This is a genomic window from Terasakiella pusilla DSM 6293 (assembly GCF_000688235.1).
Classification (GTDB): Bacteria; Pseudomonadota; Alphaproteobacteria; order Rhodospirillales; family Terasakiellaceae; genus Terasakiella; species Terasakiella pusilla.
In genome coordinates, this window is the sequence record NZ_JHYO01000010.1 from 1 (window position 1) to 57,671 (window position 57,671).

Here is a 57,671-nt window from a genome sequence, read left to right on the forward strand (position 1 = left end):
AAAAGCGATTTACAAACGGCGCAAGGAAACTGTGGAACGCAGTTTTGCTGATGCCAAACAACTACATGGGCACCGCTATGCCCGTCTGAGAGGCCTGACTAAAGTGAAAGAGCAATGCTTGATGGCAGCCACCGCCCAAAACATCAAGAAAATCGCCCTCATCTTAGCCCGTCTCAGGTTTTTATGGCGATATTTACCCACTGGAACGCCCACATATGCCTGAAAATGAAGCAGTGGAGCAACCTGCTTAAAGAAATGTCCAACAGAACAAAAAAACACAACCTTATAGAAAATAACAAACCCCGCCAAAATTGACGGGGTTTGTCAGAGATCTGGGATGTCCTTTTAGGTAGGACATCCGTTTTTATTTTGCTTTACCCCGCTGCCATCACACTTGGCAAATCAGCAAGCTGATAGCCTGCATCCGCTAATCTGTCTTTCACCCGATGGGCGATAGCAAGGGCGTTGGCACTATCCCCATGGACACAAATACTATGGATTGGCGCCTCAATCCCGTCGCCGTTCGGAGTCAGGATTTTACCTGCTTCAAGGAAGGAGAGGATCTGATCCGCGCTTTGTTCCGGGTCATGGATCACCGCCCCCGGCTCCCCCCGTGGGGTCAAATTGCCGTGAGCATCATAGGTGCGATCGGCAAACACTTCACTGGCAGTGGGAAGGCCCGCTTCAAGCCCCGCTTTAAACAGGCATGACCCGGCAGGGGCCAACAAGATCATATCATCGGCAATTGCCTTGACCGCACGCGCAATCGCGCGCGACATCTCCATATCCACGCAGGCCATGGTGTTTAAGGTGCCATGAGGTTTTACGTGGGTCAGGCTTGCGCCCTTGGAGTTGGCAATCGCCTGCAATGCGCCGACCTGATAGATGATCATAGCTTCCAGCTCGGGATGGGCCACAACCATCTTACGCCGCCCAAACCCTTGCAGGTCGGGAAAACCCGGATGCGCGCCAATGCTGACATTATTCTGTTTGGCAAGTTCAACCGTTGTGCCCATCACCAGCGGATCACCAGCGTGATAGCCACAAGCCACATTCGCGGCCCCGACCACATCCAGCATCGCCGGATCATTCCCGATGGTGTAAGCCCCAAAGCTTTCGCCCATATCGGCGTTCAGGTTGATCAGTTTGCTCATCACATATCCTCCAGATGACCGGGAAAATGTCCGGGGTTTTGTGCATCGACGACACCGCCGACCAGATTGTTTTCATAAAGGGCCAACAGATCGACGGCCCCTTCGTCAAAATAATTACGGATGGAGGCAATCGCCTTTTCGATCTCCGCTTCCTTTTGAAGATAGAGCGATTGTGCCGTTTGTAAATCCACCGCCTTAAAGCTCACTTCTTTGCCCGGCACCATTTGCCCCAGACAATAAAGATCACAGGAAATAATGCTGGCGATCTTGGGATAGCCCCCGACCGACTGACAATCCGCAGCCAAAATGATCGGCTGACCACTGCCCGGCACCTGAATGGCCCCACACACCAGCCCGTCCGAAATCAGATCATAGCCTTTTTCCGGCAGCGCTTCGATTTTGCGACCTTCTAAACGGATGCCCATACGGTCCACGTCAGAGCTGACTTTAAACGGTGTCCCGACGAACATTAAAAAGTCGGCCTCGGAAAAATGATCATCCTGCGGCCCTTGAATCACATGGATCGGGCCATCTTCAAGGGCGATCGGTTCTGCGATAATCTTTTCACTATCCGAATAAACCGCCGGCGCACGCACGGGCAGGCTATCGCCGCTTTGTAACGGCAACCCGTTATGCCCGCCCAATCCTGCGCGTGCATATGTAGAACAACTGCCCAAAACAGGCGTTAACGCCAGACCGCTTTCAACGCATAAATACCCCGTCGCCCCTTGGTCAATCGGGAAGACTTTTAAGATATCACCCTCATTCAAGGTGATGGTTTGAAACGGGGTGACAGGATGTTTTTCCTGCGTGGCAAAATCCAGCAGTTCCCCGCCACTGTGACAGGCCAAGGCGACACGAACCGGCCCGCCTTCGGCGGTGACGCTTGGTCCCATAAACCGAAATTCAATTGCAGCTTCATAAGGATCATTGCCAACCAAGGCATTGCCCAGTCGTAGCAACACCGGATCAACGGCCCCACTGCGCGGCACACCATACCGATTATACCCGATACGCCCCTGATCCTGAATAGACGCCAACATGCCAGGAGACAGAATTTTTAAAGACTGCGTCATTTTATTCGCCCCCTTTCAAAAAGCTGTCGGGCAATAGATTGCCTTGTTTCAAGTCCTGTTCAATCCGGTCGAAATCTGCACGGCTGACAGGTTCAAAACACACGGTTTCTCCGGCTTGCAACAAGCTTGGCACCGCCTGATCCGCATCGAACAACGCCACCGGACAGCGCCCCAAAAGGTGCCAGCCCCCCGGACTTTCCCAAGGGTAAATCGCGGTTTGGTCATTGGCGATCGCAACCGATCCGGCCGGTACACGGGTACGGGGGCTTTCACGGCGTGGGAAACGTAAACGCGGATCAATCTCCGCCATAAAAGGGAAACCGGGCAAAAAGCCGATCATCAAAATACTGTAGGCCGTGCCACTATGAATATTAATAACCTCTTGCGCAGTAAGGCCCGCGCGTTCCGCTACCTCTGTCAAATCGGGGGCTAACTCCCCTTCATAACAAACGGGCAAGGTCCATGTACGCCCCTGCTGGCTGGCGTCATCCGCCGCCGTCCCCGCAAGGTCACAGACCTGTTGGCGCACGGTTTCAAAACCGGCATAGGCAGGGGTCAAACAAACGGTCAGGGATCGGGAGGTGGAGATCATATCCACCACCCCTGCAATCTCGCCCGTCCCAATCTCTGCCTGTACCTTGGATCGAAGGGCGCGGACCTGCTTTGCCCCAACTGTCCCTTTCAAGTCAGTATATTCAATGGTGAAGGCAGCATCACCCATCATCAAGACACGAAAGTCCATGATCTAAACCTTACAAAACTGTAGTTACTGTTTACGGGCTCGTTAATAAAACAGGCTCGGTAACCAAAGCGCCAAATCCGGGAACGCAATCAGCAAGGCCACCATCGCAAACATTGTAAAGACGAACGGCAAGGCACCGACCATAACATCTTTCAACACCCCTTGGGAACGAATGGATTGCACCACAAACAGGTTGATCCCGATCGGGGGTGTGATCAAGGCCGTTTCCAGCAACACCATCAACAGAATACCAAACCAAACCGGATCATAACCCATGCTGACAACAATCGGCGTCACGATGGTCGCAGTCGTAATCAACATGGAGAACGTCTCCATAAAACAGCCAAGGATGACATAAAACACCACGATCAGCATCAAAGTCCCAAGCGGCGACAGGCCAAGCGATGTGATAAAGTCTGTCAATTGTGCAGTCAGACCAATGGCGGTCAGCACAAAATTCAGGAACACAGCCGCGATAATGATCAACATAATGATCGCCGTTGTGCGCATGGTGCCGCGGAATACTTCGCGCATCATCTGCCAAGACAGGCTTCGATGCACCGCCGCCAACAACAAGGATGCAACCACACCCAGCGAAGCCGCTTCGGTCGGGGTTGCCCACCCTGCATAGATGGACCCCACAACCACGAGGAAGATAAAGATCGGCGGCAACAGATGAACCAGACTTGCCAGACGTTCTGACAGGTTATAAGGCACCCGTTCCCCACCCCATTCAGGCTTCAGGATACAGGCAATCACCACGGTTGCCATAAACAGCCCCGCCATCAACAGACCGGGCACAAACCCCGCCAGATAAAGTTCGGAGACAGAGGTATTCGTCAACAGCCCAAAGACAATCAGGTTAATGGACGGCGGGATCAAAATCCCCAGCGTCCCACCGGCGGCAATGGTGCCCAAAAACAGCGGTTCGTTATATTTACGCTTGTGCATTTCCGGTTCTGCCACGGTCCCGATGGTTGCAGCGGTCGCCACACTGGACCCGGACGTCGCGGCAAACAAAGCACACGCCCCGATGTTGGAGTGCATCAAGCCGCCGGGCAACCACGACAGCCATTTTGCCATCGCATCATACATACGGGTGGTGATGCCGGATCGCAGCAGGATTTCCCCCAACATGACAAACATGGGGATCGCCACCAGCAAAAATTCGATAGAGTTGGTCCACACAATATCCCCGATCGCACGGTGGATCGGCATCATGGTGAAAAAGTGACCAAGGATAAGACCCAACCAGCCAAGGGCCGCCGCAACGGGAACACTGATCCCGATCAGGACAAGAAGAACAATGATTGTAACCGGTAACATCGTTTAGTCCTTTTCAACGAGATGTGCTTGAGAATGGGCCGTGTCTTCACCGCCATGGAGTTCTGCCTGAATTTCCTCATCCAAAGACGGGATACCGACCAGTTCGTTTACGCGGTCATCCTTGCCTTTTAATAAAGCGGCGAAGGACAGGATCAACAAGGTCAAGGCGGTCAACAGGGCAAAACAAAGGGCGGCAAACCAGATCGTTTGCGGGATCGCAAGCGGAGTCTGCAACGGTGTGATGGAGCGACTTTGATAAATGATCGCATCAGACACTAGATTATAGGCAAAGTAACAAATAACGGCGAACAGGCCAGTGGTGAAGAAAATGCTCACCACATCCAGAATGCGCCGCACCCGAATAGGGAACCTGTTATAAATAAAATCAATGCGGATATTTGCCCGCGTCAGCAAGGCATAGGAATAGGCACAAGCAGTGGAAATGGCAAATACATAGCCGGATATTTCGTCCGCCCCAGCGATGGAAATGTTTAAAAGTTTACGTGTGATGACATCATAAGTGACCAGACAGGCGGATGCCAACATCGCCCAGCCCCCCACTTGTACAATGATATGAATAAATAGATTTAAGGGCTTCATCATGATCTTTTCTCTGCTTTTTGGCCTATCAGGTCTCTATCTGCACAGGTTCGGGACTTAAAATATCGCCCGAACCTGCACAATAGAGAAACTATGACTTACTTCGCCACAGCATTCATGTTGAGGACTTTACCGACTGTTTCGTTCCAGTTGTCCGCACAATCTTTGCCGCAACGCTCTGCCCAACGGGCCAGAACCACGTCGTTGGCAACTTGGTCACGGACTTTAAGGTCAGCCGCGCTCGGCTCAACCAACGTCATGCCACCCAACGGCGCGTCCGCACCGATCGGGCATTCTTTGCCAGTCAGACATTTGATCGCAACGTCGTCTTCCTGTGCTGTCGCTTCCCACATAGAGTCTGTCAGTTTGTCCAAACGGGCTTTCATGTCAGCCTGTTGTGTTTCAGACAGGGAGTTCCATTTGTCCATGTTCATCGCACCGAAGGCCAGACCCCAGCCCACACGTAGGGAGTAAACGTATTTCGCAGCCTGATACCATTTGGCTGTATAAGCAGACATGGTGCCTGTGATCGCACAATCAACAACGCCTTTTTCCAGCGCCGGAATAACTTCCCCGAAGGAGACCGTCACGGACGTCCCGCCAACGCCTTCTACAAAGTCACCCAAGGATGTTGCATAGACGCGGATTTTCTTGCCTTTAAGGTCCTGAATACCGGAGATTTCGTCTTTACAGTACAAAATCTGGCTCGGGAACGGGTAGAGCTGAAGCAGTTTAGCGTTGAAGTACTTTTCAAACGCCCCTTCCAACGTCGGGAAATAAGCTTCCGCAACTTTGCGCTCTGTGCCGATATCCTGTGCAACAGAAGACAGATCAGCGCCTTCGAAGACAGCGTTTTCAGACGCAACATAACCCGGCAGACCATACGCATAGTCAAACACACCGGATTTCAGCATGCGCATGACTTCAAAGCCTTTAAGACCGAATTCAGAATAAGACCCGATTGTCGCAATCACTTTGCCTTCGGTGTCTTTAGAAATGCCGCGCCAAAACGGGGCTTCACGGTCGTTATAGTTGGTCATGCTATTCCAGGTCCCGATGACACTCATCTTGACTGGAGCCTCATCGGCTTTCACCGCACCGGCACCTACGGCCAGCCCAGCAACCAATGAGGCAGCAACGCCCAAAGTCTTCACTGTTTTAAACATTTACATTACTCCCAAATGATAAAATATTTAGTTTCGTCAGATTGTTATGCGGCCTTGATCTGCACCACGAATGTCCGAGATCAACATGTGACCCGGGGCATGCGTGATACAAAGTGAAGGTTTAGCATTGGTAATGGCCACTTGCGGTGTCACACCGCAGGCCCAAAAGACCGGAACTTCCCCGTCTTTAATTTCTGTCGGATCGCCGAAATCCGGTTTATTCACATCCTTGATCCCGATGGCTGCCGGATCCCCAAAATGGATCGGCGCCCCGTGGGCCTGTTGGAAGCGACTTGTAATTTCAATGGCACGGATCGCATCGGACACGGACATGGATCGCATGGACACCACGACTTCCCCATGGAAAGGTCCGGCCTTGACCGTCTGGATATTGGTGCGGAACATGGGAACAGTCTTGCACTGTGTGATATGACGCACCTCAATCCCTTCTGCCATCAAAGCATCTTCAAAGGAAAAAGAACACCCCAGCACAAAGGTCACCAGATCATCACGCCAGTGATCACGAATATCTGTCACTTGCTCGATCAACTCGCCCTTTTTAAAAATCTTGTACTGGGGAACATCGGTGCGGATATCGATATCATCACCCAATGTCGGCAAAAACGGATCGCCCGTTTCAGACACACCCACCAGCGGACAGGGCTTGGGGTTGCGCTGACAAAAACGTAAAAAATCGGTTGCATACTCAGCTGGCATAATCGCCAGATTGCCTTGCAGATATCCGCCACCTAAACCGGCAGTATCGCTGGTAAACTCACCAGAACGAATAGCCTGACGTACGTCTTTAGGCGTTGCTTTTTGTAATTTTTCTCTAAGTCCCATGACCTGTTCACTTCCAAATGTACGCTATGAGATAAAAAACGTTTCGAATGTTTCAAAACCATTACACAGCGATCCAATAAAAGCGAACTGGATTTTTTTAGAATAACTGATAACTAAATTTTATCACCTATCCTTGTAAACATGGGAAACCATAGCGGCAAGTTCAGCGATTTTTTCCGCTAGGGGGTTGAAAGGTTCTCGCGGATAAGAGGCGGTAAAAACAAGGTCTGAAGCCTGCCATGTACTCTCGATTTCGCGCAATTGGCCTGACTCGATTTCTTCTGCCACCAGCTCCCACGGCAACATCCCGACACCCAATCCATCCAGCGCCATGCGTTTACAGGCCGCCAAAGAAGTGGATGGAAAAAGCCTTGCAATATCAACATCCTCCTCCTTTGTTAAAGCCTGAACTTCGGAGAAAGGTCGGGTATTTCGCGCATAGGTCATTACCGTTTTTGACAGGATTTTACTGATCGGCACCACCCCTTGCGGCAGGTCCAATTCATGACTACAAACCCAGACCAGCGGGTAGGAACACAAATTTATATTCTGGATACTGAATTCTGAAATCGGTCCCATCAAAAAAGCCAGATCAAGGGATCGGTTGATCAGTTCATTTCGCATATTGGCGGTGACATCGACGGTCAATTCAATATCAACATGTGGAAAATTTTTGTGCACTTGCTGCAAAAAATCGGACAACCAAGTATGGACAATCGTTTCCGACACACCCAGTCGCAGGATGCCGGATAAAGATTCGGCCTCACAGGCTTTGGCTTTAAAATTATCCGCCATCACCAGCATTTTTTGGGCATAGGGCAGCAGTTCAACGCCTTTTGTCGTCAGTTCAAACTTTCCGGCATGGCGAGTAAACAGCTCAACGCCCAACGATTCTTCCAACGCGATAATACGCGAAGAAACCGCGGGCTGACTGGTATAAAGTTTTTTCGCGGCTTTGCGAAAACTGCCTAACGTCGCCACCCAAACAAATGTTTCCAGCTGCTTGAAGTTCATTCCCTGCGTCCTTTTTTATCCCATCACGTTTTTTTATACCGAACAGAATAACGCGAGATTGAGGCGCTGTCCTCAGTTAAACTGGACGCTTCGCTAAAACTATGGCAAGACAGCCCAACTATTTTACCCGCAAGCACCGGAGCTTTTTCGTGACGTTTACATTGGACCAAGCCGCCATCGACCGCCTGTTGGATATTGCCCGTATCGCAGGCGATGCCACCATGGAAATTTATCGCACCGACTTTGAAATCTATTCAAAAAACGACGAGTCCCCCGTCACAGAGGCTGACGGCAAAGCCGAAGCCATCATCACGCCGATTTTAAAAGAAATCGCGCCCGACCTGCCCATCGTCGCTGAAGAAGCCTTTAGCGCGGGCCACATCCCAAATGTGGAAGGCACTGCCTTCTGGCTGGTCGATCCGGTCGATGGCACCAAACAGTTTATCAAAAAGCAGGATGAATTTACCGTCAACATCGCCCTGATTGATGAAGACCGCCGCCCGATCTTTGGTGTCGTCCACGCCCCAGCGCTTGATCGTATGTTCTGGGGATCACTGGAACACGGCGCGTTTGTGCGTGAAGCCGATGGCAGCGTCAAAAAACTAAGCGTGCGACCCGCGCCACAGGCAGGGATTACCGCTGTCGTCAGCCGATCTCACAAAACACCAGAAGTGGATGAGTATCTGAAAGACTTTACGGTTGCCCATGAAGTCTCCGCAGGCTCCAGCATCAAGTTCTGTCAGGTGGCAGAAGGGGTTGCCGATCTATATCCGCGTTTTGGCCCGACGATGGAATGGGATACCGCTGCCGGACATGCGGTTGTTTTAGGGGCTGGCGGAACGGTCAAAACGCCCGAAGGCGAAGATTTCCGCTACGCCAAAGACGGCTTTAAAAACGGCTTTTTCATCGCCAAGGGCCAGGACTAAACCAGCCCTTGCTAGGTACGATTTTTTAAAGTTCAAGACTTGCTGAAAAACTCATTTTTTGGCAGTATACCTATGTTACAGAGATAAAGTTCTTTGTAGTGACCCCGCCAAGTCAGGGGCCACGATATAGCCGCCGTATTTCCTGTACGGCGACTGCCGCGAAGGTCGTAAGCGCGCACGGTTTTTCGCAAAAAGGCAGACAGAGAAAGCAAGGGTCGGAACCGTTTTTCCGGCCCTTCTTCGTTGGGACCGCCCCTCATTTTTCCGGTGCACTTGCCTCAGGTCAATTTTTCCCCTTTTTAAATAGGCTATGACTGGCTCACTCTTCCCAATCTTGTGTGAGGTCGTCCATGTCTCATTCCCTGAAAGGCCCCGTTGCGCCGCTGTCACCCGTCCTTCTTGCCGGGATGGCGATACGCCCGCTTCCTTACGGGCTGATCCAGCCACTCTTCAATAAAGCCATTGCCCAGATGCATCAACAGCATCCAGACGTATTTGACCGCCTGATCCCACTTGGCTCCCCGCGTTTTTTAATCGACCCGATTGATCTGCCGTTTAGCTTCATCATGGATACCCGACCAACGGCCCCGTCCCTGACCTTGTTGGACAAGCAAGAGGATGAACGCACCCAAAATATACAGGCCAGTATTCGCGGCCCCTTATTATTATTGATCGAACTGTTAGAAGGTCGCATCGACGGGGACGCTTTATTTTTTTCGCGCGATCTTGTTGTGGAAGGCGATACCGAAGCTGTACTGGGCTTGCGCAATGCGGTCGATGGGGCCGACATTAATGTCCATACCGATTTGCTGCACATCTTTGGTCCACTGGCGCGCCCCGTGGATGGCGCGGCCCAACTGGCGGGACGACTCTTCAATCGTTTCAGCAAAGATTTAAACACCCTGTCCAAAGCCACCCTTGCGCCTTTGCAACGCAAATGTGACGCACAGGCCGCTAGCCTTGCAGAAATGGAAGACACGATCACCGCCCTTAAAAAACAACTGCGCCGCCGAAGTGGAAAATCAGCATGAGAACCGAAAAGTTAGAACTCGTCTGCCCCGCCGGCACCCCTGCCGCCTTGCGCGCGGCGGTCGATGCGGGGGCGGATACCATCTATTGCGGCTTTCGCGATGCCACCAACGCCCGCAACTTCCCCGGCCTCAATTTCTCCCGCGAGGAAATGGGCGAAGGGATCAACTATGCCAAACGTCATGAGGCACACGTGCTTGTTGCACTCAACACCTACCCCGAAGCAGGCAATCCCGAGCCTTGGCACCAAGCTGTCTTGGATGCCGCCGACCTTGGTGCCCATGCGCTGATTATGGCGGATGTGGGCCTGTTGGATTTTGCCAGCAAACACCGTCCCGACACACGCCGCCACCTGTCCGTTCAGGCCTCCGCCTCCAACCCGGATGCGATTGCCTATTATCAGGATCGCTTTGACATTAAACGTGTCGTCCTGCCGCGCGTGTTGACCGTGCCGGAAATTGCCAAACTAAACGCCCAGATCAATGTGGAAACCGAAGTCTTCGTCTTTGGCGGCCTGTGTGTGATGGCGGAAGGCAGATGCTCCCTTTCCTCCTACGCGACCGGACAATCCCCGAACATGAACGGTGTGTGTTCTCCCGCCAGTCATGTGCGCTATGAAGATAAGGGCAACAAGCTGGTTTCTAAACTGGGGGAGTTCACCATCAACCAGTTTAGACAGTCTGAAGCCGCAGGGTACCCCACCCTCTGTAAAGGGCGCTTTGTCACGCAAGATAAACCGTCTTACCTGTTTGAAGACCCAACCAGCCTAAATGCGGCTGAATTCCTGCCCGACCTTATGGACGCAGGCGTCACAGCCTTGAAAATTGAGGGACGCCAGCGCGGCAAAGCCTATATCGCCCAAGTGGTCGCAGCCTTTCGCAAGGCCGCAGATGCAGCCGCACGCGGCGAACCCGTCCCGCCCTTGGGGCTTGAAACCATAACCGAAGGTCAACGCGAAACAACCGGTGCCTATAATAAAAGGTGGCAATAATCATGACGACACATCTCACTCTCGGTCCTGTCCTGTTCAACTGGTCACCAGAAAAACTGAAAGACTTCTACTTCCGCATCGCCGATGAAGCGCCTGTTCATACCGTCTTTCTCGGTGAAGTCGTCTGTTCCAAACGCCAACCGTTTTTCGCGCCCCACCTGCCGGAAGTCGCCGAACGGCTAACCGCAGCGGGCAAGCGGGTGATTTTCTCCAGCCTTGCCTTGGTGCTGACCAAACGCGAAGTCGACCTGGTGCGCGATCTATGCACCATGGACGATGTGATGGTAGAGGCAAACGACCTGTCGGCCTGTGCCCAACTGATCGGCAAACCCCACGCCATCGGTCCTTTCGTCAATATCTACAACGAAGGTACACGTAAAGTCTTTGAAGATCAGGGCGCAACCCATATCTCTCTTGCGGGCGAACTGTCACGCAAATCCCTTGCCGCCCTTGCTAAAGATGCCAAGGCCGATCTGGAAGTGCAGATTTTCGGGCGTCAACCGCTTGCGATTTCTGCGCGATGCTATCATGCGCGCTCTTATGGTCTGGCCAAAGACTCCTGTAAATATGTCTGTGAAAAACATACCGACGGCATGGATCTGGATACCTTGGATGGCGATCCATTTCTGGCGGTCAATGGCCTGCAAACCCTGTCTTATACCTGTGCAAACCTGATCGGGGAATTGGCAGACATGCAATCCATGGGGATACGCCACTTCCGCCTTTCCCCGCAAGACACCGATATGGTGGAGGTCGCCAACCTCTATCGCTCCGTCCTTGATGGGATCGCCGAACCACAAAGCGCAACAGAAAAACTCGATGACCTTGTGGAGGGTATGCCCTTTGCCAACGGGTTTTATTACGCAACAGAAGGTGTTAAAGCCAAAGGTCAGATTGAAGAGTTCGGGATATAACAAAGACGCACGCGACATATTGTCTTTTCTTTTTTCGCATTTCACGATATTGAAAAGCGGTTATGAGCAAAGACGCATCCATATATCCCGCAACAAACGACACCATTGCCCAAGCCGGCGATGTGCTGACGCGTGGCGGTCTTGTCGCCTTCCCGACAGAAACAGTTTACGGCCTTGGTGCCGATGCCACCTCCGAAGAAGCGGTGGCCTCCATTTTTGCAGCGAAAGAACGTCCATCCTTTAATCCGCTGATCGTCCATGTCCCTGATCTGGAAACGGCGCGATCTTTGGTGGAGTTCACACCGCTTGCAGAAAAACTTGCCGCGGCGTTTTGGCCCGGTGCGCTCACCTTGGTCCTGCCGCGCAAAGCGGGGGTTAAGCTGTCTTTATTGGTCAGTGCGGGGCTGGATACGGTGGCAATCCGTATGCCCAACCACCCCATCGCCACCCAATTGCTACGCGCTGCCAACACGCCAATTGCCGCCCCCAGTGCCAATAAATCCGGTCAAATATCACCCACCCAAGCCAGCCATGTTGCCCAGTCTTTACCGGGTAAAGTTGATATGATCCTTGATGGCGGTCCTTGTGCAGTGGGCCTTGAATCGACCGTGGTGGATGCCTGCGGGGACCGTGCGGGCTTCCTGCGCCCCGGTGGAGTCTCGATTGAACAGTTAGAGGCTGTCGCCGGACCACTGATCTATCCCGACGATGCGCCCGATGCGCCCAAATCACCGGGGATGCTGACCAGCCATTACGCCCCGACCCTGCCCATGCGCCTTAATGCCAGCACGCGCAAAGACGGGGAAATCCTGTTGGGCTTTGGGGACTGTGAAGGGGCCAGCCTCAACCTCAGCCCCACAGGTGATCTTGAAGAAGCTGCAGCTAACCTGTTTGCCATGATGCGCGAGCTGGATCAGGACGGCTATCAAACCATGGCCGTGTCCCCCATTCCAAAAGAAGGTCTTGGTCTTGCCATCAATGATCGGTTAAAAAGAGCAGCAGCACCACGATAAAACATTAGGTAGGGGAGTATGGGGAAAACAACCGGAGCCATCGCCGCAGGGCATACAGAAACTGCCCGTGCCGGCGCACGTATGTTTGAAGAAGGCGGCAATGCCTTTGATGCCATCCTCGCCGCGGCCTGCGCTTCCTGCGTGAGTGAACCTGTTCTCTCTTCCCTTGGTGGCGGCGGTTTTCTCCTCGCTCATCAGGCGGACCATGATCCGGTCCTCTATGATTTTTTCACCCAGACCCCAAAACAGCGCCGCACAGACAGCCAATTTTATCCCATTACCGCAGATTTTGGCACCGTTACCCAAGATTTTCACATCGGGCGCGGGTCCATTGCCACACCGGGGGTGATCAAAGGGGTGTTTGAGGCCTACGCCGACCTTGCCAGCCTGCCTATGGATGTTATCATGGCCCCGGCGATTGAGCTGGCACGCGACGGTTTGCGCGTCAACGCCATGCAAGCATCCCTGTTTGATATTGTCGAAGCAATCTACACCGCCTCCCCCGAAAGTCGCAGGCTTTATCAAAGTCAGCGTTTCAGTGATAAGCTGCTGCGTGACGGGGAATGGCAGACAAACACCGACATGGCCCAAACCTTCCAAGCCCTTGCCGCAGAAGGCAGTGATTTATTTTATAAAGGCGAGATCGCTGACCTGATTGCCACGGACTGTCTGGAAAAAGGCGGGCACCTGACGACAAATGATCTGGCAAGCTACCGTGTGGAAAAACGCAAACCTTTGCGGGTCGATTACGGGCGCTCGCACTTTTACACCAACCCTGCCCCCTCCACAGGCGGCCTGCTGATTGCCTTCGCCCTTGAACTCATCAAGCAAGCGGGTTTTCGCAACCTTGCCTTTGGGTCAAAAGACCACGTGGAACGCCTCAGCCAGATCATGGCCCTGACCAATATGGCACGCATTGATGCAGCCTTGATTGACGGGGCAGAACAGGCCCAGCTTAAAATGTTGGATCAAACCTACCTGCAAACCTATCGCGCCCAAATCATGAACCGCCCCAAAGCCTTGCGCGGCACCACCCATATCAGTGCGATTGACAACAATGGCAACGCCGCCAGCATGACGCTTTCCAACGGTGAAGGCTGCGGTTTTATCTTGGGCAAGACAGGCATCATGCTCAACAATATGTTGGGGGAGGAAGATATCAACCCGCATGGCTTCAACCAATGGCCCGAAGATACGCGCATGTGCTCCATGATGTCACCGACCCTGTTGTTGCGTGATGACGGCATCAATGTCGCGCTTGGCTCTGGTGGGTCAAACCGGATCAGGACCGCTGTTTTGCAAGTTCTGGTCAATCTGTTGGAATTTGACATGAATTTGGAACAAGCGGTAAACGCCCCACGCATGCATTATGAACGCGGATTGTTAAATCTGGAGCCGGGCTTCAGTGCCGATGCGTTACGGGCCTTGAAGGATCATGTCCCCGACCATAAAATTTGGGATAAACAAAACCTGTTTTTTGGCGGTGTGCATAGTGTGCGATCCAATATTCATACAGGACGGTTTGATGGCGTCGGCGATCAACGTCGGGGCGGAGCCGCAATCATTGTGGATGAAAGCCTGTAAGTAAGGGGGCATGATCCAAGGTATTTTCCATAAGTTTTTCTAATGCACCTACAGCCGCAGTTTTATCGAATCGCAACCGAATCAAATTTGAATCGCTTTCGATTCAATCGACTATTGCGCTTAGGTTTAATTCCTTGCACAATATACAAAATTTTGACCAATGGGATAATCACGTGAGCGTACAACACACCTTAAGAAACATCATGCTGCTGGATGGTCTACCGGACGAAGTGGTAGATCAACTGAACAAGCAATGCCGCTGGAAATGGTATGATACCAATGAACAGATCATTGACCGTCAGGGCGAAAGCACCGATGTCTTTTTCATCGTGGATGGACGTGTGCGCATTGTCATCTACACCGTCGGCGGCAAAGAAATCACGCTTGATGACTTCACCGAAGGCAAACAGTTTGGCGAAATGGCGGCCATTGACGGCCTGCCCAGATCTGCCAGTGTCATGGCGATCCAAAAGTCACTGCTGGCTGCCATGCCGCAATCGCGCTTCATGGCGCTCTTGACCGGACATCCGGTGGTTGCCGAACGGGTACTGAGAAATATGGCCCTTATCATCCGTATCTCCAACGAACGGATCATGGACCTTTCCACCCTTGGTGCAGCAAACCGTGTCCATGCGGAAATTTTGCGTCAGGCGCGAAATAACATGACCGGCGACGATGAAGCCATCATCTCCCCTATTCCCATCCATGCCGATATTGGCTCTCGCATCAGTTCCACGCGTGAAACTGTCGCGCGCGTCATGAACGATCTTGCCCGCAAAGGCTTCGTTGAACGCCAAAAAGACGGGCTGGTTGTGCGTAACATCGACGAACTCAGCCAAATGGTTGAAGATGTTCGTGGCGACTAAATAGAACGTTACTTTTAATTTATTTTACCTGTGATTTACATCACAGACTTTAAATCCCGTTTCGGGCATCCTACCTTCATAGATAAGACATGGCATCACCGTCCGCCGACCCAACGGACAAATTGAAAAGCGTGATCGACCGTCTGCTAGAACTTTTTCATTCCCGAAACTCCCCTAAGCCATACACCTGTATGGCTTTTTTTTTATTTTTTTCAAAAAAATCACCCCCCTGTGACTCCCATCACATCCAACCAGACGTGAAACAGGGCATAGTCTTCTCATAGCCGGGACTGGTGCATCGGTTGACGATGTTAACGCGGCTATTATTTCTCACCAGTCCATTCGTTATCCCTCAAGAGTAAACTTATTACCCCGTAAGCGTTTGTCTTACGGGGTTTTTTTTCTATTATTTCCGCCGAAAAACCCGACCACCCAACACACCCAAACTAATACCACCCAGCACCAACAGGCAGGCGATCAGGCTTTTTAGGGTGACGGCTTCCCCCAAGATCATCACGCCCATAATCAGTGCAATCACGGGGACACTCAGTTGCGCCAAGGCGCCAATCATCGCACCCAGTTCCGGCAGGATTTTGTACCACAGCGCATAACCGAGGCCGGAGGTAATCCCACCGGACACAATCGCCAGCAAGACACCTTCCGGTGTTACCGCCGCTGTACCGGAAAAGAAAAACAAACAGACCAAGGCGATAGGTGAGGCATAGACAAAATTCCACGCCGTTGCGCCCAAGGGGTCCGTGACGCCCCGTCCAATCAGCGAATATATACCCCACCCCACCGCAGCAACGCCCATCAGCCCCAAGGCCCAAAAGTCCAGCACCAATTGATCAGACGGCCAGAACAACAGGACCAGTCCAGATAAAGACACCAACATCCCCAGCCATTTTGACAAAGCTACCCGTTCCCCACCAAGGACGCTGCCGGCAAACATGGTCAACTGTACACCACCAAACAAGACCAGCGCCCCCAGCCCCGCATCCAGTGACACATAGGCAAAGGAAAACCCCAACATATAAGCCGATAAACTAACCGCCGCAGGGACATTGACCACCACGGGACGCGGTACCCCTTTTTCGCGAAGGCTTAACAAAATCAGCAACATAACGCCACCAGACGCCAGCCGAAGGGCGGCAAATTCAGCAGCACCAATCTCACCGCCCGCCAAAGCCGCGCGGTTGAGCAAAGAGTTTGCGGCAAAAGCCACCATTGTTAAACAAGTCAGGAAAAACAGCTTCATCATCTGCACATGATAGCAAGACCTGACAAACCTGCAATCCGTCCCTTCTCTTCCCCACGATAAAAATCACTTGAACATTCGTGATCGACCTGCCAAAAATTAGTCCTAAAGTTTTATTTTTCATCTTTTAGTTTGATTGAGGAGCACGCCGTGGAAACACCAGAAGACCAACCCATATCCGCGGATGCAACCACGCTCCCCCTCACAGAAAAAAGAAGGTTTGAGCGGCTGAAGTCGGTCTACTGGTCCATGATCAGTTCCAGTCTTGCGATCCTGATCTTGTCCCAACTCAACAACATCCCGTACCTTGCAGCAGACGCGCCTTTGATTATCGGGGCGTTCGGGGCATCGGCGGTCTTGCTTTTCGCCTGTCCACAAAGCCCCTATGCGCATCCGTACAACGTCATTGTCGGGCATTTTCTATGCGCCATCATCGGGGTGAGCGCTTTTCAACTGGTCGGGGACGTCAACAGCCTGTCCATGATCCTTGCGGTATCGGTTGCAATCGGCACCATGCAACTGACCCACAGCCTCCATCCACCGGGCGGGGCGACAGCCTTGATCGCGGTGATCGGGTCTGAACAAATTCATCAGTTGGGCTATGGATACGTTCTCTCCCCTGTCGGGATCGGGATTGCTATTTTAATCGGTGTCGCCTACGTGACCAACAATCTGCCCAAAAAAGGAAAGTGGCCTGAAAAATGGCTCCCGTTCGAAAAATAGGTTAAAACAAAAGCTTACCCTCTCTCTCACGGCCTCCAGTGACACCAAGCTGATTTAACCTTCAAGAACGCTGAATACCCCTGTGCGGCTGCCCTCAAAGGTGATAAGTGTGAGTTTACACATTATAACTTTATCGGCGGTTCCCCATCTTGCTCCATCAACTCATCTATACCTCCCAATCTATGCCGCTTGACCCCGATGCTATTCACAGCATTCTCGTCAGCGCTCATAAGAATAATGACGAGTTTGGTATTACGGGCGTCCTTGTGCTGATTGACAACACATTCATCCAAGTGTTGGAAGGCTCAGAAGAAGCCATAACTAATCTCTTTGAAATCATCCAAGCCGACAGGCGTCATCAAAACGTCCAACAATTGAGTATACAGCCCATTGAAGAACGGGCCTTCCCCAACTGGACCATGGGATATCTGGACAAAACGCCAAAGATTATCCAGACCATGTTGCATGACCATCAGGCGGGTGAAGATTTAAGCGCCACGCTCAAGACCCTGGCAGCAGATCACAAATGGATCGGCGACTTTATTCTAGATTGTCAAAAAGAGCTCAGCCAATAGGCAAAAAATAACCGGAGGAAACATCACGCTTCCTCCGGCCCCTAACCAAAACCAATTTTTATATTTTTTATGGTTTAGTCAATGTTGAATTCCACGCCCTGTGCCAGTGGCAACTCGCGGGAATAGTTGATCGTATTCGTCTGACGGCGCATATAGCCTTTCCAAGCGTCAGAACCAGACTCGCGACCCCCGCCGGTTTCTTTCTCACCACCAAAGGCGCCGCCGATCTCTGCACCACTTGGACCGATGTTGACATTGGCAATCCCGCAATCAGACCCCGCAGCGGACAAGAACGTCTCTGTTTCGCGCACATCTGTTGAGAAGATACAGGAAGACAAACCTTGCGGCACATCGTTCTGCAAGGCGATTGCTTCTTCCACGTCACCTTCATACGTCACGACGTACAGGATCGGGGCGAATGTCTCGTCTTTTACAACAGCGGTTTGTGCTGGCATTTCAACAACAGCGGGCTGAACGTAATAGCCCTGTGCTGCGCCTGTGTCTTTGCGCTCCCCACCAAAGACCTCGCCACCTTCTGCTTTGGCTTGGGCCAAGGCGTTTTGCATGGCATTAAAAGAGTCTTCATCGATCAGCGGTCCGACCAGATTTTCCGTCTTCAAAGGATCACCGATGGAAACGCTGGCGTACGCCTTCTTCACCTTCGGCAACAACGCGTCTTTTACATCCTTATGGACGATCAGGCGGCGCAATGTCGTACACCGCTGACCAGCCGTCCCAACTGCGGAGAACAAGATGGCACGAACGGCCATATCAAGGTCCGCAGACGGTGTCACGATCATGGCGTTATTGCCGCCCAGCTCAAGGATAGAACGACCAAAGCGTTGCGCCACTTTTGGCCCGACAATACGGCCCATACGGGTAGAGCCTGTGGCGCTGATGACGGGTACGTCTTTGCTATCCACCATCACTTCGCCGATCTCGCGACCACCGATAGCAACCTGTACCAGATTTGCTGGTGCCGCACCAAAGCGCGCCAACGCACGATCCATAATCTTTTTACAGGCCAGTGCTGTCAGCGGTGTTTTTTCAGACGGTTTCCAGATCACCGGGTTACCGCAGACCAGTGCCAACGCTGTGTTCCACGCCCAAACAGCCACCGGGAAGTTAAAGGCGGAGATCACACCGACCGGACCAACCGGATGCCATGTTTCACGCATGGAATGACCGGGGCGTTCAGACGCAATCGTCAAGCCGTAAAGCTGACGTGACTGACCGACAGCAAAGTCACAAATGTCGATCATCTCTTGGACTTCGCCCAAACCTTCTGTGTAAATCTTGCCGCATTCCAGCGTCACCAGCTTACCTAGGTCATCTTTGGAGGCACGCAGCTCTTCCCCAAACAGACGCACCAACTCACCACGTTGGGGGGCCGGCACGGTCTTCCACGCGTTAAAGGCCGTTTTCGCCTGCTGGATCATGGCCTGCATGTCCGCTTCGCTATGTTCAGAAACGCTGGCAATTTTCGCCCCATCAATCGGTGTAAACACATCCAGCGTGCCGTTTGTGTATTCCTTTTCCTCAAGGCCGATTTTTGAAAAGATTTCAGTGTATGACATTTTTGTTCCTTCTACTTTAAAGCGGATCAAATCCTGTTTGGTTTCTTACCTTCATAAAGACACGACATAGAGGATCATTTCAAACGATCATCCGTCAAACAAATATTACAGTTGGTAATATTAACGGGCATTGGCGATCAACCAATCCCTAAACAACGCGACCGGCTGGTAATCCACCTTCTGGGACGGCACGACAATGTAATAGGATGATGAACTTTTACACGCCCCTTCCTTCAGGGCATTCAACGCGCCGCTTGCCAGTTCTTTCTCTACAAACATCTCCGGGATCAGGGCGACTCCAAGACTTGCCGAGGCGGCCCGCGCAATGGAAGAAAAATGTTCAAACAAGATCCCTTGGGAGGCAGAAACGTTGATCCCGTTTAAATGGAAAAAACGGCTCCAGTGATCTTTACGGGTGGACAGATGCAACAAGGGGGCTTTGACCAGATCTTCCAGCGTTTCAATGCCATACTTTTCCTGCAACTCGGGGGAAAAGACGGGGATCACGGTTTCATCCATCAGAAAAAAGCATTCCGCATTCGGCCAGTCCGGCTGACCATAATGTATTGCAAGATCAACGTCTTCTTCGTTCATATCAAAATAGGTGATGTAGTTTTTAAAGGTGATATTGACGTCCGGATTCTCCTCCACAAAGCCGGACAGGCGCGGCACCAGCCAGCGCGACCCGAAGGTGGGCAAGACTCCTAAATGAAGCTCCCGCCCCTGACTGCTGGTCAACAGATCAAAGGTGGAACTGCGAATAATCCCAAGGGCGGCTGCAATCTCTTTGGCATATTGCGCGCCTTTGTGGGTCAATTGCACCTGATGGCCTACACGGTCAAAAAGCTTGATATCCAGCTGGTCTTCAAGGGCGCGAATTTGGCGACTGATCGCCCCTTGGGTGAGGTTTTGTTCAATCGCTGCTTTCGAGAAACTTTTCAGCCGCGCCGCAGATTCAAACGCGCTTAACATACTGATGGATGGCAACAAACGACGTTGGTTCATTTTAATTGACCTACAACCTTTCTCCTGCGCATTCTCGATGCGGGAGATATCCTAAACTCATGATTTTTTGTAATACATGAGTGAGAGTTAGTCGATTTAAATCCGTATATTTTTGTCGTAGTTTGCTGGAAAATACTAACTTGAAAGGTCTAAAATGCCCAACGCCCGCCCAAGCGCCGCCGATTTGCTGCGTCAAAAGTTCTCCCGACAAATGTCTGTTATGTATTGTCAGGAAGTGCCGGATTATCAAAAAGCCGTGGATTTGGTTAAACAAGTCAACGCCGATGTCGCTGCTGACAATGCGCAAAACCTTGATCTTGAAGCCCTAAGCGAAGAACGTCATGGCGCGATCCGGCTGGGTAAAGCGTCTGAACTTTCCATGATGCGCCGCCTGTTTGCAGTGCTCGGCATGTATCCGGTGGGATATTACGATTTAAGTGTTGCGGGTATTCCGGTTCATTCCACCGCCTTTCGCCCCATTTCAAACGACGCCATCGCCTTTTGCCCGTTCCGTATCTTCACCTCCCTGCTGCGGGTGGAGCTGATCGAGGATGCGGACTTGCGTGACAAAACAAATACCATCCTTGCAGAACGCAATGTCTTTTCCGACAAGCTGGTCGAGCTGCTGGAAAAGCAGGAAGCCACAGGCAGCCTAACCGAGCAAGAAGAAGATCAGTTTATTGAAGAACTGGTCAAAACCTTTAAATGGAACGATCAGGCCAACGTCAGCGCCGATGTCTATGAAGACCTGCACGATGCGCACCGCTTGATTGCTGATGTGGTGTCCTTTAAAGGCCCGCACATCAACCATTTGACGCCGCGCACCCTTGATATTGATGCGGTACAGGACAATATGGCAAAAGTCGGCCTCAACCCCAAAGCGGTTGTGGAAGGCCCGCCCCAGCGCGCTGTGCCGATTCTGCTGCGCCAAACCGCCTTTAAAGCCTTGGAAGAGGAAGTCTTTTTCCAGACCACGGATGGCAAATTGCAAGCCGGTGCCCACACTGCCCGCTTTGGGGAGATTGAACAACGCGGCGCGGCCCTGACCCCAAAAGGTCAAGCCCTGTATGATGAATTACTCAACAAGACACGCGCGATCATTACGCCTAAAGCGGACGGGTCCAACGTTGATGCCTATATTGCTGAACTCCACAAGGTCTTTCAGGATTTCCCCGATGACTTGAACGAGCTGCGCGCCCAAGGCCTGATCTATTGCCATTACCAACACGCCAATGGCAACACGGCCCCGGTGGACAAAAGCGACGCTGCCGCCCTTGAAAGCCTGATCCAGCAGGGGGCCATCACCTTTAGCCCGATCACCTATGAAGACTTCTTGCCTGTGAGCGCGGCTGGAATTTTCCAATCCAATCTGGGCAATAGCCAAAACCAACAAAGCCTAAACGATGCCAACCAAGCTGACTTCGAAAAAGCTTTGGGCGCACCTGTAAACGACCTTCACGCCTTATACGCAACCATGCAGGATCAATCCTTGCAATCGCTATAGAGTCTCGCCATGACACATTTCGTCCAAAAAAACCTCTGGGAAGATACCTGTCCAAACCGTCTGGAACGCCCCGCGCTGTCACAAAATGTGACCTGTGATGTGGCGATTATCGGCGGCGGTTTTACGGGTCTATCCGCAGCCTTACATCTGGCAAAGCAGGGTAAAAAGGTCACTCTGCTGGAAGCCCGAACGTTTGGCTATGGGGGAAGCGGGCGAAATGTGGGCTTGGTGAATGCGGGTCTCTGGCTCAAACCCTACGAGATTATCGACCGGATCGGTCAGGATCAGGGGACAGCTTTGATCAAATATCTAAGCGACGCCCCTGCCACGGTCTATGATCTGATCAATGAATATGACATTGAATGCGAAAGTAAAAAGATCGGTACGCTCCATTGCACAGCCGATGACAAAGGAGAAAAAGACCTGAAAGAGCGCCGGGCACAATGGGCCGATTTCGGGGTCAGTCTTGATTTGTTAAACGCAAGCGAAACCCAAGCCCTGACAGGCACAAGCGAATATCATACCGCCCTACATGATATGCGCGCAGGCACAGTGCAGCCCCTTGCCTATGCCCACGGCCTTGCCCGCGCCGCCCTTCAAGAAGGGGCCGACCTTTACGAACAGAGCGAAGTCACAAACGTTCAAAGTCAAAACGGCAAATGGACCTTACGTACAGACAAAGGCAGTGTCATCGCAGATAAAGTCATTAGCGTCACCGGTGGCTATAACGCGCGCCAGACCGACTGGATCGCACCGGACACAAGCTCACTTTATTATTTCCAACTGGCGACAGAACCTTTGACGCAAGAACAACTGACCTATGTTCTGCCCCAAAAACATTCCCTGTGGGATACGAAATCGGTGCTGACCTCTTTCCGTTTAAATGACGAAGGTCGCTTGATCATCGGCAGTGTTGGCAAGCTGGATCATATCCTATCGTGCGCACATCAACGTTGGGCAAAGCGTAAAATAAAGGCGGTCTACCCCATCGTCAAAGACCCGACTTTTACCCACGAATGGTATGGGCGTATTGCCATGACAAGCAACAACATCCCGCGGATCTCCGAACCCAACCCCAACTGGCTGACCATCTGGGGCTACAACGGGCGCGGCATTGCACCGGGCACGGCCTTTGGTCGCACACTGGCACAAATCGCCATTGACGGCGATCACGGCCACTCGCCACTCACCTTTGGTGGGCTAAAGAAAGATGCCTTCACAGGTGTTCAAAGCCTTGCAATTGAAACCGGTGCCAGCCTGTATCACATGCTACCCAATAGTTAGTCAGGGTCAGACCGTAATATTCACCGATACGGAAACCGACACGGATGCAGCGACGCCGGATACATCAGGCATGGACGAAATTGATTGCAGGTCCCCGTCAATTGACTCGAGTTCCTTGCTGATATCCTTGTCCAATTCCTTGATTTCTTCTTCGTCGCCTCCCATTAATTTGGCAGTGCGCTTTGCTGTCTCCATAACAGACTTAAGCAGGTTAATGGCTTTACGGACTTCCGCGATAAATTCCTGATCCTGCTTACGTTCAGCATTCGCTTTTTGGCTCTCTTCAAATTTCTTTTCAGCAACCTCTTTAAACGAATTTTTCGCCTGCTCTGCTGCTGCTGTCTCAGCATTTGCAGTTTCCGCGCCTTCCGCTCCTTCTGCTTGTCCTTGCGCACCCGTTTGGCCCTCACCACCGGTACCCTGTTGGGGCACAGCCGTACTCACCTGCGCGCTCACCGCTGACGCGCCACCACTGGCAGCAGCTGCATCTGCGGATGCAGTCTCAGCCCCGGCAGCGACAGCAGAGGCAGCGGATGCCTCTTGTCCCGCACCGCCATCACCTTGCGCCCCTACGGAAACACCCCCAGGTGCTCCGCCGAGGCCCGTTGCGCCACCACCAGCAGAGGCATATTGCGATACAGCCGATTTCAGCTCCCGCGCCAATTGCTTGGCACGTCGCGCGGCGGCTTCCGGGTTGGACAAGGCCAACATCTTCAGCATCTGCAACTCTTGCTTAATTTCTTCGATCTTCTGGCGAGCCTCTGCCTTACGTCGGCTTGCAATCTTATCTTGCTCGGCCTTAAAGTCATACTGACGCGACTTCAGCTGCTCAAGCAGGTCTTGTGTCTGTTGCTGCTTTTTTTTCAGCTCTTCCGCTTTATCCGGGTCGTCTTTGGCAATCCTGTCGATAAGGGCATTGGACGCCGAATTCATCTGGCGACGCTGATCGGCTTGTCTATTCCTAAACATAACCGACGCGTCCAGCATTCTTGAAATACTGGTCATAGTCTATTCCTTCTGGATAACTTAAGAGATTCTTCCCTATTACTTGTAAGACTACACAAATAACCAAAAATTGTCTAGTTGTTTATTTACACACTCCAGGTGTATGTATTATCCTTTTATTTAAACCATTGAGGAAAAGGGCTCCTTTCTACAAGCAGCCCTTCCAAGAATTAAAACCCCGCTTTTGCCATAGCTGCCGCCGTATCGTGCATGCGGTTTGAAAAGCCCCATTCGTTGTCATACCACGACAAAACCCGAACCAACGTCCCCTCCATCACCGTTGTCTGCGTCATATCAAACGAAGATGAATTGGCGTTATGGTTAAAGTCAATGGACACCAGCGGTGCCTCATATGCGCCCAATATCCCGTTTAAGCGACCTGTTGCCGCTTGCTTCACAGCCGCATTAATTTCCGCAACAGTGGTTTCGCGTTCGGCTTCAAAAGTTAAATCCACCAAGGACACATTGGGTGTCGGCACCCGGATCGCAGACCCGTCAAGTTTACCCGCCAATGCCGGCAAGACAAGCCCAACCGCTTTAGCCGCCCCCGTCGATGTCGGGATCATGGAAACTGCCGCCGCACGCGCACGGCGCAAATCTTTATGCAAGGTATCAACCGTATTTTGATCCCCCGTATAAGAATGCACCGTGGTCATATAGCCTTTCTTGATCCCCACCGTTTTATGCAGCACATCTGCGACCGGGGCCAAACAGTTGGTCGTACAAGACGCGTTGGACACAACAAGATGATCTTTTATCAGGCTGTCATGATTTACGCCATAGACCACCGTGTTATCCACCTCTTTACCGGGCGCTGAGATCAAAACCTTTTTAGCCCCGGCCGTCAGGTGAGCAGACGCATCGACTTTAGAGACAAACAAGCCGGTACATTCATAGACAATATCGATATTCAACTCCGCCCATGGCAGTTCTGCCGGATTGCGAAGGGCTGTACAGGTGATCGCTTTATCATCGACGATGATAGCGGTTTCAGTTGCGCTGACATCTGATGCCAGCACGCCATGAACACTGTCATACTTGAGCAAATGAGCGTTGCTATCGACCGGACCCAGATCGTTGATCGCGACAACTTCAATATCATCGCGTCCGCTTTCAATCAACGCACGCAAACACAACCGACCAATGCGGCCAAAGCCGTTAATCGCAACACGTATAGACATTTTATTCTCCTTATTTGATCAAAAGTGGGTGAAGGTCGCCCACTACCCCGGCTCATTTGGGTGATACAAATTCGGCTATCCGAAAAATGCCCCTTGGAAGATCCGTCCCCCAAGGGGTTTAGTTTCCTGCAGTCGCACGACACGTACACACAGGGAGGCAAAACTGTACGTCTAGGCGTTTAAATCTTTCATTTGATAGGACTGCACTTTGGAACTGTCCATGGACAGCACACGTTTGTTAAGTGCTTCCATCGTCATCAAACCACTTTGGGTATCCAGTGATCCCGCAACCGCTGCCCCATTGACCGCCGCCATACTGAGCGCTGTCCAGATGGTCTTTTTCTGCACCAAAGCGGCAACGAAGGTTGCGTTAAACGCATCCCCCGCCCCAATGGTTGATTCCACCACACACGGCACCGACTTGCGGAAGTGGATCACATCTTTATTCGCCAGATAGGCCCCTTCCGCGCCATTGGTCACGATCAGATATTCACAGCCGATCTCGCTGACAAAATGGACCAGATCAGACAGTTTCATCTTGGCGCGATTTTCTCCGATACCATGCTTCAACAGTTCCGGTGCCTCACCGTCCATAAAGGCATCCACATCATGGACCGCCAACAGCCCTTCCGCGAGGGCCGCGGCCTCCTCCTGGTTGATGGCCAGCAGGTCAACATATTGCAAAGCTTCCAGTACTTGTTGGCGGCGGCGGCGCAATTGACGAATGCCGGGGTTAGCCGCCACATAAGCGCCCGCTTTTTTTGCCAACTCGACGATCTTGGGGAAGGCATCCGCGGATTGTGAACTGAGTGTGGAGACATAAACCAGATCGACCCCGTCAAACATATGCGGTTCAATCTCGCTGGCTTTCAGGCTGGTATTTGCCCCGCGATGGACAAAAATTCCGGCGTTGCGATCATGGGAAGACACGACAACGGATTTGCCCGTCTGTTCTTCCGGTGTCTTCATCACATAGCGGGTGTCGACCTTTTCCTGCGCCAAACGGGCGAGTACCCGATCGGCCTCCACGTCCGTGCCCAGTTTCAAAACACTCCGCACATCCATGCCCATGCGGGCCATGGCAACGGCTGCGTTACAGGCCCCCCCGCCAATATGGGTTTCAACGCGGGTGGCTTCGACTTTTTTGCCCTGCTCCATCATCAGATAGGAGTTTGTGGCATTTTTCATCGTTATACATTCAATATCCGCCGTGTCGATGGAGGTAATCACATCGATGGTCGCGCCACCTATTACCAATGCCTTCATAGTTGATACTCCTGTTCAGGTTTCTGTCAGTTCGCGGTTGAGATACGAGGTCCAGTTGGCGATCCGCCCGTCAAAAGAGCGATGGGCAAGATCGGCAAAATCGGGGCTGGAAATCAGCAAGTCCGCCGTTGCCGGATTACACGCCAGCGGCACATCATAAAGGGTCGTTAGACGCACCAAGGCTTTGACGTCCACGTCATGGGGCTGCGCCGTCATCGGGTCTTGAAAGAACACAAGCAAATCCAGTTTGCCTTCGCAAATCATGGCACCCAGCTGTTGATCCCCGCCCAACGGGCCGGATTGCAGGGCTGTAATATGTAAATCGCCATGGGCCATGCGTAAGGCTTTAGTTGTTGTGCCGGTGGCAAAAAAGCAATAGCCCAACAATGTTTCTTTATTGCGGCTGACCCAATCGACCAACGTCTGTTTCATGGCATCATGAGCGACCAGACCAATGGATAAAGGTCGCGGCTGGCTAGTCATGCGCGGGTTCCTTTAGGCAAAGCGGTAGCGTTCAGAAAGATCAGCATCATTCCTCCATACACTCAATTTAAGGGTCGTCAGATCAGGGGATCACTCGGCCTGTGACAAGGTCCGTGAAATACAATCACGCCAACGCGCGTATTTTGTTTCCCTGACGTCTTCACTCATTTGTGGGGCGAAGCGATGTTCCAGCGCCCACAGTTTCGCAAATTCCTCCGGCTCCGGCAGGACCCCTGCATGCAGGCCCGCCATATAGGCAGCGCCCACGGCTGTTGTCTCCAAGATCGTCGGACGATCCACGGGTGCGCCGATGATATCTGCCAAAAACTGCATGGCCCAATTGGACGCCGTCATGCCGCCATCTACGCGCAAGATGGTTTCTTGCCCGTTGACGTCCTGCCAATCTTCATGCATGGCTTCCAGCAAATCGCGGGTCTGATAGCCGACACTTTCAAGGGCAACGCGGGCAAATTCCGCCGGGCCAGTGTTGCGTGTGATGCCATAAATCGCCCCGCGTGCATGGGCATCCCAATAAGGCGCGCCAAGGCCGGTAAAGGCGGGGACAATGATCAGATCTTGAGTGTCATCGGCCTGTTCTGCCAAGGCTTGGGTCTGGGCCGCATCATCAATAATCTTAAGCCCATCGCGCAACCATTGCACCACAGCCCCTGCAATAAAGATGGAGCCTTCCAACGCATAGCTTGGTTTGCCGTTGATCTGGTAAGCCACGGTTGTCAGCAAACGATTTTTGGATCGCACGATCTCTTCACCCGTATTGAGCAAGGCAAAACAGCCCGTGCCGTAGGTGGACTTCATCATCCCCGGTTTAAAGCAGGCCTGACCGACAGCCGCGCTTTGTTGATCCCCGATGGCCCCGCCTATGGCAATCGATGCGCCAAAATAGGACGCATCGATTTGCCCGTAATCAGCAGAACTGTCTTTGACTTCCGGTAAAAGGGTTGCTGGGACGTCCAACATTGTTAAGAGGTCTTGGTCCCAGCAACCACGCCGGATATCGTACATCATGGTGCGCGACGCATTTGTTGCATCGGTCGCATGAACTTTGCCATTGGTTAAGCGCCAGATCAGCCATGTCTCAACGGTGCCGAACATCAGCTCCCCCGCCTCGGCCTTTTCTCGCACGCCGTCTACATTCTGTAATACCCAACGCACCTTGTTGCCGCTGAAGTAAGAATCGATCAACAGGCCGGTTTTTTCCATGACCATTTCTTCATGGCCTTGGGCTTTCAACTCCGCACAAATGGCAGCGGCACGGCGATCCTGCCAGACAATCGCATTGTGGACGGGCTTACCTGTTTTGCGATCCCACAACACTGTGGTTTCACGTTGGTTGGTAATGCCTGCGCTCGCAATCTGGTCCGCTGTCAGATTTGCTTTTTCCAAGGCCTCGCGGCACGTCGACACGGTGGTTGTAAACAAATCTTCCGGGTCATGTTCAACCCAGCCGGATTTTGGGAAATGTTGGTCAAAATCCTGTTGGGACACAGACACGATCTGCAAATCTGAATCAAAGACAATTGCCCGCGTTGAGGTCGTGCCTTGGTCAATTGCCAGAATATACTTTTTCATGTCCCTGTGTCCTGACGTTAAAACTCAATTAATTGAGGTATTTTATATAAAAATGAATAACTTAAAAATAGATTAGATCCGCGACGGGTGGCACACAAATGAGCCGGAAATGTGCCACCACGCCCACGGGTGACAGAAGCTTAGAGGTTACTTCTGCCAGGATTTGATCAGCTCGTCATAGTCAACAGTGACAGGTGTCGGCTTCTCGTTGTCCAGTTTCGGCTTCGGAGAACCCGGCTGAGACAACCAATACTCACGAGATTTTTTCTCGTTCAGTTTCGGACCGATATCGCCCTGCACGCCTGCACGTTCCAGACGAGACAACACTTTATCCTGTGCTTCAGCCAAAGCATCCATTGCTTCTTGCGGTGTTTTCTGACCGGAAGACGCGTCACCGATATTTTGCCACCACAGTTGTGCCATCTTCGGATAATCCGGGATGTTTGTCCCTGTCGGGGACCACTGAACACGTGCCGGTGAACGATAGAATTCAACCAGACCACCCAGTTCAGGGGCACGTTTTGTGAAGGACTCATGGTTGATGTCTGTGTCACGGATGAAGGTCAGACCCACGTGGGACTTCTTCAGGGATACCGTTTTAGACACAACAAACTGTGCATAGAGCCAAGCTGCTTTCGCACGTTCTGTCGGGGTGGACTTCATCAGCGTCCAAGACCCAGCGTCCTGATAGCCAAGCTTCTGGCCTTCTTCCCAGTACGCACCCTTCGGGGACGGGGCCATACGCCATTTTGGTGTGCCATCTGCGTTTACAACCGGCAGACCTTCTTTCACCATGTCAGCGGTGAAAGCTGTGTACCAGAAGATTTGCTGAGCAACGTTACCCTGTGCCGGTACCGGCCCCGCTTCAGAGAACACCATACCTGCAGCAGACGGTGGTGCATATTTTTTCAACCAATCCACATATTTGGTGACGGAATAAACAGCAGCCGGACCGTTGGTCGCGCCGCCACGTTCAACGGAAGACCCAACCGGACGGCTGTTTTCGTCTACACGAACGCCCCATTCATCAACCGGCAGACCGTTCGGTTCGCCTTTGTCGCCCGCACCTGCCATGGACAGCCACGCATCGGTGAAACGCCACCCCAAAGACGGGTCTTTCTTACCGTAATCCATGTGACCATAGACGGTTTGACCGTCGATTTCTTTGATATCGTTGGTAAAGAACTCAGCGATATCTTCATAAGCAGACCAGTTGACCGGAACACCAAGGTCATAGCCATATTTCGCTTTAAATTTCGCTTTAATGTCCGGGTTTGTGAACCAGTCGTAACGGAACCAATAGAGGTTCGCAAACTGCTGCGTCGGCAACTGATACAGTTTACCATCCGGGCCAGTTGTAAAGGATTTGCCGATAAAGTCGTCAATGTCCAACATCGGGTTGGTCACGTCTTTACCTTCACCCGCCATCCAGTCTGTCAGGTTGCGCACTTGCTGATAGCGCCAATGTGTCCCGATCAAATCTGAATCGTTGACGTACGCGTCATAAATATTTTTGCCGGACTGCATTTGTGTTTGCAGCTTTTCAACCACATCACCTTCACCGATCAGGTCATGGGTGATTTTGATGCCTGTGATTTCCGTAAAGGCTTTTGCCAATGTCTTGGCTTCATATTCGTGTGTCGCAATGGTTTCGGACACAACGTTGATTTCCATGCCTTTGTACGGTTCTGCCGCTTTGATAAACCAATCCATTTCCTTCAGCTGGTCATCTTGGGACAAGGACGACGGCTGGAATTCTTCCGCCACCCATTTTTTGGCTTCATCCATACCGGCAAATGCCGGTGATGATGCCAAGCCTGCCAGAATTGCGGCTGTCGCAACTCTAAAAGCGAGTCTTTTTTTCATTAGGATATACCTCCACTGTTTTACATTTATTCTGTGATTAATCGTTCACAGTCTGCACTTTTTTCATCAAACCCAGCGAAACACTGATCCGGCATAGATGAAACATACTCCCAACGCTCCCCAGAGGGGGCCGCCGATGAAACCAAGCCACCCCAGACAAATAAAAGCGCTGCCGAGAAGGGAAATAAACAATCTGTCCCCGCGTGTGGTTTCAAAACGCAAGATGCCTTTACGTGGGACTTGCGGTGACACCACACACCAAATGGTCATAGAGATCAGAAATGTTAAAATAGTCAGAAAGAAAACGGCCGTTTGCCAGGTCCACGCCATCCAGTTTAAATCTAGATCCATAACGTTTCTCCTCCTTACACGCGGCCCAGGGCAAAGCCCTTGGCGATATAGTTACGCACAAACCAGATCACCAACGCCCCCGGAATGATGGTCAGGATCCCGGCTGCCGCCAACACCCCCCAGTCAATCCCGGCAGCCCCGACCGTCCGGGTCATGGTCGCGGCAATCGGTTTTGCATCAACAGATGTCAAGGTACGCGCCAACAGCAATTCCACCCAAGAAAACATGAAGCAGAAGAACGCAGCCACCCCGATGCCCGATGCAATCAACGGCATAAAGATTTTCACGAAAAATTTCGGGAAGCTGTAGCCATCGATATAGGCGGTCTCGTCAATCTCTTTCGGGACGCCAGACATAAAGCCTTCCAAAATCCACACCATCAGCGGCACGTTAAACAGACAGTGCGCCAAGGCAACCGCGATATGGGTGTCAAACAACCCGACCGAGCTATAAAGCTGGAAGAACGGCAAAGCAAAGACAGCAGGCGGGGCCATACGGTTGGTCAGCAACCAGAAGAACAAGTGCTGATCGCCCAAGAAGCGGTAGCGAGAAAACGCATAGGCCGCAGGCAAGGCAACCGTAATAGAGATGATCGTGTTCAACACCACATAGGTGATGGAGTTGATATACCCGCTATACCAACTCGGGTCGGTAAAGATGGTGATATAGTTCTGGAATGTCAGATTATCGGGCCACAGGGTAAAAGTGGACAGAATTTCTTCATTCGTCTTCAGGCTCATGTTCAACAGCCAATATAAGGGCAGCATGAGGAACACGAGATAAGCTGTCATCACCAGACCACTTTTGGAGATACCCAAACGTGACAGCAGGGAGACATTGTTTTTATGGGTCAGGGTTGCGCCACTCATTATTTGGACTCCCCTTTATCGTAGTTTGTCATGATTGTGTACAAAGCCCAGCTGATCAGCAAAATAATCAGGAAGTAGATGATGGAGAAAGCAGCAGCCGGACCAAGGTCAAACTGACCGATTGCCATTTTCACAAGATCGATAGACAACAAGGTTGTTGAGTTCCCCGGTCCACCGCCTGTCACCACCAACGGCTCGGTATAAATCATAAAGCTGTCCATAAAGCGCAGCAGGAAGGCGATCAACAAAACGCGCTGCATCTTCGGCAATTCAATGTAACGGAAGGTGGCCCAACGGCTCGCCCCGTCAATTTTCGCCGCCTGATAATAGGCTTCAGGGATAGAGGCCAAGCCCGCATAGCACAACAACGCAACCAGTGAGGTCCAGTGCCAGACGTCCATTGCAATGATGGTCGCCCACGCATCGAAAATATTTTGAGTATAGTTATAGTCGATCCCCATCCCATTGAGCGCCGCGCCCAACAAGCCGATATCTTCACGGCCAAACACCTGCCAGATGGTGCCGACAACGTTCCAAGGCACCAACAGCGGTAAGGACATCAACACCAGACTAACCGGCACGCCCCAGCCCTTTTTCGGCATGTTCAGCGCAACGAAAATCCCCAGCGGAATTTCAATCGCCAAAATAATGCCGGTAAACATAAACTGACGGATCAGGGAATTGTGGAAACGTTCCGATGTGATCATTTCCTGAAACCATTCGGTCCCGACCCAGAAAAAGGCGTTGTTGCCAAAGGTATCCTGTACGGAATAGTTCACCACCGTCATCAACGGAATGACCGCACTAAACGCAACCAAGATCACAACGGGAAGAACAAGGAACCACGCCTTATTGTTAAAGGGTTTATCCATTACGCTGCCTCCCCATCAACGATCCAGCCACCTTGATAGACATTCACCCGCGTCGGATCGAAGGAGACGCGATTGACGCGCTCACTGATCGGCTGGCCTTCCGGCACGGTAATATTAATTTCACGACCAAAGAAGTCCGCGCGCACAATCTTATAGCGCCCGACATCTTCAACCCGTTTAATGGTGATCGGCAGCCCCTCGCCACCTTCATGCAGCGATGTAAATTCTGGGCGCACACCGATTTCCACGTTCGATCCCGACATGCCTTTATAGCCATAGTTCAACTGGATCGTTGTCCCTTCAATGTGGGCTTGATTACCTTCCACATGGGCGGGAATGACGTTCATGCCCGGTGAGCCGATAAAGTAGCCGACAAAGGTGTGTTGGGGGCGTTCAAACAATTCCTGCGGGGTGCCCATCTGCACCACATCACCTTCGTACATAACCACAACTTTATCGGCAAAGGTCAGCGCCTCTGTCTGATCGTGGGTCACATAGATCATGGTGCGATCCGTTTTCTTGTGAAGCGCCTTTAACTGCATGCGCAACATCCATTTAAGGTGCGGATCGATCACGGTCAGCGGCTCATCAAACAGGATCGCCGACACATTTTGACGCACGAGGCCACGGCCCAGTGAAATTTTCTGTTTCGCATCCGCCGTCAAGCCACGGGCTTTCTTGTTCAGCTCCCCCGTCATTTCCAGCATTTCAGCGATATCGCGCACACGCTGATCAATGGTCTTGGCGTCATGTCCGCGGTTTTTCAGCGGAAAGGCCAAATTGTCATAAACCGTCATGGTGTCATAAACGACCGGAAACTGGAACACTTGCGCGATATGGCGCTTTTCCGTCGGTAGGTTGGTCACATCTTCGCCATCAAACAGCACGCTGCCTTCACTTGGCGTCAACAGACCGGAAATAATGTTCAACAATGTGGATTTGCCACAGCCGGACGGACCAAGCAACGCGTAAGCCTTGCCGTCTTCCCACACATGGTCAATTTTTTTCAGCGCATAATCCGACGGGCCGGATGGATGCGGCAAGTAGCTATGTGCCAGATTTTTGAGATGAATCTCAGCCATTTTTCATCCTCCCTGTTATGCCGCTGCAAATTCTGGTGCAGCGATCAAGTCTTCCTTATCATCAAAGACATATAGATTTTTCGGATCCACATAGAGATCAATGTGCGAGCCCAGTTCCGGTTCACGCACCCCATGGGTCAACGCAACCCATCGGTCGTCGCCATGTTCCACATGGACAAAGCTTTCCGACCCCGTAATTTCTGAAACCGCGACTTCGACACGGAACGAGACGGCCTCCCCTTCCGGTTTATCCAGCCAAAGATGGTCCGGTCTGAACCCGGCCAGCATCTGACCATCCGCCAAATCCGCAAGCGCGCCTGTCGCAGGTACTTTCTGACCTTCCCCAAAGACCAGCTGCGCACCTGTCTTGGACATACGCACAAAATTCATAGGAGGGTCAGAGAAAACACGCGCCGTTGTTGCATCGATCGGGTTGCGATAAACAGACAAGGTTTCCCCAAACTGGGTCACACGCCCTTCCCACATACAGGAGACATTGCCGCCCAGCAGCAAAGCTTCAGTTGGCTCGGTCGTCGCATAGACAAAGACAGCACCGCTTTCGGCAAAGATACGCGGAATTTCAGCGCGTAATTCTTCGCGCAATTTATAATCAAGGTTCGCCAGCGGCTCATCCAACAGGACAAGATCGGCCCCTTTCACCAAAGCCCGCGCCAAGGCCGTACGCTGTTGCTGACCACCGGACAGTTCCAGCGGTTTGCGATCCAGCATTGGTTCCAGCTTCATCAGGGCGGCGGCTTCGCGGACCTTTTCATCGATTTTTTTGGGATCAACCCCTTCAATACGCAAAGGGGATGCGATATTTTCATAAACTGTCATCGCCGGATAGTTAATGAACTGCTGGTACACCATGGCAACATTTCGTTTTTGCACCGGTCTGCCCGTGACATCTTCGCCATCCCACAGCACACGACCCGATGTTGGCTTGTCCAGCCCCGCCATCAATCGCATCAATGACGTTTTACCAGACAGGGTCGGCCCTAACAGCACATTCAAAGACCCTTTTTCCAACGTCATCGTAACCGGATGAATATGGGTATCCCCATCCACCACTTTAGCTACGTTATCAAGAGTTAACGTCATTTAATCCTCACTGTTTCCACCGCTTTTAAGCAGCGTTGGTCTTTTCTTCCAGAATTCGCGTAACCGCTTTTTCCAGATTTTCTTTTTGTTGTGCCGTCATATGCAAGCCAAGCTTGGTCCGACGCCACAAGATATCTTCGGCAGATGCCGCCCATTCTTCGTTTATTAAAAAACGAACCTCGGTTTCGCTCAAAGTTGCCCCGAAATCTTCACCAAGGTCTTCTTTTGTGACTGATTGCGCCAGCATTGTCCATGCCCGTGTCCCGTATAAACGCAACAATCTTTGCGCCCATGCGGTATCCAGATAGCGGTAGTCTTCACAAAGTTTCGCAATTTTCGCTTTTACTTCAGTGACTTCAAAATCACCACCGGGCAAAACGGTTGTTGCGGTCCAGCTGCCGCCCATTTTTGGGAAAAACGGTCTCATTTTTTCAAGCACCGCTTCGGAGAGTTTGCGATAGGTCGTAATCTTGCCGCCAAAAATGTTGAGCACCGGCGCTGTTTGCGCATCGCCATGCACTTTCAGCACATAATCGCGCGTGGCTTCCTGCGCGGCACTGGCCCCATCATCATAAAGGGGACGCACACCAGAATAAGACCAAACCACATCCTTGGGCGTAATTTTCTTTTTCAAATATTGTTCGGCGCTATGGCAAAGATATTCAATCTCTTCTTGTGAGATTTCAACACCGTTCACATCGCCCTTATGATCCTGATCAGTGGTGCCGATCAGGGTAAAGTCCTGCTCATAAGGGATGGAGAAGAAAATACGGCCATCTGCGTTCTGGAAAATATAACATTTGTCGTGATCGTATAGCTTCGGCACGACAATATGGCTGCCGCGCACCAGACGGATCCCATCGTTGGAAAACTTCAGGCCGCATTCTTCAATCACATCCTGCACCCACGGGCCAGAGGCGTTAATCAATGCCTTTGCTTTGACTTCCTTTACCGTGCCATCTTTTTGATGTTCAACGCGCAATGTCCAGTGATCGCCGGTACGGACCGCAGAAAGGCATTTGTGGCGCGTTTCAATCTTCGCGCCCAACCGCTGCGCATCCAGCGCATTCAAGACCACAAAGCGCGCGTCATCCACCCAGCAATCTGAATATTCAAAGCCTTTTTTATAGATATCCAACAAAGGCTCGCCAGCCTCTGCGGTGCGCAAATCCACGTTCGACGTCGCTGGCAACAGTTTTCGCCCGCCCAGATGGTCATATAAAAACAAGCCAAGGCGCAGCAACCAAGCAGGACGCATATCTTTCTTATGAGGCAGGACGAAGCGCAAGGGCCAGATGATATGAGGGGCATTGCGCAATAACACTTCACGCTCGATCAACGACTCACGCACCAGACGAAATTCATAATGTTCCAGATACCGCAAACCGCCATGGATCAATTTCGTGCTGGCAGACGATGTCCCTTGCGCGAGATCATCTTTTTCGCAGAGATAAACGCTCAGGCCACGACCCGCCGCATCACGCGCGATCCCGCATCCGTTAATTCCGCCGCCTATAACAAATAGATCATACATACGATCTTCCAGCATTCGTCCGATCCCGTTCTTTTATTCGAATTGGACTGACAAAGTGCCTTTACACTTTCGTTTGGTCAACCTAATTCTTCGTTTTATCTTCACTTACCGCACATGCGAACAAAAATGCGGCAAATGCGAAAGCGATTTTCCGCAACGCACCATCAACCGCAACCCCTTATTTCATCAGACTTAATTAAATATTGCTCATAACTTATATTTATTTTTAGATAATTTCGTTTTATGTTCGCTTGTGTCTCATTTTATATCCCGTTAGAATGTTTTCGTTATTTTCAGAAGGGAAAGCCATGACACTCTCGTTCCGCCAACAACAGATTCTCGAAATCGCGCAGGAAAATGCCCGCGTCAGTGTGGATGAATTGGTCGAACAGTTTAACGTCACCCCGCAAACCATCCGCAAAGATTTAAACGAACTGTGCGAAGCCAAGTTGCTCAACCGCGTGCATGGCGGGGCCATGATTGCATCGGGCGTCACAAACGTCGGCTACACCCAGCGCCAAAGCATTGCGGAAGCCGAAAAACGCGGCATCGGGGAGCTATGCGCCAAGCAAATCCCCAACAATGCCTCCCTCTTTATCAATATCGGCACAACCACCGAAGCCGTCGCCCATTATCTGGTCCATCACAAAAACCTGCTGGTCATTACCAACAACATCAATGTTGCCAATACCCTGATTAACAACCCGTCGTGCGAAGTCATTATCGCAGGCGGCGTGCTGCGCCCGACAGACGGCGGCATCATCGGGGAAGCCACGGTGGACTTTATCAAACAATTTAAGGTGGATTATGCGGTCATCGGTGCGTCTGCTATTGACGAAGATGGCGCCTTGCTTGATTATGACTACCGCGAAGTGCGTGTGGCCCAAGCCATTATCGAAAACGCCAGACAAACCATCCTTGTCGCAGATAAGATCAAATTTGAACGGTCCGCTCCGGTGCGAATTGCCCATCTTTCGCAAATTTCCACCTTTGTGACGGATGAGCCTGTCTCTGACAAAATTGCGCGGATTTGTGCTGCAAATGACGTCAAGATACACGCCTTGTCCGGTAAGCACGACTAGAGTTCTCTATAAACGCGCACTCTTGTTACAATCTGTTACAAAATACCCCTTCCCACAGCAACAAGAGCGCAACAAATAACTGCTAAACATTTAATCTTTCGAATATAGTGTCAGTTGGCGTTTTTCAATTTCAAGAGAATTTAATGCACTTAAAAAAAGTAGTGACCATCGCAGGCTGCCTTGCCCTAAGTGGCTGTGTCGGTAATCTCGACACGTTGCTCAATCGCCAAGCCATTGACGCACCCGCCAACTGGCAGGACACAAAAGCCGTCACCCCTATTGACAACAACTGGCTTGCAAGCTTCCAGCGCGACGATCTAAACCGCCTTGTCCAAGTCGCGATGCAGAATAATCTTGAGATAAAAAAACGTGCCCTCGATGTGGACATCGCCGAACAAAAACTTAAACAGGCGAACAGTTCCTTCTTCCCCGATCTGGATTTTTCCTTCAGCCAAAAACGCGCCAACAGTGCCAATGATGCCAACCCGACCAACACCAGTTCTTTAGGATTGGACCTGACCTATGAACTGGACGTCTGGGGCAAACTGTCCGATCAGGCAAAACAGGCCACACAGGATTTAAATTACGCCAAAGCTACATTCGAACAAGCCCGTCAGCAATTGGCTGCAGACGTTTCCACCGCCTGGCTCAAGGTCATTGAAACCCGCCAGTTGCTGGAACTGTATGACAGGCGCGTTCAAACAGCGCGCAACAACCTTGCCATCATTGAAAGCGGGTATGAAAAAGGTCTGAACGAGGCCCGCGACGTTTATCTGGGGCGCAATGAACTGGATTCAGAACTGTCCCGCGTTGCCAACCAGCGCGCCGCCCTGTCCGAAGCACGCCGCACCCTTGAAAGATATCTTGGCGACTACCCCAAAGGCATCCTGCAAATCAACGGGGAAATCCCGATGCTTACCCAAGAGATCGCCCCCGGGCTGCCTGCGGACCTCATCTCGCGCAAGCCCTCGTTGGCAGCGAGTTGGAACAGTCTGCAATCCAAGAACGCCGCGTTGGCTTATGCCCATAAACAACGCTTGCCCGCCCTGAACCTAAGCGCTACCCTCAACGAAACCGCAGACCTGCCGAAAAACCTGTTTGACGGCAGCGCGATGCTCTGGTCCCTGCTGGGTAGTATCACTGCCCCCGTTTTTGATGCAGGCGAGCTGAAATCTAAAGAACACGTCGCCCGACTTGAACTACGCCAAGCAGAATATCAATATCTCAATGATGTTTATGATGCCTATCTCGCCGTGGAAAATGCCATCACCCGCGAAGATAGCCTTGAACAGCAATATGCCGCCACCCAACTGGCAGAACAAAACGCCCGCACCGCCCTTGACCTGTCCTTTGAACAGTATCAGCGCGGCCTGATCGAATATACCAGCGTCCTTGACTCCCAGTCGCGCCTGCATGATGCGGAAAACTCCCTCATTCAAATCAAAAGCGAATTGGTTGCCAACCGGATCAATCTGCATGTTGCCCTTGGCGGCGACTTTCAACACTCAGAGGCCCAATAAACCATGAATGTTAAAGCCATTGCAAAATTTGCCCTGCCCCTTGGCATCGTCGCCGCCACCGCTGTGACGGTGATGTTGATCCTCAATAACCCGCCCGAAGCCAAGTTCAGCCCCCCAAAAACCGCAGCCCGCATTCTGGTTGAAGTCCAAAAGATTGAACGCCAGCCCTACACCGTTGCCATTGACAGCTATGGCACGGTGCGCCCACGTACCCAAACCTCCCTAACCTCGCAAGTCTCCGGTCAGATTACCTATATCAGCGAGAATTTCCGCGAAGGCGGCTTCTTTGAAAAAGGCGAGATCATGGTGCGCGTGGACCCGCGTGATTATCGCGCCGAAGTCAAGGTTGCAGAAGCCGACCTGATCCTCGCCCAGCAGACCTTGTCGGAAGAAAGCGCACGCGCTGACCAAGCCAAGGCCGACTGGCAACGTCTGGGCAAAAAGGGAAAGCCCAACGACCTTGTCCTCCGCATCCCGCAATTGCAGGCCGCCAAAGCCAGCATGCTGTCGGCAGAAGCCAAGCTCGGCATCGCCAAACTGGCCCTTGAACGCACGGAAATTAAAGCACCTTTCAGCGGACGTATTTTAGGTAAACACGTCGATATCGGGCAAGTGGTCTCCGCCAACACCTCTTTGGCAGATATCTATGCGACCGATTTTGTGGAAGTGCGCCTGCCGATTAAAAACAGCGACCTGCCGTTATTGAACCTCCCGCAAGAAGCCAATCGCCAAGCCCCGGCAGCGATCCCGACACAGGTTCTGTTCTATTCCGACCTGATCGGGGATCAACAATGGTCCGGCATACTTGTCAGAACCGAGGGCGCCATCGACAGCGATACACAACAATTGTATGGCGTGGCCCAAATCGACAAGCCCTTTGATCTCACCCCGCCACTGATCAAGATCGGGCAGTATGTCAATGCCAGTATCATTGGACGCACCCTGCCTGATGCGATCAAAATCCCTAATAGCGCGATCTACCAAGGCACCTTTGTTTACATTGAAAAGGACGGGCTCCTGCAACGGCGCAACGTCCGTACCCTCTGGAAAAACGATGAAGATGCACTTATTGCAGAAGGATTGGAAGAAGGCGAAAATATCGTTCTTAGTCCTCTTGGGAATGTGGTCTCCGGCACCCCTGTTAAAGTCGCCGGACGTGATGAGCCGACGAAAGCCGAAGGGGCCGCACAATGATCGCCTGGTTTGCCCGCAACAGCGTTGCCGCCAACTTACTGATGATCAGTATTCTGGCAGCGGGGCTTTTTAGCCTCAAAACCAATATCCCGCTGGAAATTTTCCCGACCTTCGAAAGTGATATCGTACAGGTCAATGTTTCCCTGCCCGGTGCCACGCCGGAAGATGTGGAAAAAAGCGTCACCATCCGCGTCGAAGAAGCCGTTCAAGACCTTGAAGGAATTGAGGAAATTACCAGCACCTCATCCGAAGGCAGCTCAACCGTGATGATTGAGGTCGCCCCCAATTTCGACCAGCAACGCCTGTTGGCTGACGTTAAAAGTCGGGTGGATGCGATCAACACCTTCCCCGGTGATGCGGACCGCCCCGTCATATCCATGGCGCAACGCACCCGCGAAGTGATCACGGTTAGCCTGTCCAGCGACTATGGCGAAAAAGAAACCCGCGAATATGCCCAAGCCTTGCGTGACGAAATGTTACGCATCCCCGGTATCACACAGATGGAACTGGATGGGGTGCGCGACTTTGAAATGACCATCGAAGTGTCCCGCGATCGCCTGCGCCAATACGGCCTGAGCCTCAGCGATATTTCCAGCGCCATTAAAAACACCAGCCTTGATGTCTCGTCCGGTAACCTGCGCACCTATGGCGGAGATATCCTGCTGCGTTCCACCGGGCAGGCTTATACCAAGGATGAATTTGCCGACATCCCCATCAAAACCAATGCCGACGGATCCACCCTACGTCTGGAAGATATCGCAACCATTATCGACGGATTTGAAGAAACCCCCGTTCGCACCCGCTTTAACGGTAAAAACACCGTGCTTATTGAAGTCTACCGGATCGGGGATCAAAACGCGATTGAGGTTGCCGAAAAAATCCGTAATTTCATTGACGAAAAACAACCCAGCCTGCCGCAAGGCTTTGAGCTGTCCTATTGGGACGATGATTCCAACATCATTAAAAACCGTCTCGCGACCCTGACCAACAGTGCCATTCAGGGCGGTATCCTTGTACTTGCGCTGTTAACCCTGTTTTTACGCCCCGCGATTGCTTTTTGGGTCTTTATTGGTATTCCGGTCTCTTTCATGGGGGCATTTTTATTCATGCCCTTCTTCGATGTCTCGCTAAATGTGCTCAGTCTATTTGCCTTTATTCTGGTATTGGGAATTGTGGTCGATGATGCCATTGTGACGGGGGAAAATATCTATACCCATCTCAAATCCGCCAAAGAAACAGGCGAAGAAGCGGTCATCAACGGCACACTTGAAGTCTCCAAACCCGTAACCTTTGGCGTGTTGACCACCGCCGTTGCCTTTTTGCCGTTGGCCTTTATTGATGGGCAACGCAGTACCCTCTTCACCCAAATCCCCATCATCATTATCCCGATCCTGCTGTTTTCGCTGATCGAGTCAAAGTTTGTCCTGCCGTCTCACCTCAAGCACATCAAACTGCGTCACCAAAAAGGCGAAGTCGGACGATTTGAACGCTATCAGCAAAAATTTGCCGACGGGTTTGAAGGCGCAATCCTTAAATATTATCATCCTGCGCTCAAATGGGCCTTGAATAATAAGCTGGCGACCCTGTTTAGCTTTGTTAGCATTTTCGTCATTATGCTCGCGCTTGTGAATACGGGCTGGATGAAGTTTACCTTCTTCCCGCGTGTGCCCAGTGAAACCGTGCGCGTGACCGTGACCATGCCCACCGGCACCCCCTTTGAGGTCACAAACCGCCATGTCCTGACCATTTCTAAAAACGTTGAGAAATTACGCGAAAAATATATTGAACCGACGACAGGGAAAAGCATCGTCCTCAACAGCCTTGCCATCACAGGCAGCGGGGGGCGCAGTCATGTGGGTCATGTCCGCTTCGAAATTACCCCACCGGAACACCGCGAGCTGAAAGTCACCTCCATCCAGCTTGCCAACGAATGGCGCAAGCTCAATGGTAACCTTGCCGGGGTGGAAGAAATGGCCTACCGCGCAGAAATGGGGCGCGGTGGCGACCCCATCGATGTGCAATTGACTGGCAATACGCTGGAAACTTTGGGGAAGGTCGCTGATCAGGTCAAACAACATTTGCGCACCTATCCCACCGTATTTGATATTAGTGACAGTCTATCTGATGGTAAGGAAGAATTGCGCATTGAACTGACCGACCAAGGCAAGGCCGCCGGATTAACCCGCGCCGATGTCGCCGGACAAATCCGCAACGCTTACTTTGGCAGCGAAGCCCAGCGCATCCAGCGCGGACGAGATGACATTAAAGTCATGGTACGCCTGCCCCTTGATGAACGCCGATCCATCGCCAACCTGCAAAGCCTGTTGATCAAGACCCCAAGCGGCAACAATATCCCGCTGGGACACGTCGCCGTGTTAAAATCCGGCAAAGGCCCGTCGCAAATCTCGCGGGTCAATCGCTTCCGCACCGTCAATGTGTCGGCAGATGTGGAAAAACAAAACACCAATATGACCGTTCTCAATGATAGTTTGCGCAGCTTTATGGATGAACTGGTCCTGCAATATCCCGGTGTCAGCTACACTCTGGAGGGGGAAGCGCGCGAACAAGATGACTCGTTCAGCTCCCTTGGCATGGCGCTTGGGGCAGTCTTGATGGCGATCTACATCTTGCTGGCAATCCCGTTTAAATCCTACCTGCAACCCATCATCGTGATGAGCATCATTCCCTTTGGGATCATCGGGGCGATCATGGGCCACTTTATCATGGGCAGCAACCTGACCCTGCTCAGCCTCATGGGGATGCTGGCACTGACGGGCGTGGTCGTGAATGACTCGCTTGTCTTGGTAGATTACATCAACCAACGCCGCCAGAAAACCAATGACCTGATGGAGGCGGTCTTAACCGCAGGGGCTGCGCGCTTCCGCCCCGTTCTGCTGACCAGTCTCACCACCTTTATTGGTCTGATGCCGTTGTTGTTTGAACAATCGACCCAAGCCCAGTTCCTGATCCCCATGGCGATCTCCCTTGGCTTTGGCATCCTGTTTGCCACCTTCATCACCCTGTTGATGATCCCGGTCAACTATCTGCTGCTGGAAAATACCATCCAGTTTTTCAAAGGACTGTATGGCAAGGATAAAACAGAAAAAGCCCCGTCTTCCTAGTTTTGGGAAGACGAGGCTTTCTCGTTTGATCACACGGTCTGTAAAAGGGATTAAACCCGCGAGATTGCCATCGGCAACTCACTGATGCGTCTATATTCCTCACTTTCAAACAAAGCGGGGTTGGCCTGATAATCCAGATACATTTCTGTTGCATCATTGCCCCAGAAAATATCTTTGCCAACCACAAGGGACGGCACACCAAACAGACCTTTTTCGCACGCTTCTTGCGTGTTCAGACGCAATTGGTCTTTCACCGTTTGCTGGCTGATCAGGTCGTCTGCATCTTCCACAGCCAACTCGTCACACAAGGTCGCCCAAGCTGCCTCACTGGTCACGTCCCCACCATCACGCCAGATGAAACGGAAGATGGCTTGCACCTTTTCCGGCTCATTGTTCAGCGCAATGGCCAAGCGCAGAAACTTGATCGGGTTAAACGGATGGGCTGGTGGCATCTTAAAGGGAATCCCCGCCTCATCCGCTGTCCATTGCGCGATACGATACGTGAAGGTGCGTTTTTCCGTAATTTCTGCCGGACCGCGATTGCCCAGATGCTGCAACAATGCGCCAAACACGATGGGGCGCAGATTAATCTGGGTCAGGTCGGTTTCTTTTGCCAATCTTTCCAGCTGCAAATAGGCAAAGGGGGAGATAAAGTCAAAATACCAAGTTGTTTTCGCCATCTTTTACGGTCTCCTAAAACAGCACCATTTCACATAGATCATCGGCAACCTGAAAGCTTGCGTCTGTCATATTTTCAATATCCGCAACGCTTAGATCCGGTGCATGTTCGCGCAAGATCAATCCGGTTTCAACCACATCGAACACCGCCTTGTCCGTGACGATGGTTTTCACGCAACGTGATCCAGTCAGCGGCAGGGTACAGCGTTCTTTAATCTTGGGCGTGCCGTTTTTTTCCGTATGGTTAATGGCGGCAATCACTTTTTGAGTGCCATAACACAAATCCATCGCACCGCCGATACCGGGCCACCATTTACCATTGCGCTTGACCGCCCAGTTGGCAAGGTTGCCTTGGGTATCCACTTCCAGCCCACCCAAAATAGTCACATCGATATAGCCTTTGCGCATGGCCCCAAGCGACGTTGTCAAATCCATGATGGACGCACCGGGGTTCATGGTGATCGGCTCACATCCCGCATTGGTCATGTCGCTATCTGCCAAATCATGATCCGGCTTCGGACCAAACCCAAACGCACCATTTTCCGTATGAAAAATCACGTTTACACCATTGGGCAAATAGTTTGCCGTTTGCGTTGGGATACCAAGACCAAGGTTAACGACTTCCCCATCGCGCAATTCGCGTGCGGCACGGCGGGCGATGATCTCACGCGCGCTCATTTCCTGAATGTTAAATTCTAACATCTGTCTTCTCTCCCCTTTACGCCGCAGGCGGGACCAATTTCCCCGCCTTCACCCAACGTTTACGATAAATGTCCTGCTGTTCTTCCAAGCTGTGGCCCTGTACCACCGCATCAACAAACGGCCCCGGACAGCCCACATCCACGGGCGCAATGGTGCCCACAGGCACAATCTCGTTGACCTCAACAATCGTGAAGTCCCCTGCCATGGCAATATCGCGTTGGTTTTGACGGCTGGTAAAGCGGAATTCCACATTCCCCAACTCATCTGCGCGCCAGCCTTTAATGATGGACACGTCTGATGTCAGTGCCTCTTCGATGAAAAATTCCTGCCCATTGACGCTGACTTTGGGTTTCGGTTCTTCCAAATCGGGAAACAGGCCTTCTTCATCCAAGATACCCACACCGACCGGCACCAGCACGCCGCCCAGACCATGACCGCCTGCGCGCACTTTTTCCGCCCATGTGCCCATAGGGAAATACTGCTTCACCAGCATGCGATCTTCAAGGTAGGCAAGGCTTGATTCCGGGGTTGTGCCCACATGGGTGGAGATCAGTTCTTTAACCAACCCCGCCCCAAATAGTTCCGATTTCCCAAAATCACCCCCGGCAAACCCCGGCGTATTGGTGATCAGGGTTAAGTCTTTGACCTGTCGGTCCAGCAACCAGTCGATGCAGCATAACGGTTCACCCGCACCGACAAATTCCCCGATCATGATCCGTGCGCCGTCCGTCACTTTGGACATAGCTTCACCGATCGCCATAACCTTACTGTTATGAACGCTCATTGTTTCCTCCCTGTTCAGGATACGTATATGTTTGTTTATTTTATGTTTTTAGACTTAGCTGTTTAAAAAGCCGATGATGCGCTCAAACTGATCCGGCACATTCATCGCCGGGGCATGACCCACGCCTTCCACTTCATAAAGGTCGCAATTTTTGTTGCTTTCCAACATGGCATCGCGGGTTTCAACCGACAATAAATCCGTCACCGCCCCACGGATCAACAGCATCTTGCACTCAAGGCTGTTGAAATGGTCCCACTGATCATAATCATTGGGATGCGCGATAAACTGACGCACCATGTTAGGATCATAATGCATGGTCACCGTACCGTCCGGATTGCGCCGCACAGACGTTTCCGCCATCAAGCGCCATTGTTCATCTGTCAGATAGCCATAGGGTTTATAGATTGTGCGCAAGCCTTGTTCCAGCTCGCTGACACTTTGATAAACAGGCGGATTGCCTGCATAGGTCAGGATGCGATCAATGGCCGATTGCTCAATCTTCGGCCCCATATCGTTGAGGACCAGATGGGTGATGTTGGCGCGCATGGTTGTTGCCGCCACACGGATGCCCAAGGCCGCCCCCATGGACGTGCCCACCCATTTATAGGTTTCAAACCCAAAGTGCGCGCACAGATCACTGGCAATTTTACCATAGAAATCGAGGCAATATTGCGTATCGGGATCAGACGCCCATTGGGACAGACCGCGCCCGATGGTGTCAGGTGCAATGATGTGATACTCCCCCGCCAGCTCTTGTGCCAGCGCATCAAAGTCACGTCCGGTACGGGCTAGGCCATGCCACATGACCATCTTTTTCGCATTGCCCTTGCCCCATTCCGTGACATGCACTTCACGGCCCTGACAGGTGATGTAATGAGAGATCGGTGTATGTGTCATGTCTTTGCCTTTCTAAGTCTGCCGACAATACCTGTCGGGAAGAAATAAACCGAGAGAATGAAGAGGATACCAAACCACAACAGCCAGCGATCCGGATGGATCAGGTCCGGCAACAACGGCAGGCCCATGGCGCTAAACTGGTCAGATGCCACCTTCATCAATTCCTGCAAATAGTTTTGCGCCATGATAAACAGGGTGGATCCAATCACCGCACCATACAGCGTGCCCATACCGCCGATCACGACCATCAACAGGATATCAACCATGATGTTGAGGCTAAGCGTGGTATCAGGCCCGGTATATTTCAGCCAGATCGCCATCAAACTACCAGCAAGTGCTGCCATACCGGCGGCAAGACAGTTGGTGGCTGTGCGGTAAATCACCGTGCGATAACCAATGGCTTCGGCGCGAAATTCGTTTTCGCGGATCGCCTGCAAGACGCGCCCGAACGGTGAATTCACCACCCGCAACATGAACAGGAACAAGCCAAAGGACGCAAACAGGATGCAGTAGTACAGCACCAGCTTGCCGTTAATACTCACGCCGAAGACTTTATCCTTCATCAGTTTAAATGCCGGTGACAGTTCCCGCGGGATGGAATAGGTCAACCCATCTTCCCCACCCGTAAACTGATAAAGCTGTGACACCAGCAAGGTAAAGGCACTGGCAACCGCCAAAGTGACCATGGCAAAGAAAATCGCTTTTACCCGCAGGCTAAACAGGCCGATCAAAAAGGCCAGTAAGACAGAGCCAACAAAGCCCAAGGCGGTGCCGATAAAGATCGCATCATAGCCACGGCCCATTTCATTGAGCGTAATCGCAACCCCATAGGCCCCGATCCCAAAGAACATGGTATGGGCAAAGGACACAATCCCGGTATAGCCCAGTAACAAATCATAGCTGGCAACAAGGACGATGAAGATCGCAATGCGCATCGCCGTTTCCATGGACCGTGACCCGGGGAACAACCACGGCGTCAGCACCAGACCGACCACAATCACCACCAACAGCAATGTCAGTAGTTTGGAGCGTGGAAAATCACCGGAGAAAATATAAGAAAACATCAATCAGGCCCCCTTATCGACTTTTATTGACCGGCAGCAATCCTTCCGGACGCCACATCAAAATGAGAACCATCAACAGGATGTTCGACCCCAACGCCACTTTCGGCGCAAGGTAGCCTGTATAGTTAGCGAGCAAACCCACCATCAAGGCACCGATAAAGCACCCTTCAACAGAGCCCAGACCACCGATGATCACGACGATAAAGATCAAGATCATCACGTTCATGCCCATATGGGCGGTCACGACTTCTTCATAAAGTCCCCACAGCACGCCGCCAAATCCAGCCAGTGCAGAGCCTGCAACAAACACCAGAATAAACACCATGGAAATGCGATAGCCAAGGGCGCTTACCATCTCGCGGTTTTCAACACCTGCGCGGATCACAAGTCCCAAACGCGTGCCGTTTAACGTCCAGCGCATGGCAAAAAAGATGATCAGACCCAAGACAACTGCGAGCAGACGGAATTTTTCAATCGCAATGGTGCCAAAGGTGAAAGACCCTTGCAACGCCAACGGGCGCAGGATGGTGATTTCGTCCGGTCCCCACAGCACGTAGATCAACTGTTCGGTGACGATCAGGCCACCCATGGTGATCAAAATCTGTTTCAGGTGATCGCCGTAAACCGGCTTAACAATGACACGTTCAAAGACGTATCCCGCAACACCCGTCAGCCCCATGGCGGCAACCACGGCTAGCAAGATCGCCGCAATATTTAAAAAGGCGACATCAGCCCCCGTCCAACTTGGCAGCATAAGCAACACCGAAATGCCAGCAAAAGCCCCAAGGGAAATAAAGGCCCCATGTCCAAAGTTCAGGACATCCATCAGGCCGAAGACCAAGGTCAGACCCGATGCCATGACAAAAATCATCATGCCCATGGCAAGACCCGCAAGGGTCAAGGTGACCCACGTATCAAATTGCCCGATCAGGGCCAAGGCTGCCAAGGACACAATCGCGGTTGCCAATAAAGGCAGATTGCGTTCGGACAGCAGAGAAAGTTTCGGGGCGCGCGTTGCGCTCAACCCTTTATCGTTCGTACTCATTGGTGTGCCCCCATGCTCAGGCCTAACAGCTGTTCTTGCAGCTGTTCATTTTCTGCTAAATCGGACATTTTACCGCTATGAACAACCCGTCCGTCATCCATGACGCAGACAGTATCCCCGATGGTTTTCGCCATCTGGAAGTTCTGTTCCACCATCAAGATTGTGGTGTCGGTTTGTTTCAGTTCCACAAAGGCTTCGGTCAACGCGCCAATGATGGCAGGTGCCAGACCTTTTGTCGGTTCATCCACCAGCAACAGACTGCTGGGTTCAATCACCGCACGTGAAATGGCAAGCATCTGTTTTTGCCCACCGGACAGGTTGCCCGCAGGCCAGTTCCAGAACTTTTTCATCGCCGGGAACAATTGGAAAATCCAATCAAGACGCGCCTCATCCATCTCGCCCGTGCGCGCTGCCAAGATCATATTCTCTTTGACGCTAAGGGCAGAAAAAATGCCCATATCTTCCGGCACATAGGAAATCCCGTTTTTTGAAATATCGTGGGTTTCCATTTTTGTAATATCGGACCCGTTAAAGGTCACGCTGCCTTGGCTCGCCTGCCACAATCCCATGATTGTGCGCATGGTGGTTGTTTTACCCGCACCATTTCGGCCCAGCAGCATGGTGACACCCCCGCGCGGTACTTTCATATCCACCCCTTGCAGGATGTGATATTGCCCGATATGGGTATGGACCCCTTGCAGGTTTAGACAAAGTTGATCAGACATGGTCGGCAACTCCTGTCCCTAAATATGCTTCCTGCACAATCGGGGAGGACATGACCTCTTTCGGTTCGCCATCGGCAACCAGAAACCCATTGTGAAGGACAATAATACGATCCGCCAAGGAATGGATGACATCCATTTTATGTTCTACCATCAGGACGGTTTTGTTTTTGTCGGCCTTGATCTCGTGGATCAGGTCCAGAATGACCGGAACTTCATCCACACTCATACCCGCTGTTGGTTCGTCAAACATCAACACGTCATGTTCCAAAGCCAGCATCAGTGCAACTTCCAGCTTGCGCTGTCCACCGTGTGGCAGTGTGGAGGCGATCACCTCAGCCTGATCATAAAGCCCGACGCGGGCCAAAAAATGATCGGCCTTTTCATTCAATTCACGATGACGGTCCGCCATCATAAAGATGTTCAACCCAATACCGGCGCGGCTTTGCACAGCCAGTCGCACGTTTTCACGCACCGTCAGGTTTGAAAACAGGTTGGTCAGCTGAAACGCGCGCGCCAACCCTTTGTGTGTCCGTTCAGAAACCGGCATGGAGGTGATATCCTCCTCATTTAGAAACGCGCGGCCTTCGGTGGCTTTTAACTGACCAGAGATCAGGTTGAAAAAGGTTGTTTTCCCTGCACCATTGGGGCCGACAATCGCAGTCAATGTACCGCGATGAAATTCTGCTGTGACGTTATTGACCGCCACGTGACCGCCAAACCGCACGGTCAGACCGTCGGTGCGCAGGACGGGATGTTCTTGACCTGTCATCGAGTTTTTCCGAAGTTAGAAAAAAGGGAAGAAAGGGAGAGACGCATGGGTCGTACGCCTCCCCCTCTCTGGGGAGTGACACGAAGGTCGTGTTAGTTACGGATCGGAACGTTCATTTCTTCGATCGGAATTTCACGGACCAGTTCCGGGATCGCCCATTCAACGTTCTCATCCACTTTCAGCTTGAAGTGATACATGGATTGCAGCGCCTGATGGTCTTCTTTACGGAAGATCATTTTACCTTTCGGCGTGTCAAACTCCATACCTTCCATCGCCGTGATCAGGTCTTCAGTGTCGCTGGAACCTGCCTTTTTCAAAGCAGCAACAACTGCCATACCCGCTGTCATACCACCTGCTGTGAAAAAGTCCGGCGGGCTGTCAAAACGTTTGTAATGTTCAGACACCAACCACTTGTTTGCGTCATTCTGTGGGATGTCGTGGTAGTAATAGGTCGCGCCTTCCATACCCGGCAGCACTTTTAAGGCCTTCATCACAGCCAGAATATTACCGCCTGTTGCCAGCTCAACATTAAAACGTTCCGGGTTCATGGCTTTGATTTTACCCATCGGGTTACCGGCACCAGCCCAGATCACAAAAATGATTTTACGGCCTTCTTCCTTGTCCAGCGCATCAAACAGGCGCTGTGCAGAAGCGGTAAAATCTTTGGTGTCACGCGGGGCGTATTCTTCAAAGACCAAATCGGCCCCTGTGTTTTGCAGTGCTTCTTTAAAAGCGGCAACGCCGTCACGACCAAACGCATAATCTTGCGCAAGTGTGGCGATTTTTACGCCTTCCTGACCCAATGCAACCGCGTTTGCAATCGCATCCTGGGACGAATTACGCCCGGTGCGGAAGATAAAGCGGTTGAATTTTTCACCCGTGATCGAGTCCGCGACAGCAGGTTCGACCAGCAACAGTTTTTCATATTCCTGCGCGACCGGCAGCATCGCCAAAGCCACACCAGAAGACACCGGGCCAACTGCCAGATCAACTTCATCGTCAGCATAAGCTTCTGCCAACAAGGCTTTGCCCAGATCAGGTTTCAGCTGTGTATCTTTTTCAATAACTTCGATTTTACGACCATTCACTTCCATGGTCCCGCCAGTGGCAAACTCCAGCCCCATCAGCAATCCGGTATGGGATTGTTTGGCGTAGGCCTCATACGGACCTGTCTTCCCGTAAACATGTGCGATCTTGATCGGATCAGCGGCTTGTGCTTGAACGCTTAGACCTATAGCGCAGGCCAGCGCCACGGCAAACTGTGGCAACTTCATTGTAGGCTCCCTGTTAAATAAATATTTTTTGTTACTGACCTCTCTAAGGCAAATGTCGTGCCAGATTTTAAAAAGCACCTAAAACTGCCATTGCGAAAGATCTAACACAGCTTTTCTTCTTTTAGGACACACCCCAAACTGTCCGGTTATTCGGACAAAGCCTTTTAAATCAGCCTTAAGGCACTGTTTTCAATTGAATATTTTAAATGTGTCCGAAAAAGATACAGTTTACACACTGTCCGGTTAATCAGACAGTATCCCGAAAGCTGTCAGTTTTTCATAAAACTGCGCGCGAGAAATTCCCAATCGTTTTGCTGCTCTGGATTTCACATTATTTTCTTCCGCCAGGGCTTTAATCAATGCCTGACGTTCAATATCTGCCAGCACTTCTTTCAGCTTCTTGCCTTCTGGCAGCGGGTCAAATCCGGCATTCTCTTCCACAGCGCGCACTTGGCGCTGACGCTTGGCAAGACTAGGGATCAACTCGATGATATGGCGTTCTTCCAGCACATCTTCATCAAAACGCGCACTTGCCTGATCCAGTATATTGCGCAATTCACGCACATTGCCGGGCCAGTCATACAATTTTAAAAGCTCAATAGCTTCATCGGAGAGTGCGGGTGTTGGTTGACCTGTTGCTTCTGCGATATGGTCCAACAAGACCTCACACAACCCCGGCAGGTCTGACGGACGTTCCTTCAACGACGGCACCAACAAGGGCACCACATTCAGGCGGTAATAAAGGTCGGCGCGGAAATCACCATTTTGCACCATTTCTTCAAGGTTTCGACTGGTCGCACTGATGACGCGCACATCAACGGACTGCACCTTGTTGGACCCGACAGGTTCCAGCTCACCTTCCTGCAAGACGCGTAACAGCTTGGGTTGCAGGCTGGCGGGCATGTCCCCGATCTCGTCCAAAAACAACGTGCCGCCATCCGCCAGTTGAAACTTCCCAAGACGGTCTTTTTTAGACGCCCCTGTATAAGCACCAGAAGCAGTGCCGAACAATTCCGCCTCCAACAATCCTTCCGGGATCGCAGAGACGTTGATACGAACCATGGACGCGTCCGATCTTGCAGAACTATGATGGATCGCATGGGCCAGCAGCTCTTTACCTGTCCCCGTTGCACCCAGCAACAAGACGGGCACGTCACGTTCTGCCGCGCGTCTGGCTTGGCGTTTCAGTTCCTGCACCGCTTTGGCATTACCAACAAAGTTAGAAAAACGGTACTTCGCCTGACGGGTTGCCGCCAGTTCTTTCTCCGCCTTCTTCAGATCGTTCTGCATGTTTTGAAAACGCGAAACCAAGGGCTTGAGCGCATTGAGGCGATCAAACAAAATGACCCCCATCGCGCCCACAATCCGGTCATTATCATCACTCAACGGAATGCGCGAGATGGTGATCTGACGTTCTCCCAAATCCACGATATCGATCAAATCCGGCTGACCTTTGTCGATCACCCGCTTCATATCTGTATGCGGTAAAATCTCAGCCAGATCGCGCCCCTCCAAGGGCTCGGTCCCATTCCAGCCGATCAAAGCCTTGAACTTATCGTTCATCCAAATGATCCGGCAGGAGGTATCAACCGCAAACGCTCCTTCGTAAAGATCATCAAAGACCTTTACCAGCGTACGTGCGGCTTTCAGCCGTATTTCACCTTCCATATTGGGGTGTTCGACTTTTTTAAGCCGAAAGAAAAACTGGAACGGATCACCCATATTGCAATCTCTTTACGCCTACCTGTTTATAATTATCTGTTTTTATTGCAAATACCGCGCCACCTTACGTCCTTGCCCTTAAAAAAGTCCAAGGATTTTTTTATGAATGCCCTCCTAACCAGACCCGCCTTGAGCGAATATCGCTCTTTTTATTTAGGGTTTTGAGCGCTCATAGCTCCGCCTGATGTATTTACCCTACATAAAACCATTTTAAAACAATACCTTAAATCGATCCATCAAATGGCATCCCCTTTGCTATTGAGCGTGTAAGTTTTAATAATCGGCAGGGAGATATCCATGAGTACCTTTACCTTCAACACCACCAAAAGCATCCTGTGTGAACCGGGCGTGTGCAAACGTCTGGGCGCGTTGGTGAAAGATCAGATCGGCGATAAGGTCTTTTTGGTCACTGACCCCGGCCTGATCCAATTGGGTTTGATCAACCCTGCACTGGACAACTTAAAAGAAGCAGGCGTCACCTTTGAAGTCTACAGCGATGTGGTCGCTGATCCACCCGCCCATGTGGTTGAAGATGCCTGTGCCAAGGCCCGCGCCCTTGATATCGACGGGGTCATCGGTTTTGGTGGCGGCTCATCCATGGATGTCGCCAAACTGGTCGCCCTGATGGTCGGCAGCGGCGAAAAACTGGATGATATCTACGGCGTCAATATGGTGCGCGGCAAACGCCTGCCCCTGATCCAAGTCCCGACAACCGCGGGCACAGGATCGGAAGTCACGCCGATCTCGATCATCACCGTTGGCGAGAGTGAGAAAAAGGGCGTGGTTGCCCCGGCATTGCTGCCTGACCTTGCCTTGCTGGATGCAGAACTGACCCTTGGCCTGCCTGCACATATCACAGCAGCAACAGGCGTGGATGCCATGGTCCATGCGATTGAGGCTTATACCTCTACATCCGTCAACAACAACCCAATCTCCCGCGTCCTTGGTTGTGAAGCCCTGCGTCTGTTGGGTGGCAATATCATGACAGTGGTGAAGGACCCGAAAAACATTCAGGCACGATCTGATATGTTGCTGGGCTCCACCCTTGCCGGACAAGCCTTCGCCAACTCCCCCGTCGCAGCGGTTCATGCGCTTGCCTACCCGTTGGGCGGCATTTATCACATCCCCCACGGCCTCTCCAACGCGCTTGTGCTACCACACGTGATGGCGTTTAACGCCCCTAACTGCCTGAACGAATATGCCGAGCTTGCCCCTTACGTCTTCCCGGAACTGGCAACTGTCACAGACCTTCAGGATCGTGTGGATCAGTTTATCCAAAAGACCGCGCAACTGTCGTGCGACCTTGGCCTGCAAACAACCTTGCGCGAAATGAACATTGAAGAAAGCGCGCTTGAAACACTGGCATCTGAAGCCATGAAACAAACCCGCCTGCTGGTCAACAACCCGCGTGACGTCGATGAGCAAGCCGCCCTCGACATTTACCGCGCAGCTTTTTAAGGGGTGTCTGATGGCGAGTAAACCTATTCCAAAAAGCCGCAAGGACTTTGCCCATTTCACCACCATCCAGACCCGCTGGATGGACAACGATGTCTATGGGCATGTCAATAACGTCAACTATTACAGTTACTTCGATACGGTGGTGAACAGCCACCTGATCGATCAAGGTGCCCTTGATATCCAGAATAGTCCCGTCATCGGTCTGGTTGTGGGAACCAAATGTAATTACTTTGCCTCATTTTCCTTCCCCCAAAAGATCGAGGCGGGGCTCGCCGTGACCAAGGTGGGTTCCAGCTCCGTTGTTTATGAGATCGGCCTTTTCCATGAAGGCGAGGACACCTGTGCGGCCCAAGGTCACTTTATCCATGTCTATGTGGATCGTGCGACCAACAAACCGACCCCCCTGCCCGCTGCGTTGAAAGACGTTGTTCACGCGCTTACCCTTTAAAGGAATTTTCCATGCCCCTTACTCTGTCAAACCCCGACCTGTTAAAATCCCAAGCCTTTATTAACGGGCAGTGGGTCGATGCCAATGACGGCAGTATCCTTGAAATCACCAACCCCGCAGACGGCAGCCTGATCACGACTGTACCGGACATGGGCGCGGCGGAAACATCGGACGCCATCGATAAAGCCAACGCCGCTTTCAATGACTGGAAAGCCCGCACTGCCAAAGAACGTGGTGCCGTCTTGCGTCGCTGGTTCGACCTGATGCTTGCCAACCAAGAAGACCTCGCGGTCCTCATGAGTGCCGAACAAGGCAAACCCCTTGTTGAAGCCCGCGGCGAAGTCGCCTATGGCGCAAGCTTTCTGGAATGGTTTGCCGAAGAAGCCAAGCGCGTCTACGGGGATGTGATCCCCTCCCACGGTCGTGACAAACGCATTGTAACCGTCAAACAGCCGATCGGTGTCGTCGCTGCCATCACGCCGTGGAACTTCCCCATCGCCATGATCACCCGTAAAGTTGGTCCGGCCTTGGCCGCAGGCTGTCCGGTCGTGGTTAAACCCGCAGAAGATACGCCCTTAAGCGCGCTTGCCATGTGTGTCCTGGCACAAGAAGCCGGTTTGCCCGATGGCTTGTTAAACGTCGTGACCTGTTCCAAAACCAATACCCCCGCAGTCGGCACGACCTTGATGGAAAGCCCGATCATTCGCAAAGTCAGCTTCACCGGCTCCACACCTGTTGGCAAGCTGTTGATGAAACAAGCGGCTGATACAGTTAAAAAAGTTAGTCTGGAACTGGGCGGCAATGCGCCCTTTATCCTGTTTGATGATGCAGACCTTGATGCGGCAGTCGAAGGCGCGCTTGCGTCCAAATACCGCAACACGGGTCAGACCTGTGTCTGTGCCAACCGTCTGTTGGTGCAAGACAGCGTCTATGATGCGTTTGTTGAAAAGCTAGCTGCCAAAGTCGCCACCTTTAAAGTCGGCCCCAGCCTTGACGGCGACAATCAGCAAGGCCCGCTGATCAACCAAGCCGCCCTTGAAAAAGTCCAGCGCCATGTGGACGACGCGGTCTCCAAAGGGGCAAAGGTCAAGCTAGGTGGTAAGCCCCATGCCTTGGGTGGCACCTTCTTTGAACCAACGATCCTGACCGACGTCACCGCTGACATGATCGTCACCAAAGAAGAAACTTTTGGTCCCCTTGCCCCGATCTACCGCTTTAAAACCGAAGAAGAGGCCATTGCCCTTGCCAATGATACGGAATTTGGTTTGGCGTCTTATTTCTACAGCCGTGATATCGGTCGTATCTGGCGTGTTGCCGAAGCCTTGGAAAGCGGCATGGTCGGCATTAACGAAGGCATTATCTCCACCGAAGTTGCCCCCTTTGGCGGCATCAAGGAAAGTGGTCTGGGCCGTGAAGGCTCGGCCTACGGCATGGATGAATATGTCGAGATGAAATATCTCTGCATGGGTGGTGTTTAAACCCTGTTCCTCCCCTCTTAAACACCGCCTATACGCGAAAGCCCATCGTCTCTCCCGTCGATGGGCTTTTTGCTGACCTAAATAAAGGCATAAAAAAACCCGCCGACCAGAACCAGCGGGTTTTCTTTTTACAAACGATCTACGGGGAAATCAGCTTGCCTCATCCAGTCGCACGGAACCGCGCTCAATCAGATAGACCTTATCCACCAGATCGGCAGAATGGGTATAATCCGATTCAGACAACAGCACGGACAGACCTTCATCTTTCAGGGTCTTGATGACTTCCAGCAAACGGCGTGACAAGGCAGGTGCGACCCCTTCAAAGGGTTCATCCAACAACAGGATGTGCACGCCACTCATCAAGGCACGGGCCAAGGCCACCAGCTTTTGCTGACCACCGGACAATTGCAAGGCTTTGCGACCTGCAAACCCTTCCACTTCCGGCATCAACTCGTAAATCCACGCCAAACGGGCTTCAGCTTCTTTGATATCATTTGCCCAAGCCGGCAGCAGGATATTTTCTTCCACACTCAGCGCCGGGATCAAGCGTCGATCTTCCGGCATAAAGCCGACCTTTAGCTTGGCGCGTTCGTGGGCGCCTGCTTTGGTCATATCCTGACCATCGATGACGACCGTGCCTTTATTGGCAGGTTGAATACCCATGATCGTGCGGTTCAGGGTGGTTTTACCCGCCCCGTTGCGCCCGATCAGGCCGATCATTTCGCCTTTGCCAACCTTCAGGTTGACGTCGCGCAAGATTTCCGTGCCCTGAATGGAGGTGGATACATTAGACAGTTCAAGCATTATTCGTGCCCTCCAGTTCGTCCATATCAAGGTGATGACCGACCACAAGGGTCTGCACGTTTTTGTCGCGCATCACTTCGCCCGTCGGTCCATCCGCCAGAATACGCCCGTCATAGAATGCCAATAGGCGCGTGGAATAGCGTGCGATCACATCCATGTCATGTTCCACAAACAAAACCGCCGCCCCGGACTTTTTCACTGCGGCCATGACTGTGGTCATGAGATCGAATTTATCTTCAATCGCCACACCGGATGTGGGTTCGTCCAGCAACAGAACTTTCGGGTTGCTCAACATCGCCATGGCGATATCCAGCAATTTGCGCACCCCTTGCGGCAAGGTGGCAATCGTTTCGTCCACATATTCCAGAATTTCATATTCTTTTAAGATCGCACGGGCTTTTTCTTCACGCGCCGGTGTATGCATGGGGCTAAAGAACGACAGGTTCTTGCCTTCTGCCAAGGATTGCGCGATCAGCACGTTTTCCATGACCGTCAATTCAGGGAACAATTGCGCCACTTGGAAGGAACGACACAT

Annotated in this window: 54 protein-coding genes (1 of these 54 running past the window's edge); 19 read left to right on the forward strand and 35 right to left on the reverse strand. The window is 51.9% G+C overall.

Annotation, left to right across the window (positions count from 1 at the left end):
• Positions 1-223 (forward strand): transposase (locus Q397_RS21620; RefSeq protein ID WP_038013164.1); only part of this gene is annotated, 223 nt, incomplete at its 5' end.
• Positions 224-374: 151 nt separating this feature from the next.
• On the opposite strand, the gene Q397_RS0108135 is transcribed toward Q397_RS21620, so the two are convergent.
• The 8 genes from Q397_RS0108135 to Q397_RS0108170 all read right to left on the reverse strand — a co-directional run bounded on the left by Q397_RS0108135 (position 375) and on the right by Q397_RS0108170 (position 7,921).
• A complete protein-coding gene (locus Q397_RS0108135) occupies positions 375-1,154 on the reverse strand; it encodes a LamB/YcsF family protein (RefSeq protein ID WP_028878996.1) in 780 nt (259 codons plus the stop codon).
• Positions 1,154-2,230: a 5-oxoprolinase subunit C family protein gene (locus Q397_RS0108140; protein WP_028878997.1), complete on the reverse strand. Its 1,077-nt coding sequence runs from the start codon at positions 2,228-2,230 to the stop codon at positions 1,154-1,156. The genes Q397_RS0108135 and Q397_RS0108140 overlap by 1 nt, the downstream gene beginning before the upstream one ends.
• A gap of 1 nt (position 2,231) precedes the next feature.
• On the reverse strand, positions 2,232-2,972 hold the full coding sequence (gene pxpB / locus Q397_RS0108145) for a 5-oxoprolinase subunit PxpB (protein ID WP_028878998.1): 741 nt from the start codon (positions 2,970-2,972) through the stop codon (positions 2,232-2,234).
• Between the two features lie 42 nt (positions 2,973-3,014).
• The gene (locus Q397_RS0108150; protein ID WP_028878999.1) at positions 3,015-4,298 is read right to left on the reverse strand and encodes a TRAP transporter large permease; all 1,284 of its coding nucleotides are present in this window, start codon (positions 4,296-4,298) and stop codon (positions 3,015-3,017) included.
• A gap of 3 nt (positions 4,299-4,301) precedes the next feature.
• Positions 4,302-4,901 (reverse strand): TRAP transporter small permease subunit, encoded by a 600-nt coding sequence (locus Q397_RS21625; protein ID WP_084148987.1) that lies wholly within the window; start codon positions 4,899-4,901, stop codon positions 4,302-4,304.
• A gap of 95 nt (positions 4,902-4,996) precedes the next feature.
• Entirely contained in the window at positions 4,997-6,064 is a 1,068-nt protein-coding gene (locus tag Q397_RS0108160) for a TRAP transporter substrate-binding protein (protein ID WP_051609830.1), read from the reverse strand.
• A 36-nt stretch (positions 6,065-6,100) separates the two neighbouring features.
• Positions 6,101-6,907: a putative hydro-lyase gene (locus Q397_RS0108165; protein WP_028879001.1), complete on the reverse strand. Its 807-nt coding sequence runs from the start codon at positions 6,905-6,907 to the stop codon at positions 6,101-6,103.
• 123 nt (positions 6,908-7,030) lie between these two features.
• Complete coding sequence (locus tag Q397_RS0108170) at positions 7,031-7,921, reverse strand: LysR family transcriptional regulator (protein WP_028879002.1); 891 nt, start codon at positions 7,919-7,921, stop codon at positions 7,031-7,033.
• Positions 7,922-8,070: 149 nt separating this feature from the next.
• Here Q397_RS0108170 and cysQ point away from each other — a divergent pair, with 149 nt between their 5' ends.
• The 7 genes from cysQ to Q397_RS0108205 all read left to right on the forward strand — a co-directional run bounded on the left by cysQ (position 8,071) and on the right by Q397_RS0108205 (position 15,244).
• Entirely contained in the window at positions 8,071-8,847 is a 777-nt protein-coding gene (gene cysQ, locus Q397_RS0108175; RefSeq protein ID WP_240475044.1) for a 3'(2'),5'-bisphosphate nucleotidase CysQ, read from the forward strand.
• Between the two features lie 350 nt (positions 8,848-9,197).
• The gene (ubiT, locus tag Q397_RS0108180; protein ID WP_051609831.1) at positions 9,198-9,878 is read left to right on the forward strand and encodes a ubiquinone anaerobic biosynthesis accessory factor UbiT; all 681 of its coding nucleotides are present in this window, start codon (positions 9,198-9,200) and stop codon (positions 9,876-9,878) included.
• Positions 9,875-10,867, forward strand: coding sequence for a ubiquinone anaerobic biosynthesis protein UbiU (ubiU, locus tag Q397_RS0108185; RefSeq protein WP_038013167.1), 993 nt, complete (start codon positions 9,875-9,877; stop codon positions 10,865-10,867). Before ubiT ends, ubiU begins: the two co-directional genes overlap by 4 nt.
• A gap of 2 nt (positions 10,868-10,869) precedes the next feature.
• A complete protein-coding gene (ubiV, locus tag Q397_RS21630; RefSeq protein WP_038013170.1) occupies positions 10,870-11,781 on the forward strand; it encodes a ubiquinone anaerobic biosynthesis protein UbiV in 912 nt (303 codons plus the stop codon).
• A 62-nt stretch (positions 11,782-11,843) separates the two neighbouring features.
• Positions 11,844-12,794 carry an L-threonylcarbamoyladenylate synthase gene (locus Q397_RS0108195; protein WP_028879006.1) on the forward strand — a complete coding sequence of 317 codons (951 nt, stop codon included), beginning with the start codon at positions 11,844-11,846 and terminating at the stop codon, positions 12,792-12,794.
• 18 nt (positions 12,795-12,812) lie between these two features.
• A complete protein-coding gene (gene ggt / locus Q397_RS0108200; RefSeq protein WP_028879007.1) occupies positions 12,813-14,378 on the forward strand; it encodes a gamma-glutamyltransferase in 1,566 nt (521 codons plus the stop codon).
• Between the two features lie 173 nt (positions 14,379-14,551).
• The gene (locus Q397_RS0108205) at positions 14,552-15,244 is read left to right on the forward strand and encodes a Crp/Fnr family transcriptional regulator (protein WP_028879008.1); all 693 of its coding nucleotides are present in this window, start codon (positions 14,552-14,554) and stop codon (positions 15,242-15,244) included.
• Between the two features lie 406 nt (positions 15,245-15,650).
• On the opposite strand, the gene Q397_RS0108210 is transcribed toward Q397_RS0108205, so the two are convergent.
• Positions 15,651-16,505, reverse strand: coding sequence for a DMT family transporter (locus tag Q397_RS0108210; RefSeq protein WP_205618810.1), 855 nt, complete (start codon positions 16,503-16,505; stop codon positions 15,651-15,653).
• 147 nt (positions 16,506-16,652) lie between these two features.
• Between Q397_RS0108210 and Q397_RS21635 the strand changes: the two genes are divergently transcribed.
• Together Q397_RS21635 and Q397_RS24010 are read left to right on the forward strand one after the other, a co-directional pair.
• Complete coding sequence (locus Q397_RS21635; protein ID WP_051609833.1) at positions 16,653-17,225, forward strand: HPP family protein; 573 nt, start codon at positions 16,653-16,655, stop codon at positions 17,223-17,225.
• A 149-nt stretch (positions 17,226-17,374) separates the two neighbouring features.
• Positions 17,375-17,800, forward strand: a complete 426-nt coding sequence (locus Q397_RS24010) for a BLUF domain-containing protein (RefSeq protein ID WP_156950659.1) — start codon at positions 17,375-17,377, stop codon at positions 17,798-17,800.
• 74 nt (positions 17,801-17,874) lie between these two features.
• Here Q397_RS24010 and amaB read toward each other — a convergent pair whose 3' ends face one another.
• Complete coding sequence (gene amaB / locus Q397_RS0108225) at positions 17,875-19,377, reverse strand: L-piperidine-6-carboxylate dehydrogenase (RefSeq protein WP_028879010.1); 1,503 nt, start codon at positions 19,375-19,377, stop codon at positions 17,875-17,877.
• Between the two features lie 120 nt (positions 19,378-19,497).
• On the reverse strand, positions 19,498-20,382 hold the full coding sequence (locus Q397_RS0108230) for a LysR substrate-binding domain-containing protein (protein WP_038013173.1): 885 nt from the start codon (positions 20,380-20,382) through the stop codon (positions 19,498-19,500).
• Between the two features lie 154 nt (positions 20,383-20,536).
• Between Q397_RS0108230 and hglS the strand changes: the two genes are divergently transcribed.
• Together hglS and Q397_RS0108240 are read left to right on the forward strand one after the other, a co-directional pair.
• Positions 20,537-21,886 (forward strand): 2-oxoadipate dioxygenase/decarboxylase HglS, encoded by a 1,350-nt coding sequence (hglS, locus tag Q397_RS0108235; protein WP_028879012.1) that lies wholly within the window; start codon positions 20,537-20,539, stop codon positions 21,884-21,886.
• A gap of 9 nt (positions 21,887-21,895) precedes the next feature.
• Entirely contained in the window at positions 21,896-23,170 is a 1,275-nt protein-coding gene (locus Q397_RS0108240) for an NAD(P)/FAD-dependent oxidoreductase (protein WP_028879013.1), read from the forward strand.
• A 6-nt stretch (positions 23,171-23,176) separates the two neighbouring features.
• Here the strand turns inward: Q397_RS0108240 and Q397_RS21645 are convergent, their stop codons facing one another.
• From Q397_RS21645 to glpD, 12 genes are all read right to left on the reverse strand, one after another.
• Positions 23,177-24,175 (reverse strand): hypothetical protein, encoded by a 999-nt coding sequence (locus Q397_RS21645; protein WP_156950660.1) that lies wholly within the window; start codon positions 24,173-24,175, stop codon positions 23,177-23,179.
• 170 nt (positions 24,176-24,345) lie between these two features.
• Complete coding sequence (gene gap, locus Q397_RS0108250; protein WP_028879014.1) at positions 24,346-25,356, reverse strand: type I glyceraldehyde-3-phosphate dehydrogenase; 1,011 nt, start codon at positions 25,354-25,356, stop codon at positions 24,346-24,348.
• 171 nt (positions 25,357-25,527) lie between these two features.
• Complete coding sequence (locus Q397_RS21650) at positions 25,528-26,622, reverse strand: carbohydrate kinase family protein (protein WP_051609835.1); 1,095 nt, start codon at positions 26,620-26,622, stop codon at positions 25,528-25,530.
• A gap of 15 nt (positions 26,623-26,637) precedes the next feature.
• On the reverse strand, positions 26,638-27,105 hold the full coding sequence (locus Q397_RS0108260; protein ID WP_028879015.1) for a methylglyoxal synthase: 468 nt from the start codon (positions 27,103-27,105) through the stop codon (positions 26,638-26,640).
• A gap of 90 nt (positions 27,106-27,195) precedes the next feature.
• Positions 27,196-28,695 (reverse strand): glycerol kinase GlpK, encoded by a 1,500-nt coding sequence (gene glpK / locus Q397_RS0108265; protein WP_028879016.1) that lies wholly within the window; start codon positions 28,693-28,695, stop codon positions 27,196-27,198.
• A 147-nt stretch (positions 28,696-28,842) separates the two neighbouring features.
• Entirely contained in the window at positions 28,843-30,561 is a 1,719-nt protein-coding gene (locus Q397_RS0108270; protein WP_028879017.1) for an ABC transporter substrate-binding protein, read from the reverse strand.
• A 66-nt stretch (positions 30,562-30,627) separates the two neighbouring features.
• Positions 30,628-30,912 (reverse strand): DUF2160 domain-containing protein, encoded by a 285-nt coding sequence (locus tag Q397_RS0108275; RefSeq protein ID WP_028879018.1) that lies wholly within the window; start codon positions 30,910-30,912, stop codon positions 30,628-30,630.
• A gap of 14 nt (positions 30,913-30,926) precedes the next feature.
• Entirely contained in the window at positions 30,927-31,703 is a 777-nt protein-coding gene (locus tag Q397_RS0108280) for a carbohydrate ABC transporter permease (protein WP_051609855.1), read from the reverse strand.
• Positions 31,704-31,780: 77 nt separating this feature from the next.
• Complete coding sequence (locus tag Q397_RS0108285; RefSeq protein WP_028879020.1) at positions 31,781-32,653, reverse strand: carbohydrate ABC transporter permease; 873 nt, start codon at positions 32,651-32,653, stop codon at positions 31,781-31,783.
• The gene (locus tag Q397_RS0108290; protein ID WP_028879021.1) at positions 32,653-33,735 is read right to left on the reverse strand and encodes an ABC transporter ATP-binding protein; all 1,083 of its coding nucleotides are present in this window, start codon (positions 33,733-33,735) and stop codon (positions 32,653-32,655) included. Before Q397_RS0108290 ends, Q397_RS0108285 begins: the two co-directional genes overlap by 1 nt.
• A gap of 15 nt (positions 33,736-33,750) precedes the next feature.
• Positions 33,751-34,836: an ABC transporter ATP-binding protein gene (locus Q397_RS0108295; protein WP_028879022.1), complete on the reverse strand. Its 1,086-nt coding sequence runs from the start codon at positions 34,834-34,836 to the stop codon at positions 33,751-33,753.
• A 25-nt stretch (positions 34,837-34,861) separates the two neighbouring features.
• Positions 34,862-36,385, reverse strand: a complete 1,524-nt coding sequence (glpD, locus tag Q397_RS0108300; protein ID WP_028879023.1) for a glycerol-3-phosphate dehydrogenase — start codon at positions 36,383-36,385, stop codon at positions 34,862-34,864.
• 293 nt (positions 36,386-36,678) lie between these two features.
• On the opposite strand from glpD, the gene Q397_RS0108305 reads away from it, so the two are divergent.
• The 4 genes from Q397_RS0108305 to Q397_RS0108320 all read left to right on the forward strand — a co-directional run bounded on the left by Q397_RS0108305 (position 36,679) and on the right by Q397_RS0108320 (position 43,288).
• A complete protein-coding gene (locus Q397_RS0108305; protein WP_028879024.1) occupies positions 36,679-37,452 on the forward strand; it encodes a DeoR/GlpR family DNA-binding transcription regulator in 774 nt (257 codons plus the stop codon).
• Between the two features lie 143 nt (positions 37,453-37,595).
• A complete protein-coding gene (locus tag Q397_RS0108310; protein ID WP_051609836.1) occupies positions 37,596-38,972 on the forward strand; it encodes an efflux transporter outer membrane subunit in 1,377 nt (458 codons plus the stop codon).
• A gap of 3 nt (positions 38,973-38,975) precedes the next feature.
• On the forward strand, positions 38,976-40,166 hold the full coding sequence (locus Q397_RS0108315) for an efflux RND transporter periplasmic adaptor subunit (RefSeq protein WP_028879026.1): 1,191 nt from the start codon (positions 38,976-38,978) through the stop codon (positions 40,164-40,166).
• Positions 40,163-43,288 carry an efflux RND transporter permease subunit gene (locus tag Q397_RS0108320; RefSeq protein ID WP_028879027.1) on the forward strand — a complete coding sequence of 1,042 codons (3,126 nt, stop codon included), beginning with the start codon at positions 40,163-40,165 and terminating at the stop codon, positions 43,286-43,288. Before Q397_RS0108315 ends, Q397_RS0108320 begins: the two co-directional genes overlap by 4 nt.
• Positions 43,289-43,338: 50 nt before the next feature.
• Here Q397_RS0108320 and Q397_RS0108325 read toward each other — a convergent pair whose 3' ends face one another.
• From Q397_RS0108325 to Q397_RS0108370, 10 genes are all read right to left on the reverse strand, one after another.
• Complete coding sequence (locus tag Q397_RS0108325; protein WP_028879028.1) at positions 43,339-43,968, reverse strand: 2-hydroxychromene-2-carboxylate isomerase; 630 nt, start codon at positions 43,966-43,968, stop codon at positions 43,339-43,341.
• Between the two features lie 13 nt (positions 43,969-43,981).
• Entirely contained in the window at positions 43,982-44,668 is a 687-nt protein-coding gene (locus Q397_RS0108330) for a 3-oxoacid CoA-transferase subunit B (RefSeq protein WP_205618811.1), read from the reverse strand.
• Between the two features lie 16 nt (positions 44,669-44,684).
• Positions 44,685-45,452 carry a CoA transferase subunit A gene (locus Q397_RS0108335; RefSeq protein ID WP_038013181.1) on the reverse strand — a complete coding sequence of 256 codons (768 nt, stop codon included), beginning with the start codon at positions 45,450-45,452 and terminating at the stop codon, positions 44,685-44,687.
• 54 nt (positions 45,453-45,506) lie between these two features.
• Positions 45,507-46,349 (reverse strand): alpha/beta fold hydrolase, encoded by an 843-nt coding sequence (locus Q397_RS0108340; protein ID WP_028879031.1) that lies wholly within the window; start codon positions 46,347-46,349, stop codon positions 45,507-45,509.
• Positions 46,346-47,413: a branched-chain amino acid ABC transporter permease gene (locus tag Q397_RS0108345; protein WP_028879032.1), complete on the reverse strand. Its 1,068-nt coding sequence runs from the start codon at positions 47,411-47,413 to the stop codon at positions 46,346-46,348. The genes Q397_RS0108340 and Q397_RS0108345 overlap by 4 nt, the downstream gene beginning before the upstream one ends.
• 13 nt (positions 47,414-47,426) lie before the next feature.
• Positions 47,427-48,458: a branched-chain amino acid ABC transporter permease gene (locus tag Q397_RS0108350; protein WP_051609837.1), complete on the reverse strand. Its 1,032-nt coding sequence runs from the start codon at positions 48,456-48,458 to the stop codon at positions 47,427-47,429.
• Positions 48,455-49,183, reverse strand: a complete 729-nt coding sequence (locus tag Q397_RS0108355; RefSeq protein ID WP_028879034.1) for an ABC transporter ATP-binding protein — start codon at positions 49,181-49,183, stop codon at positions 48,455-48,457. The genes Q397_RS0108350 and Q397_RS0108355 overlap by 4 nt, the downstream gene beginning before the upstream one ends.
• Positions 49,176-49,952, reverse strand: coding sequence for an ABC transporter ATP-binding protein (locus Q397_RS0108360; RefSeq protein ID WP_028879035.1), 777 nt, complete (start codon positions 49,950-49,952; stop codon positions 49,176-49,178). The genes Q397_RS0108355 and Q397_RS0108360 overlap by 8 nt, the downstream gene beginning before the upstream one ends.
• Before the next feature lie 92 nt (positions 49,953-50,044).
• Positions 50,045-51,226 (reverse strand): substrate-binding domain-containing protein, encoded by a 1,182-nt coding sequence (locus Q397_RS0108365; RefSeq protein ID WP_028879036.1) that lies wholly within the window; start codon positions 51,224-51,226, stop codon positions 50,045-50,047.
• A 243-nt stretch (positions 51,227-51,469) separates the two neighbouring features.
• The gene (locus Q397_RS0108370) at positions 51,470-52,948 is read right to left on the reverse strand and encodes a sigma-54 interaction domain-containing protein (protein ID WP_240475045.1); all 1,479 of its coding nucleotides are present in this window, start codon (positions 52,946-52,948) and stop codon (positions 51,470-51,472) included.
• A 297-nt stretch (positions 52,949-53,245) separates the two neighbouring features.
• Here Q397_RS0108370 and Q397_RS0108375 point away from each other — a divergent pair, with 297 nt between their 5' ends.
• From Q397_RS0108375 to Q397_RS0108385, 3 genes are read left to right on the forward strand one after another with little or no spacing between them, the layout of a single operon-like run.
• Entirely contained in the window at positions 53,246-54,406 is a 1,161-nt protein-coding gene (locus Q397_RS0108375) for an iron-containing alcohol dehydrogenase (protein ID WP_028879038.1), read from the forward strand.
• 10 nt (positions 54,407-54,416) lie between these two features.
• A complete protein-coding gene (locus tag Q397_RS0108380; protein WP_038013184.1) occupies positions 54,417-54,854 on the forward strand; it encodes an acyl-CoA thioesterase in 438 nt (145 codons plus the stop codon).
• An 11-nt stretch (positions 54,855-54,865) separates the two neighbouring features.
• A complete protein-coding gene (locus Q397_RS0108385; RefSeq protein WP_028879040.1) occupies positions 54,866-56,332 on the forward strand; it encodes an NAD-dependent succinate-semialdehyde dehydrogenase in 1,467 nt (488 codons plus the stop codon).
• Positions 56,333-56,482: 150 nt separating this feature from the next.
• Here Q397_RS0108385 and Q397_RS0108390 read toward each other — a convergent pair whose 3' ends face one another.
• A complete protein-coding gene (locus Q397_RS0108390; RefSeq protein WP_028879041.1) occupies positions 56,483-57,136 on the reverse strand; it encodes an ABC transporter ATP-binding protein in 654 nt (217 codons plus the stop codon).
• Positions 57,129-57,671: the 3' portion of an ABC transporter ATP-binding protein gene (locus Q397_RS0108395; RefSeq protein ID WP_028879042.1), read on the reverse strand. It continues 240 nt past the right edge of the window; only the last 543 of its 783 coding nucleotides appear in the window; its start codon lies off the right edge, out of view; the stop codon is at positions 57,129-57,131. The genes Q397_RS0108390 and Q397_RS0108395 overlap by 8 nt, the downstream gene beginning before the upstream one ends.

Coding starts and splice junctions, on each gene's coding strand:
- glpK (WP_028879016.1), bottom strand. CDS start 28,695: ATGAAAAAGTATATTCTGGCAATTGACCAAGGCACGACCTCAACGCGG.
- Q397_RS0108335 (WP_038013181.1), bottom strand. CDS start 45,452: ATGAGCGTTCATAACAGTAAGGTTATGGCGATCGGTGAAGCTATGTCC.
- Q397_RS0108310 (WP_051609836.1), top strand. CDS start 37,596: ATGCACTTAAAAAAAGTAGTGACCATCGCAGGCTGCCTTGCCCTAAGT.
- hglS (WP_028879012.1), top strand. CDS start 20,537: ATGCCCAACGCCCGCCCAAGCGCCGCCGATTTGCTGCGTCAAAAGTTC.
- Q397_RS0108295 (WP_028879022.1), bottom strand. CDS start 34,836: ATGACGTTAACTCTTGATAACGTAGCTAAAGTGGTGGATGGGGATACC.
- Q397_RS0108305 (WP_028879024.1), top strand. CDS start 36,679: ATGACACTCTCGTTCCGCCAACAACAGATTCTCGAAATCGCGCAGGAA.
- Q397_RS0108375 (WP_028879038.1), top strand. CDS start 53,246: ATGAGTACCTTTACCTTCAACACCACCAAAAGCATCCTGTGTGAACCG.
- Q397_RS0108360 (WP_028879035.1), bottom strand. CDS start 49,952: ATGACAGGTCAAGAACATCCCGTCCTGCGCACCGACGGTCTGACCGTG.
- glpD (WP_028879023.1), bottom strand. CDS start 36,385: ATGCTGGAAGATCGTATGTATGATCTATTTGTTATAGGCGGCGGAATT.
- Q397_RS0108330 (WP_205618811.1), bottom strand. CDS start 44,668: ATGTTAGAATTTAACATTCAGGAAATGAGCGCGCGTGAGATCATCGCC.
- ggt (WP_028879007.1), top strand. CDS start 12,813: ATGGGGAAAACAACCGGAGCCATCGCCGCAGGGCATACAGAAACTGCC.
- Q397_RS0108380 (WP_038013184.1), top strand. CDS start 54,417: ATGGCGAGTAAACCTATTCCAAAAAGCCGCAAGGACTTTGCCCATTTC.
- ubiT (WP_051609831.1), top strand. CDS start 9,198: ATGTCTCATTCCCTGAAAGGCCCCGTTGCGCCGCTGTCACCCGTCCTT.
- ubiU (WP_038013167.1), top strand. CDS start 9,875: ATGAGAACCGAAAAGTTAGAACTCGTCTGCCCCGCCGGCACCCCTGCC.
- Q397_RS21650 (WP_051609835.1), bottom strand. CDS start 26,622: ATGAAGGCATTGGTAATAGGTGGCGCGACCATCGATGTGATTACCTCC.
- Q397_RS0108165 (WP_028879001.1), bottom strand. CDS start 6,907: ATGGGACTTAGAGAAAAATTACAAAAAGCAACGCCTAAAGACGTACGT.
- Q397_RS0108340 (WP_028879031.1), bottom strand. CDS start 46,349: ATGACACATACACCGATCTCTCATTACATCACCTGTCAGGGCCGTGAA.
- ubiV (WP_038013170.1), top strand. CDS start 10,870: ATGACGACACATCTCACTCTCGGTCCTGTCCTGTTCAACTGGTCACCA.
- Q397_RS0108270 (WP_028879017.1), bottom strand. CDS start 30,561: ATGAAAAAAAGACTCGCTTTTAGAGTTGCGACAGCCGCAATTCTGGCA.
- Q397_RS0108390 (WP_028879041.1), bottom strand. CDS start 57,136: ATGCTTGAACTGTCTAATGTATCCACCTCCATTCAGGGCACGGAAATC.
- Q397_RS0108385 (WP_028879040.1), top strand. CDS start 54,866: ATGCCCCTTACTCTGTCAAACCCCGACCTGTTAAAATCCCAAGCCTTT.
- pxpB (WP_028878998.1), bottom strand. CDS start 2,972: ATGGACTTTCGTGTCTTGATGATGGGTGATGCTGCCTTCACCATTGAA.
- amaB (WP_028879010.1), bottom strand. CDS start 19,377: ATGTCATACACTGAAATCTTTTCAAAAATCGGCCTTGAGGAAAAGGAA.
- Q397_RS21625 (WP_084148987.1), bottom strand. CDS start 4,901: ATGATGAAGCCCTTAAATCTATTTATTCATATCATTGTACAAGTGGGG.
- Q397_RS0108135 (WP_028878996.1), bottom strand. CDS start 1,154: ATGAGCAAACTGATCAACCTGAACGCCGATATGGGCGAAAGCTTTGGG.
- Q397_RS0108150 (WP_028878999.1), bottom strand. CDS start 4,298: ATGTTACCGGTTACAATCATTGTTCTTCTTGTCCTGATCGGGATCAGT.
- Q397_RS0108240 (WP_028879013.1), top strand. CDS start 21,896: ATGACACATTTCGTCCAAAAAAACCTCTGGGAAGATACCTGTCCAAAC.
- Q397_RS0108285 (WP_028879020.1), bottom strand. CDS start 32,653: ATGGATAAACCCTTTAACAATAAGGCGTGGTTCCTTGTTCTTCCCGTT.
- gap (WP_028879014.1), bottom strand. CDS start 25,356: ATGTCTATACGTGTTGCGATTAACGGCTTTGGCCGCATTGGTCGGTTG.
- Q397_RS0108350 (WP_051609837.1), bottom strand. CDS start 48,458: ATGAGTACGAACGATAAAGGGTTGAGCGCAACGCGCGCCCCGAAACTT.
- Q397_RS0108195 (WP_028879006.1), top strand. CDS start 11,844: ATGAGCAAAGACGCATCCATATATCCCGCAACAAACGACACCATTGCC.
- Q397_RS0108210 (WP_205618810.1), bottom strand. CDS start 16,505: ATGATGAAGCTGTTTTTCCTGACTTGTTTAACAATGGTGGCTTTTGCC.
- Q397_RS0108260 (WP_028879015.1), bottom strand. CDS start 27,105: ATGACTAGCCAGCCGCGACCTTTATCCATTGGTCTGGTCGCTCATGAT.
- Q397_RS0108140 (WP_028878997.1), bottom strand. CDS start 2,230: ATGACGCAGTCTTTAAAAATTCTGTCTCCTGGCATGTTGGCGTCTATT.
- Q397_RS0108325 (WP_028879028.1), bottom strand. CDS start 43,968: ATGGCGAAAACAACTTGGTATTTTGACTTTATCTCCCCCTTTGCCTAT.
- Q397_RS0108365 (WP_028879036.1), bottom strand. CDS start 51,226: ATGAAGTTGCCACAGTTTGCCGTGGCGCTGGCCTGCGCTATAGGTCTA.
- Q397_RS0108355 (WP_028879034.1), bottom strand. CDS start 49,183: ATGTCTGATCAACTTTGTCTAAACCTGCAAGGGGTCCATACCCATATC.
- Q397_RS0108320 (WP_028879027.1), top strand. CDS start 40,163: ATGATCGCCTGGTTTGCCCGCAACAGCGTTGCCGCCAACTTACTGATG.
- Q397_RS21645 (WP_156950660.1), bottom strand. CDS start 24,175: ATGACCAGTATTTCAAGAATGCTGGACGCGTCGGTTATGTTTAGGAAT.
- Q397_RS0108230 (WP_038013173.1), bottom strand. CDS start 20,382: ATGAACCAACGTCGTTTGTTGCCATCCATCAGTATGTTAAGCGCGTTT.
- Q397_RS0108170 (WP_028879002.1), bottom strand. CDS start 7,921: ATGAACTTCAAGCAGCTGGAAACATTTGTTTGGGTGGCGACGTTAGGC.
- Q397_RS0108280 (WP_051609855.1), bottom strand. CDS start 31,703: ATGACAGCTTATCTCGTGTTCCTCATGCTGCCCTTATATTGGCTGTTG.
- Q397_RS0108315 (WP_028879026.1), top strand. CDS start 38,976: ATGAATGTTAAAGCCATTGCAAAATTTGCCCTGCCCCTTGGCATCGTC.
- Q397_RS0108275 (WP_028879018.1), bottom strand. CDS start 30,912: ATGGATCTAGATTTAAACTGGATGGCGTGGACCTGGCAAACGGCCGTT.
- Q397_RS0108345 (WP_028879032.1), bottom strand. CDS start 47,413: ATGTTTTCTTATATTTTCTCCGGTGATTTTCCACGCTCCAAACTACTG.
- Q397_RS0108370 (WP_240475045.1), bottom strand. CDS start 52,948: ATGGGTGATCCGTTCCAGTTTTTCTTTCGGCTTAAAAAAGTCGAACAC.
- Q397_RS0108290 (WP_028879021.1), bottom strand. CDS start 33,735: ATGGCTGAGATTCATCTCAAAAATCTGGCACATAGCTACTTGCCGCAT.
- Q397_RS0108160 (WP_051609830.1), bottom strand. CDS start 6,064: ATGTTTAAAACAGTGAAGACTTTGGGCGTTGCTGCCTCATTGGTTGCT.